Source organism: Streptomyces fildesensis (genome assembly GCF_016107395.1).
Classification (GTDB): Bacteria; Actinomycetota; Actinomycetes; order Streptomycetales; family Streptomycetaceae; genus Actinacidiphila; species Actinacidiphila fildesensis.
The window spans coordinates 1-55,627 of record NZ_JAAIKO010000013.1; the positions used below are offsets into that span (position 1 = coordinate 1).

The window sequence follows — 55,627 nt, forward strand, 5'->3', positions numbered from 1 at the left end:
ACTGGTACTAATAGGCCGAGGGCTTGTCTAACTATTTTTGCTTCGCGTCCACTGTGTAGTTCTGAAGTAACGAACCGTGATAATACCCGGTTGGTTAACTTCATAGTGTTTCGGTGGTCATAGCGTTAGGGAAACGCCCGGTTACATTCCGAACCCGGAAGCTAAGCCTTTCAGCGCCGATGGTACTGCAGGGGGGACCCTGTGGGAGAGTAGGACGCCGCCGAACAATCATTGGCCTCAGGCCCGGGATCTCTGATCCCGGGCCTGAGGTTTTTTGCGTTGCGATGCTGCCCGGACGGCTGACACGATCGCCCTATGGGATACGAGATACGTGCCACCCAGCCGCACGAGTGGCAGCAGCGGAGGCAGCTGAGGCTGGCCGCGCTTCTGGATCCGGCGAGCAGCGTGGCCTTCGTCAACACCTACGAGACGGAAGCGGCCTTCCCCGAGGAGACGTGGCAGCGCAGAGGGACCACCCCCGGGTTCGTGGCCGTCAACGAGGCCGGCGAATGGGTGGGTTCCGCAACCGTGCTGGTGGAGGTCGGAGCGGCGTTCCCGGTCCCGCAGACCCATATCGTCGGCGTCTACATGGCGCCGGAGGGCCGCGGCAACGGGCTGTCCGAGCGGATGCTGCGGGCCGCGATCGACTGGTCCTGGGAACTGCCCGAGAAGATCGGCCGGGTCCGGCTGTGGGTGCACGAGGACAACGCGCGGGCGCAGGCGTTCTACGCGCGGCTGGGGTTCACGAGGACCGGCGAGACGATGGCGTTCCCGCTCGACGAGTCGCAGACCGAGTACGAGATGGAGCTCCCCCGCCCTTCCTGAGCACGAGCCCACGCAACCGCGGGGCTACGCGATGCGCTCCAGGTCGGCCGCGCTGACCTCGCCCAACAGACGCTCGCCCCGGGTCCAGCGCCGTACTTCGTCGACGGCGTAGGCGCCGAGGCGGCGGACCTCGCTGCCCTGGCAGCCGGCGATGTGCGGCGTGACCAGGACGTTGGGGAGGCCGAACAGCGGGTGGCCGTGAGGGAGTGGCTCCGGTTCCGAGACGTCGAGGTAGGCCTCCAGGCGGCCGGTGGAGCATGCGCGGACCAGGGCGTCGGTGTCGATGAGCCGGCCGCGGGCGGTGTTGATGAGTGCGGCGCCGTCGCGGAGCAGGGCCAGCCGCCGGGCGTCGAGCAGATGGTGCGTCTCGGGCAGATCCGGGGCATGGACGGTGACGACGTCGGAGGACCGGCACAGGTCGTCCAACTCCACGAGCTGGACGCCGAGTTCGGCGGCCGTCTGCGCCGATACATACGGGTCGGCGAGGAGCACGCGGTAGCCGGCGCTCGCGGTCGTGAGGCGGTCGATGACGCCTCGGCCGATACGGGAAGCCCCGATGACGCCGATGGTCGCCCCGTCGCCCCCCTGACGTTCGCCGAAGCCCGGCAGGTCGCCGCGGGCGTACTGGGTTGCGGTGCCCAGGGTGCGGCGGGCGGCCAGCACGATGGTGGCCAGAGCGAACTCGATGACCGGGCCCGCGTTGGCGTCGGCCGCGGAGGAGACGGAGATTCCGCGCTGCCAGACGGCCGGGTGCACATGGTCCTTGACGGTGCCGGCGGCGTGGATGACGGCGCCCAGCCGGGGGGTCGCGGCGAGGGTGTCCGGGCCGATGAGGGGGCAGCCCCAGCCGGTGATGAGCAGGTCCGCGGCGCGGAGTGCCGTGCGGGCCGCGAGGGTGTCGAAGCCGCTGGTGATGACGTCGGGATGGAGTCGTACGCAGCTCTCGAGCCGGGCCCGCAGATCGGCGGGGAGTACCGCGTCGACCACGTCCGCGCGCATGGCCAGGACTGCGGTCGGTCGGTCCGGCATGACAACCCCCACGATGTAAACGGTTACTTGATGTTGATCGGAGGCTAGAACGGCCAGCCCCTCAGGTCAAGAACAACACTGGTTGAAGGTCTTGACCCTGCGTAGTAACCGGTTTAGTTTCCTCCCACCTTGACCGTCAGGGAGGACGCGATGGCGATAGCCAATCGGGGCGCCACCGACCGCAGTCATGCGGTCGTAGCGCCCTTCGAGGAGCAGGAACGGGAGGGGTGGGCGGCCGAGCCGGGTGGGCCGCCCCGCCGGGACTCGCGGTGGAAGCGGTTTCGCAAGGACCGGGTCCTGCTGCTGCTGATGCTGCCGGGACTGGCGTACTTCCTGCTGTTCCACTACGGCGCGATGGCCGGCAACGTCATCGCGTTCAAGGACTACGTGCCGTTCGACGGGCTGTGGGCCAGCCAGTGGATCGGGCCGGAGAACTTCCAGCGGATGGTCGAGGACACCGACTTCTGGGCGGCCGTTGTCAACACCCTGTGGATAGCGCTGCTGCAGCTGGCGTTCTACTTCCCCGTCCCGCTCGCGCTCGCCATGCTCCTGCACAGCCTGACGAGGGACAGCGTCCGGCGTTTCGTCCAGAGCGTCGCGTATCTCCCGCACTTCCTGTCCTGGGTGATCGTCGTCGCGCTCTTCCAGCAACTGCTGGGCGACACCGGCCTGCTGAACAGCGCGCTCGGCGACGCCGGGCTGCACAGCGTCGACATCATCGGGAACCCCGATGCCTTCAAACCGCTGGTCGTGGCGCAGGTGATCTGGAAGGACGCCGGCTGGGGGACGATCATCTTCCTCGCCGCGCTCGCCCAGGTCGACGAGCAGCAGTACGAGGCGGCCGCGATCGACGGCGCCGGACCGTGGCGGCGCTTCTGGCACGTCACGCTGCCCGCCGTGCGGCCCATTGTCGTGCTGCTGCTGATCATGCGGCTCGGCGACGTGCTGTCCGTCGGCTTCGAGCAGATGCTGCTGCAGCGCCCGGCCGTGGGGCCGGAGGCGGCGGAGATCATCGACACCTTCGTCTACTACAAGGGCATCATCGGCGGCGACTTCGGGTTCGCCGCCGCCGCGGGGCTGTTCAAGGGCCTGGTCGGTGCCGCGCTGGTCTACACGGCGAACAAGATCGCCCATCGCCTCGGGGAGCAGGGGGTGTACCGATGAGCGCTGTCCGACCCAGCTGGATGGAGAAGCCGCGGCCGGTCACGCGGGCGGCGAAGGCCGTGGCGCTGACGGCGGTCGTGGCGCTGGTCCTCGTCCCGTTCCTGATCATCGTCTCGACCAGTCTGGCCTCCCACCAGGAGGTCGTGGACAACGGCGGCTGGGTGCTGTGGCCGCAGCACCCGACCCTGCGCGCCTACCACCAGATCTTCGACGGCGGGATCGTCGGCCATGCGCTGATGGTGAGCGCCGGGGTGACGATCGTCGGTACGGCTGTGAGCCTCGCGTGCACCATCGGACTGGCCTACGCGCTGAGCCGCCCCGGGGTCTTCGGCGGCCGCCCGGTGCTGCTGCTGATCCTCTTCACGTTTCTCTTCCCGCCCGGCATGATCCCCGGCTTCCTGCTGGTCAAGGGGCTGGGCATGCTGGACAGCTACTCCTCGCTGGTCGCTCCCGTGCTGATCAACGTCTTCAATCTGATCGTGCTGCGCGGCTTCTTCCAGTCGGTGCCCGAGGAACTGTACGAGGCGGCCCGGCTCGACGGGGCGGGGGACTGGACGGTGCTACGGAAGATCGTCCTTCCGCTCTCCAAAGCGGCACTGGCCGTCGTCGGGCTCTTCTACGCGGTCTCCTACTGGAACGCCTGGTTCTACGCCTCGATCTATCTCAACTCCGACCACTGGCCGCTGCAGCAGGTGCTGCGGACGTATGTGATCAACGGCGCGCAGATCGCCGACACCGGGGTGAGCGAGGCGGGCATGGTGTCGGCGCCGCAGACGATCCAGATGGCGGTGCTCGTCGTGGCCACGGTGCCGATCCTCGTCGTCTACCCCTTCCTGCAGAAGTACTTCACCAAGGGCGTGCTCACCGGCGCCATCAAGAGCTGAGCTCCCCGCCCACCTTCGCGAGTCCTCCGTTGCGAGTCTTCCTTCCGAAAGGACACCTCCGTTGAGTTCCTCGTCGTACTCGCGGCGTACCCTGCTGCGCTCGATCGCCGCCGGTGGCGCCGCCCTCGCGGTCCCGTCCGTCCTCACCGCCTGTTCGTCCTCCGCGGGCGGGCACGACGTCTCCAACGCCGGCAAGAAGCTGGCCGCCTGGCCGACGCATCTGCCCTTCCAGGGGCCGGTGCCTGACCTGCCGGGTTCGGCGAACGGTGTGCAGGCCGGCTTCACCTCCTACCCGAAGAACCTGGTGCGGGCGGTGGCCGCCAAGCCGGGTGACGGCAGCACGATCAAGGTGCTGACGATCACGTACGGGACGCCGCCCAAGGCGGCCGCGCAGAATAAGTTCTGGACGGCCGTCAACGAGGCGCTGGGCGTGAAGATCGAGTACACGGTCGTCCCGGACTCGGACTACCCCAACAAGATGGCGACGCTGATGGCCGGCGACGACCTGCCGGACATCATCAACATCGGCGGCGGGTACGTGCTGCCGCGCGAGGCCGAGTTCGTGCAGTCCAAGTGCGCCGACCTGTCGGAGTTGCTGTCGGGCGACGCCGTCAAGCAGTACCCGAACCTGGCGAACATCCCCAGGTACGCCTGGCAGGACATGGGCCGTATCGGCGGCCGGATCTTCGGGGTGCCGGTGGAGCGCTCCAAGCCCGGCAACCAGCTGTGGATCAACCGGAACCTGTTCGCCGGGGCCGGGATGAAGGACGGCTGGACCGCGGACGACTTCCTGGCCGTGTCGAAGGCCGCGACCAAGGGCAGGACGTACGCGCTGGGTGCCTCGCAGCAGGGCGTGTTCGGGCTCAACCTGCACGCGATGGCGTTCGGTGCGCCCTACGAGTGGAAGGTGGAGGGCGGCACGTTCACCGACGCGTACGCCACCTCCGAATTCCGGGCGGCCATCGAGTACATGGCGAAGCTGCGGTCGGCCGGGGTGTTCGAGCCGAACGCCTCGGCGACCTCGCAGGTGGATCTCAAGACGCAGTTCTACAACGGCACCGTCGGCTCGATGACGGACGGTTTCGGCGCGCTGATCAGCAACGTCCAGGGCATCAAGGGGAAGTTCGACCTGGACGTCGCGCTGCCGTACGACGCGAGCGGCTCGGGCGGTGCGAAGCCGGCGATCCAGCAGGCGCGCAACATCTTCGGCTACACCGTGCTGAAGAAGGCGTCGAACGACCGGATCAAGCTCATGCTGCGGGTGCTGGACTATCTCGCCTCGCCGTTCGGCAGCAAGGAGTACGAGCTGCTGCACTTCGGCATCGAGGGCACCCACTTCAGCCGCGGTGCCGACGGGTCGCCCAAGCTGAACGACCTGGGGCTGCTGGAGGGCAACACCAACCTGCCGTTCAAGTACCTGTGCGACGCGCCGCAGGTGCTCTTCATCCCCGGCCGGCCGGAGGCGGTCCGGATCAACCACGCGTGGCAGGTCAAGGCCATGCCGATGATGGTCCGCAATCCGCGCTTCGGACTGCAGTCGGCGACGCTGAGCCGGGTCGGCGCCACTATCGACCAGTATCTGAAGGACAGCGTGATGAGCATCGTGGCCGGACGGAAGCCGATCGGCGAATGGGACGCGGCGGTCAAGAAGATGCGCAACGACGGCCGCGCGAAGATGGCCGACGAGCTGGCCAAGGACTACGCCGCCAACACCTGAGCGGGCGCCTGAGCGGGCGGGGATCCGCTCTGCGGATCAGTGGGTGTGGAGGGCGCTGCCGCCGGGCGTGGCACGACTACGCTGGGTGGCAGCGTGGGGTGGGGCGCACGGAATCGGACGGCAGGCATGCGGGCATGACGGAAGCAGCATCACGGGCCGGCGGTCAGCGTCGGGTGACCATCCGGGACGTCGCCGAGCGGGCGGGCGTATCGGTCGCGACGGTCTCGCGGGTCCTGGCCGGGAACTATCCGACGTCCGCCGCGGCGCGCGCGAAGGTGCTGCGGGCGGTGAAGGACCTGGACTACGTCATCGACGCGCGGGCGCGGGCGCTGGCCGGGACCGGTCCGAAGACCGTCGCGGTGATCGTGCAGGCCGTCGACAGCCCGTTCTACGCCGAGGTCGCCCAGGGCGTCGAGCAGGAGGCCGCGGCCCGCGGCCGGCTGTGCCTGGTGTGCAGCCACGGCGGGGACATCGCGCGGGAGCTGGCGCTCGTGCAGATGATGCGCGAGCAGCGCGCCGAGGTGGTGGTGCTGGTCGGCGGCGCCGTCGAGGACGAACCGTACCGGGCCCGGCTGAACGAGTACGCGCACGCGCTGTCGGCGGCCGGGTCCCGGCTGGTGCTGTGCGGCCGCCCGGCGCCCACCCCGGACATGCCGGTGCTCGTCGTCGAGTACGACAACGAGGCGGGCGCCTATGCGATCACCAGCCATCTGCTGTCGGCCGGGCACCGGCGGATCCTGTTCCTCGGCGGGATCCCGGGCCACAGCACCTTCGAGCCGCGCCTCTCCGGGTACCGCCGGGCGCTCGCCGACCACGGTCTGGACCCGGAGCCGGCGCAGGTCTCCGGATCGGGCATGGGGCGGGACAACGCCTATGCGGCGGTCCGGTCCATGATCGCGGTGTCGGGCGGCAGACCGGAGTTCACGGCGGTCTTCGCGGGCGACGACCTGGTCGCGGCGGGTGCGATGTCCGCGCTGCGCGACGCCGGACTGCGGACTCCCGAGGACGTGTCGGTCGTCGGCTACAACAACGAGCATTTCGCGCAGGACCTCAACCCGCCCCTGACGACCGTGCACATCCCCTCGTACGAGCTGGGGCGCGAGGCGGTCAGGATCGCGCTGTCCGAGGACGTGTCGGGCGGGCCGGCGCAGCGCCGCCATCTGCTGGGCACGCACATCGTGGTGCGCGATTCGGTGGGACGGGCGCCGCGGGGCTGATGGTCCTGCCGGCCCATCAGGAACGGTGACGGCAGGAACGGTGACGGTTCGGGTTAGCCGAGCCGGACGGCGTCCGGGATCTCGTCGGCGATCGCGCCGACCGGATCGCCCAACGACAGGCGCACGTCCGCCTGTTGCCAGAGCGCCGTCCGCCAGCGGTCCCTGGCCTGTTCCGGCGAACGGAACACCGCGAGCACCGGAAGCCCGTCGGCCTGTCCGGTGGCCAGCAGCGCGGGCAGCTCCGGGATCGGAGCAAGCGCCGCGATGTCGTCGAGGACCAGCGTGATTGGTGGGTCGAGCCGACCGGCAGATGACCTCGCAGCCATGGACCGGCCGTGCTCGACCACGCTCGATACGAGTGCGGTCAGCAGTGGCATCGCACCCGGGCGGGCTCGTGGATCCTCGATCGCTTCACCCACCACGTAGAGCGTTCCCCTCTCGGAGACGAACGACTCCCAATCGGGTGCACCGGCTCGACCGGGATTGCAGGCGTCCCTGATATGGATGGAGTTGAGGCACTCCAGCCCCCGGTGTATCAGCGCTTGCGCGGCATCCCGGCGCTCGGGGTGGGCGTGGAGTATCGACTCCAACTCGCCGCTCCAGCCGGGAGCGGCCGTTCGCGCCGTACGCAGGATCCGTACCGCCTCGCCGCCCGCGGCGCCGCCCGCCGCCCAGCGGTGCACCTGACGGAACGGCAGTCCGTCGACGGCCGCCGCGTGCAGCCAGCAGCGCAGCAGCGTCTCCGCCGCCGCGAACGTGAGGGAGTCCAGGCTGCTGGTGGGCCGCAGCGGTGCGAGGAGTGCGGCGGCGCGGGTCGCCGCCTTCGGCGCGTCCTCGCAGCCGGTGTGCGGGGCCCAACGGAGGCGGCCCGGAAGGTCGATCAGATGCGCCGGATCGTAGACGGTGACCGGGCCCAGCTTGCTGCGGTTGCCGACGGTCCTGCGGTACGTCTCGGCGTCGGCGGTCGTGACGATCACCGCGCCGGCGGCGTTCAGGATCGCGGGCTCCACGGCCCGCTTGGCCTTGTCGCCGCGCGGGGCCGCGAACAGGGCGTACGTACGGGTCAGTTCACCGCTGGCGAGCGGGTCGGCCGCGGGCGGGGCGAGCGGCGGTATCCCGTGTCCCGTGGGGACGGCGGCGTTCTGCTGGCCGGGAGCGCCCTGGCCGCCCGGTACCGGGGCGAACTCCGGCTGGACGGGGGTGCCGTGGCCCTGCGGCGGCGCGGGGGCGGTGACCGGGGGCTGCGCCTCGTAGGCCGTGGGTACGGCGGGCGTCGGCTCCGGCCGCCGCTCGGGTTCGGGCTCCGGCTGACGTTCCCGCTCGCGGTCGGACTCGCGGTCGGGCTCACGTCGCCGGGGGCGGGGTACGGCGCCGATGTCCTCGGACTGTTCTCCTCCGGCGGTGTCCTGGGCGGCTTTCGCCGCCGCGCGGGCCTCGCGGCGGTTGGCGCGCACCACGCGGTACCGGGTGAGGACACCGATCAGGAAGACCGTCAGGACGAAGAGAACCATCAACTGGCCGATGAAGATGCCCCAGAAGAGCCCGGAGCCGGGGAGCTCGGGCGGCGGGGACTCCGGCCAGGCGCCGGGGATGTCGTGCGGGTCGCCGATGAGGTGGCGCATGGCCAGCGGGGTGCGGGTGAAGTGCACCGCGGTGGGCCACTGGCCGTGGGCGAACAGCCCCGCGATGCCGGTGGCCGTCCAGACCATGATGGTCATGCCCAGCAGAAAGCCGAGGATCCCGAGGATCAGCCCGTCGGGGACACCGCCCTCGGCCCGCCGCTCGGCGGTCCCGCGTCGCTCCGCCGCCACGTCAGGCCACCGCGTCGTCGGCCAACTGCTTCGCGAGCGAGACCTCCGCGGCCGCGGCCGCGTCGGCCACCGCCTCCGCCTCGACCTGGGCCGTGTGGTCGACGGACGACTGGGTCATCGCGCTGTCCGTGAAGACCAGCGGGCGTTCGGACTCGGTGATCAGGTGCTTGACGACCTGGACGTTGCCGTTGACGTCCCAGACCGCGATACCCGGGGTGAGCGTCGGGATGATCTCCACCGCCCACCGGGGCAGGCCGAGGACCAAACCCGTCGCGCGAGCCTCGTCGGCCTTCTGGGCATAGATCGTCCGCGTCGAAGCCATCTTCAGGATGGCGGCGGCCTCCTTGGCCGCTGCGCCGTCCACGACGTCCGACAGGTGGTGGACGACGGCGACGAAGGACAGGCCGAGGCGGCGGCCGAACTTCAACAGCCGCTGGAAGAGCTGGGCCACGAAAGGGCTGTTGATGATGTGCCAGGCCTCTTCGACCAGGAAGACGCGCTTGACCCGGTCGGGCCGGATCCAGGTGTGCTCCAGCCACACGCCGACGATGGCCATCAGGATGGGCATGGCGATCGAGTTGCGGTCGATGTGGGAGAGGTCGAAGACGATCAGTGGCGCGTCCAGGTCGATGCCGTTGGTCGTCGGGCCGTCGAACATGCCGCGCAGGTCACCGTCGACCAGCCGGTCCAGCACGAGGGCCACGTCCAGGCCCCATGCCCGGACGTCGTCGACATCGACGTTCATCGCCTCGGCGGAGTCCGGCATGGGATGTCGGAGCCGCTCGACGATGTCGGTGAGGATCGGCTGCCGCTCGGTGGTGGTCTCCGTGACATACGCGTGGGCGACCTTGAGGGCGAAGCCGGACCGCTCGTCCAGGGCGCGCCCCATCGCGACCTCGATGATCGTGCGGAGCAGCGCGAGCTGCCCGGTCGCGGCGATCGCCGGGTCCAGCGGGTTGAGCTTGATGCCGCCGTTGAGGGCGGCCATCGGGTCCAGGCGGATAGGAGTTATTCCGAGCGCCTTCGCGATCAGGTTCCATTCGCCGACGCCGTCCTCGCCCTGGGCGTCGAGCACGACGACCTGGCGGTCGCGGAAGCGCAGCTGGCGCAGCACGTACGTCTTCTCCAGCGCGGACTTGCCGTTGCCGGACTCACCGAGCACCAGCCAGTGCGGGGCGGGCAGCTGCTGGCCGTAGAGCTGGAACGGGTCGTAGATGTAGCCCTTGCCGGAGTACACCTCGCGGCCGATGATCACGCCGGAGTCGCCGAGGCCGGGGGCCGCGGTGGGCAGGTACACGGCCTGCGCCTGTCCGGTGGAGGTGCGGACGGGCAGCCGCGTCGACTCCACCTTCCCGAACAGGAAGCCGGTGAACGCGTCGGTGAGCGCGGCGAGGGGGTCCAGCATGGGCATGATGGGCCTCCTGTTAGCGGCGGATTCCGGTCGCGAACGGCAGCGTGTTCACGAACGCACGGTGGTGCTCGCGGTCGCACCACTCCAGTTTCAGATACGACTTACCCGCTGAGGCGCGGATCGTGCGCTTGTCACGCGCAAGGGCTTCGGGCGAGCGGGAGGAAACGGTGATGTAGCCGACGAGGTTCACTCCGGCGGCCCCGCTGGCGAGGTCCTCGCCGCGCTGGTCGACGCGGCCGTGGTGGGCGACGTCGCGCGGGTCGATCACCCGGTTCATCTTGGCGGCGCGGCTGGCGTCCGCGTCGTCGTTCGTCTTCTCGGTCAGCATCCGCTCGATGGCGACATCGGTCGGCTCCAGGTCCATGCAGACCGCGACCGTGCGGATCACGTCCGGGGTGTGGACGAGCAGCGGGGCGAGGAAGTTGACGCCGACGGGCGTCATCGGCCATTCCTTCACCCAGGCCGTGGAGTGGTGCCAGGGCGCGCGGGTGGACGATTCGCGGGTCTTGGCCTGCAGATACGTCGGCTCCGTCGCATCCAGCTCGGCCGGCCAGGCGTTGCGCCGGGTCATCGCCTGGATGTGGTCGATGGGGTGGTCCGGGTCGTACATCGAGTGGACGAGGGACGACAGCCGGGCCTGGCCGAGCGGCTGGCGGACCCGGATGTCCGCCTCGGCGAGCCGGGCGCAGATGTCGGTGAGCTCACGGGCCATGACGGCGGCGAGCCCCGCGTCCTTGTCGACCTCGGAGCGGCGGGTGACGGTCGCGCGGGCCAGCGCGTGGCCCTCGGCGGCCAGCTCGCGGGTGAAGTGCATACAGGCGACGAGATAGGCCCGGTGCTGCTCGGAGGAGGTCGACACCATCGACTGCAGCTGCTCGTAGGAGTCCTTGAGCCAGGACTCGGCCTGTGGGTCACCGCGCAGCGAGACGTCCTTCGCGTGCGCGTCCGGGTCGGCGGGCAGCGTACGGGCCAGCATCTGGAGGCGGGTGACGTAGCCGTCGCCGTTCGCCACGTGCTTGAGCAGCGTGCCGAACCGTTCCACCAGGGCTTCCTGGTCCTCGCTGTCGCGCAGCCCGACGCCGGGGCCCTCGATCTCGATCGCGGCGGTCACGGTCCTGCGGTCGATGTGCAGCAGTACGGCGATCTCGTCGGGGCCGAACGGCGCCGACAGCCAGTTGATCCGGCCGATGCCGGGCGGCGGCCCGACCTCGACCTCACGCCCGTCGAGCCCGATACCGGCCTCGGAGACCGCGGACCGGTAGGCGGGGGAGCGGCGCAGCGTACGGCGGTAGGTGCGGTTGATCTCGAACCAGCGGTAGAACGTCCGCCGCCGGTACGGCATGTAGACGGCGGCGAACGCCAGCAGCGGCCACCCGACGAGGGTGAGGATGCGCAACGGGAGTATCGGGACCAGCAGGCCGCACATCATGCCCAGGAACGCGCCGACGACGATCAGCGCGATCTCCCCGGTCTCCCGGTTCTTGCCGACGATCGCGTTCGGGCGGGCCTTGCCGATCAGATATGTGCGGCGCGGCTGGGTGAAGGGCTGGGACGTCACCGGCGATCACCTCCGTGCTTGTTTCCGTTGCCGTTGCTGTTGTTCCCGCGGTCCGGTGTGGTGCGGGGCGCGGGCGCCGCCGGGACACCGTTCGAACCTCCGCCACCGCCTCCGCCGCCGCTCGGGCCGGGGTTGCCGTTGCGGCTGCCGTGGGCGGCCACGCCGCCGGACACCGGGTTGGACGGCTGGCCGCCCCCACTGGTTGCCTGCTCCTGCGGACCACCGCGCGCGCTGTGCGTCTTGATGCCCTGCTTCACCAGCGCGGCGGGCGAGGAGATCACGGCCGCGGCCTGGGCGCCGCCGGCTTCCTTGCGGTTGTTCTTCAGGCTCACGACGTCATCGCCGAAGCCCGGCACGAAGCGGTAGATCATGAAGCTCGCGAAGATCGCCAGCAGGATGATCGCCAGTCCCGAGACGACGGCGGAGAACGAGTTCGGCCCGTCGGACGCGCTCAGCGCCCCCGCCAGGCCCAGCACGATCACGATCACCGGTTTGACGAGGATGACCGCGATCATGATGCCCGCCCAGCGGCGGACATGGCCCCACATGTTCTTGTCGACCAGCCCGGAGTACACCGCGGTGCCGAGCAGCGCGCCGACGTAGAGCAGCGCGGCCCTGATCACCAGCTCCAGCCACAGCACGCCGGCGGCCAGCACCGACACCATGGACACGACGATCAGCATGATCGGGCCGCCGCCGATGTCCTGGCCCTTGGCGAGGGCGGCGGAGAAGTTGCCGAAGAACGTGTTGGTGTTCGACGACGTGCCGGCCGCGATCACATCCGTCACGGCGTCCGTCGCCGACACCACCGTGTAGAGCACCAGCGGCGTGAACGCCGAGGCCAGCACCGTCAGCCACAGGAACCCCACGGCCTCCGTCAACGCTTCCGTCAGCGGCACACCGCGCACGGCCCGCTTGGCGACGGCCAGCAGCCAGAGGACGAGCGTGAGGATCGTGGAGGCGGCGAACACGACGGCGTACTGGCGCAGGAAGGTGGTGTTGGTGAAGTCCACCTGTGTGGTGGACGTGATCGCCTTGGAGAGCTTGGTGATCACCCAGGAGGCGGCGTCGGCACAGCCCTTCGCGAGGGCGCTGAGGGGGTCGAGGGTGTCGGGGAGGGGGTTGGAGGGGCCGCCTCCGCCGCCTTTGCCCTTCTCGCAGTACTCCTTGGCGGGACCCGAGATGAGCGCGCAGGGGTCGCTGCTCGCCGTGGGGGCCGGCGTCGGAGTAGGGGTCGGGGCCGCGGCGGCGCGGGTCGCCAGGAGAACGGCGGCGGTCTGGATGCCCGCCACGACTCCTGTGAGCGAAAGGGCACGTAGACGTCGGCTACCGCGCATACGTGAACCCTCCGAAACCCTTGACCGCGTCCGCGATCTCGCCAGCACCGGACACCGGATTGTCGCCGCTCACTGGGGTCGGGCCCTTCTTCTGTCCGGTATCGAGGACCTTCCAGTCCGAACCGTTCCACTTCAGCGTGAAAGTGACGGTGAACCAGTTGTTCGTCACCGGTTTGGTCGAGGCGTTGCCCGCCAGGCCGAACATGCCGGCGCACCATACCGAGACGTTCGCCGTGTCACCGTCGAACTTGTCGATCTTCGTGCCGGCCGGGATGGTGCGGTCGACGAAGGTCAGACCGGCCGGGGCGGCACCGTCGGCGCTCAGCCCGATGCCGGCCAGGAAGGCCTTCGAATAGTTGGTGTCGAAGCCTGCCTGCATCGTGCCGACCGTGCTCCTGTCCGCGATCGCGTCGATGATCGCGTGGCGGCGGTCCGTGTTGAACATCCCGTCACCCCCCAGCGCCACCGCGTAGTTCGCCGCCGCGGACTGTGCCCCCTGCTCCGACTTCGCGAAGCCCGCCGCGATCCCCGCGTTGTTGCCCGTGACCGGTTTGTCGCCGGTCGGGGCGGTGGGGTTGGCGTTGGTGCCCTTGGTGCCGCCGGAGGACGCGCCGTCGGAGGCGGTGTTGCCACCGCCCCGGTTGGCGAGGACGATCACGGCGACGAGGAGGACGACGACGCCGAGGACCGTCACCAGGGCGCGGCTCGGCTTGGTGCGGCGTGGCGCGGCGCCGTGCCCGCCGTGCCCTTCGGGCATGCGGGTGCGCGTCGGTGGGCCGTCCTGGCCGGTATCGCTGCTGGGGTGAGTGGGCATCAGCACGCAGCCTCAGGTGGGGGAGGGGGCCTGGGACGGGCTCCCGGGGACATGGGACAGGCTGGCTCTGGGCTACACGACTACACGGCCATGCCGTAGACGATGGTGAACAGCGTGCCGAGGGATCCGATGATGAACACGCCGGTCAGGCCGGCGATGATCAGGCCCTTGCCCTGTTCGGCGCTGAAGGTGTCGCGGAGGGCTGTCGCGCCGATCCGCTGTTTGGCCGCGCCCCAGATCGCGATGGCGAGGCAGAGCAGGATCGCTACCGCCATGACCACTTCGATCATCACGCGTGCTTCGTTCCCGAGGGACCCGAAGGGCCCCCAGTTGGGGGCGATGCCACCGATAATGGTGTTGATGTCGCCCTTTGTGGCTGCCAAGAACATATGGAACTCACCACCCCGCTCGGTCAGTTGGAGCCCTCGCCGGGGCGCAAGGGTCCAGGGTCTATCTTGGCCGATGTGTCAACCGGTTCTTGTCGACTCGGCGACTTTCTCGACGGATCCCCCGTGTGATCCGGACCGCAGCGTCCAGAATGTTGCACGGACCGGTGTTCGATGGGACGTAGACGACTACTCTGTGTATCACGAGCGTCACCGTAGGGCAACGATTGGAACGAAGGCGCGGACGAATGCTGCGGAAAGTCTGGCGCACCGTCACCATCGGTGCCCCGCAGCCCGTGCATCACTCCTGAGAGGGCATGGCTGATGGCGAAGAAGGTCTGGCTCACCGTCACTCTCGGCTTCGGGCTGTGCCTTTCGTTCATGGCGCTGCTGGTGATCGGAACGTTCTCGGCCGCCGCCGGGCTGGCCGGCGGGAGCGGCGGGTCGGTCACGCTCGCCAAGGGTTCGGTGCCCGCGATGTACCAGTCGATCGTGCAGAAGTGGGGCAACCTCTGCCCGGAGATCAATCCGGCGCTGCTGGCCGCACAGCTGTACCAGGAGAGCGGCTGGAACCCGCGGGCGCAGAGCGCCGCCGCCGCGCAAGGTATCGCGCAGTTCATCCCGGGTACCTGGGCGTCCCACGGAGTGGACGGGAACGGGGACGGGAAGCGGGATGTGTGGGACCCGCAGGACGCGATCCCGTCGGCCGCCTCGTACGACTGCGAGCTGGCCAAGTACGTGAAGGACGTGCCGGGGGACCACAGCGACAACATGCTCGCGGCGTACAACGCGGGTGCGTACGCGGTGATCCACGCGGGCGGGATCCCGCCGTACCGCGAGACGCAGAACTACGTGAAGACGATCAGGACGCTGGAGAAGAGCTTCGCCGCGCCCGTGGGCCGCGTGGCGCCGTCCCAGCAGGCCGCGGCGGCGATCTACTACGCGCAGGGCAAGCTCGGCACGCCGTATCTGTGGGGCGGCAACGGGACGGCCGACCAGGGCGGGCGGTTCGACTGTTCCGGGCTGACGAAGGCGGCCTACGAATCGGTCGGCATCGAACTGCCGCGGGTGGCCAACGACCAGTGGAACGCGGGGCCGCACCCGAAGCGGGACGAACTGCTGCCCGGCGATCTGGTCTTCTTCGCCACCGACCTCAACGACCCCCGGTCGATCCACCACGTCGGACTGTACGTCGGGGGTGGGTACATGATTAACGCCCCGTACACCGGCGCGGTCATTCGCTTCGACAAGATCGACACGCCGGACTTCATCGGCGGGACCCGCGTGACGAAGGACGGAGCGCAGGCGCTGCCGACTACGGGCGCTGCGTGAGGCTTTGGCCTGGGGATGCGCTTTCCGATCTCTCTTGGATAACTTCCTGGTGATCATCCGGTAGAGACCGGAACGCTACGTACCGTGTCCGCCGTTGCACAGGGACAATGGCGCGAAGAAACGGCGTTCATGGCCTGGAGGCCAGCAGCGGGGCCGGAGTATGGACCAGGTAAGGGGCACCACCACATGGCAGAGCACGCAACCGACGGCTCGAACCCTGACGTGGGCCTGCTGCGCGACATCAACGGCCTTGCCAAGGACTCCCCGCACTGGGTCGACCGCTCCGTGGAGTTCATCGGCGAGTACGGGCTGATCGTGCTCATGCTGCTGCTGGCCGGCTGGTGCTGGTGGCGGGTCGCGCGGCGCAGCGAGCAGGCGCCCGCCGCGGTCGCCGGGGTGGTGTGGTCCGGCCTCGCCGCCGGCATCGCGCTGCTGCTGAACATCCCGGTGCGCGGTCTCGTGGAGCGGCCCCGGCCCTTCGTGGACCATGAGGGGCTCGACGTCCTGATCAAGGGGAAGTCCGACTTCTCGTTCGTGAGCGATCACGCGACGCTCACGATGGCCATGGCTGTCGGGCTGTTCATGGTCAGCCGCAAGGTGGGTGTCGTCGCCATACTGATCGCGCTCGCCGAGGGTTTCTGCCGGGTCTTCATGGGCGTGCACTACCCGACCGACGTGATCGGCGGCTTCGCCCTCGGTACCGCCACGGCGCTGCTGCTCGCACCGCTCGCGATGGCGCTGCTGACGCCCGTCACGGCGGCGATGGGCCGGTCCCGGATGCGCGGGCTCGTCCGGTCCCCGGCGCGGCGGGGTGGGGCGTACCCGATGCCCACCGCGTACGACAAGGACCTGGCGGCCTGAGCCCGCCGGCCGCCTGAGCCCGCCGGCACCGGGGCCCGCCGGCACCGGGGCCCGCAGCGGGCCTACACGGCCTGCGGGTAGTCGAAGAGCCGGTCCGGGTCGTACTTCTTCTTCACCTCCGTCAGACGGGCCGCGGCGCTGCCGTAGTAGGCCTGGCGCCAGTCCTTCAGGGCCGGGTCGGCGTAGTTCTGGTAGGCGGCGCCCGAGGCGTAGCGGCGCATCGCCCCGTACAGCGTGTCCAGCCAGCTCGTCCGGCTGAGGGCGTCCGAGGCGATGTATTGCGCCAGGAAACGGGAACGGCGGTGCACGAACGCTGTCGCGCCGGGGTCGACCCGGTTGACCGCGCCGCCCAGGGCGGTCAGCGCCACGCTGCCGGCGCCGCCGCCGGAGAGCGAGCCGAGCCGCTCGACCTGGCCGAGCAGGGCCTGGATGCCCGCGGGCGACAGCGAGTGGTCGTAGAAGTCCGAACGGGCGGTGTACGTCTCGCGCTGCAGCCGGCCCTTGGGCGGCAGATGGCACTCGGCGGTGGTCAGGCCCGAGCAGCCGGCGTACGAGAACATCGCCTCCATGTAGGAGCGCGGGTGCGTCGAGAAGGAGGGTGATCCGCCTCCCGCGGTCCCGGCGAGCCGGTCGACGGCGTTGGCCAGATCGCTCCGCGAGCCGGTCGACAGGGTGGCGAGCGAGACCGTCGGAGAGCCGCCCGCCGGCCCCTCCAGGTGGAGCGCCGACCAGATGTGGTCCGGCTGGTCGGGTCCCCACTCCTGCCAGGCCCGGACGACGGCCGCCGCCCGGCTCCACGGCCAGGTGGCGTACCCCGTCACGACGGACGGCGCGGGGTGGGTCGCGAAGCGGAGCTCGGTGACGACCCCGAAGTTGCCGCAGCCCGCGCCGCGCAGCGCCCAGAAGAGGTCGGAGTTCGTGGTCGCGTCGCAGTCCAACTGCTTGCCGTCGGCGGTGATGATGGTGGCGCCCGTGAGGCTGTCGCAGGTCAGACCGTACGAGCGGCTGAGTACGCCATGGCCGCCGCCGAGGGTGAGACCGGAAACGCCGACCGAGGGGCAGGAGCCTGCGGGGACGGTCCTGCCGTGCTCGCCGAGGCGGGAGTACACATCGATGAGTTTCGCGCCGGCGCCGACGGTGGCGGTTGTTCCGCCGGTGCTGATCGCGTTGAGCCGGGACACGTCCAGGACGAGGTGGTCCTGGCCGCCGCCGGACCAGCCGCCGTACGAATGGCCGCCGCTCCTTACCGACAGCCGGACCGACCGGGAACGGCGTGCGAAGTCCAGGCACTCGCGGATGTCGTCCGGGCCCGAGGCGTAGGCGATGGCGGCGGGGCGCAGCCCGTCGAAGCGGGTGTTGTAGAGCCGGCGGGACGCGTCGTACGCGCTGTCGTCCGGGCGGATCAGCGCGCCGCCCAGGCCCTTGGCCAGGGCCGGCCAGTCCGGCGGTGAACCGGGGGTGGTGGAGGTGCCGGTCCCGCTCGGGGTGGTGGGGGCCGGGGTGCCGGAAGGACCCGGCGGCTTCGCGTCGGCGCTGTCGCCCGTGCTGCAGCCGGCCAGCCACGTCGACGCGGCGACGCCGTATCCGGCGCGGAGCGCATCTCGTCGGTTCACGGCCGCAGCCTCCTGCCCGGGGCCCGCCGTCGGCGGGCGACTGCTCACCCTCCTACCCGCCGCATGCGGTACGCAAGGGGCAGCAGGTGCCGGAAACGCCGCGAGTGGTGCGGGGCCGGGGAGTTCAGGTCGGGAAGATCGGGAAGATCGGGCCGGGGGACGCCGGGGGCGTCAGCCGCCGGTGTGCGCCTCGGCGTCCCGGCGGGCGCGGTCGCGGGCGCGGCGGGCGGGGCCTTTCCAACCGCAGGAACAGCGGGCGCTGGCGAAGGAGCCCCGGTCGGTGACCGTCGTGTGGTGGGTTCCGGACGGGGCGGCGGCGGACTGGATGAGCACACAACCACGGTACGGGACGGGGGAGCGGTCGTGGAGGGGTTGCTTCCCTGCGCTCGCGGCCGGTGGCCGCTCCCCGCGCGCTCCCGTGCGACCGGGGCGTCACCCGCGGTTCGCGGCGGGCGCCGTTACGGGGGCGGGCGGCCCGTCGTTAGTCGGGCGAGGCCGGTGGCGGGATTCCCAGGGGGTAGCGGGCGATGGTGATGCAGCGCAGGCGGATGGTGACGGCCGCCGCCGCGGCGGGGTTCGTGTGCGGGGTGACGGTGCTGACCGGCTGTGCCGGGGACGGCGCGGCGGCCGACGGACCGGGCGCGGACTCCGGCGAATCCGTGCGCCGGTCGGCCGACGCCCTGATCCGGGCCGGGAGTTCGAAGGTCAGCACGTCGATGGAGATGGCGAGCGGCGGGACCCGGGTGGTGATCACCGGGTCCGGCGGGTTCGACTACGGCAAGGGCCAGGGTGAGCTGCGGGTCACCCTCCCCAAGGACGCCGCCGGGGCCGAGGAGCACCGCCCGGTCACCGAGCTGATGACGCCGGGTTCGCTGTACATGAAGGACCGCGGCGCCGGCGTGCCCGTCGACAAGTGGGTGCGGGTGGACACCACGCAGCTGTCCGACGGCAACCTCGTGACCGGCGGTGCGACCGATCCGCTGGCGGCGGCCGAACTCCTGCGCGGGGCGCAGCAGGTGGAGCTGGTCGGCGACGAGATGTTCCACGGGGTGAAGGTGCGGCACTTCCGGGGAGTGACGGACATCGCCCGCGCGGCCCGCGGTGCCTCGCCGGCCACCCGGCAGCCGCTCGCGGCGGCGGCCAAGGGATTCTCCGTGACGCAGGTGCCGTTCGATGTGTACCTCGACGCGCAGGGGCGGCCGCGGAAGGTCAGCCAGCGCTTCACCTTCAGCGGGACGGCGGGTGCGGCGGGTACAGCGGGTGCGGCCAAGCCGTCCGCGCCGAGCGATGTGACGGTGACGTCGATCACGCTGTTCGACGCGTTCGGTACGCCGGTGACCGTCGTTCTGCCGAAACCGGCCGATATTTACAACGGGAAGATCGTTACTGCACCTCCGAAATGACGGTGGGCGAAATGGTCCTTCCGTGCCATGCGCGGACCGTGTGCGGGTGCCTACTCTGACCAGTGGCCGATGAAACCGGCCACTGCTCGAGGACGAGGAGGTGGTGCACGTGGCTTTGTCTCGCGAAACGCACATGTCTACGCATAACGGGTCGAGTCAGGACTTCGTGGCCCTCGCGGAGATCGAGCTGTGCGGCGAGCTGATGATCGCGGCTTCCGCCGCCGGTGAGGAGCGGTTGAGCTTCGCCCGGATCGACGAGGTGCTCGAAGTGGACCGGACGACGGAGCTTCAGTCGGTGCGGATCCCCGCACAGGCGGCCCGGCGCCCGAACTGAACCACCGAACGACCGCATCACCGAACGACCGCATCACCGAAGAACCGCAGCACTGAACAAGCTCAGTACCGCATGACCGCAGCACCGGACCACCGTGGAGATATTCGTCTCGGTCGCCGGCCGGGTCCGTGGGAACGCTACGGGCCCGGCTGCCGGCCGGGGCTCAGGTGCGCAGCAGCCGGGCTATGGCCGCGGTCGCTTCGGCGACCTTGTCGTCGATCTGCGGCCCGCCCTCGGCGGCGGCCGCGGCGACACAGTGCCGCAGGTGCTCCTCCAGCAGCTGGAGGGCGAACGACTGCAGGCCCTTGGTACTGGCCGAAACCTGTGTGAGGACATCGATGCAGTAGACGTCCTCCTCCACCATGCGCTGGAGCCCGCGGATCTGACCCTCGATCCGGCGGAGCCGCTTGAGGTGGGCGTCCTTGTGGTCGCTGTAGCCGTGCGGGCCGGGCGGGCTGTGCGGTGCCGAAGCGCTCGGCGCGGCCTCCGCGGTCTCGTCGGCCTGGTCGGTCTCGGTGGTCGTCATCCCGTTCTCCCTGCCCGAAAATACCCCTGGTGGGTATATCTTACCGATCGGTGCCTTATGGGGGCACCTCCCAGCGTTAGCTGGGGGAGTGGCCCCGGTGAGGGGCAGTCTGTCCGATGGGCGACACTGGGTGACGCCGGTTAGCCGTGGCCGGATGATGCGCCTAGCATCAACGAGACCTGACGAGACCGAATCCGATGCACCCCGAGGACCTCACGTGCGCTTTCGTCTGACCCCCAGGGAGACGAGCTTCTATGACATGTTCGCCGCATCCGCGGACAACATCGTCACAGGTTCGAAGCTCCTCATGGAACTGCTCGGGGCCGATTCGGCCACGCGTATCGAGATCGCCGAACGGATGCGGGCGGCGGAGCACGCGGGGGACGACGCGACCCACGCGATCTTCCACCAGCTGAACTCCTCCTTCATCACCCCGTTCGACCGTGAGGACATCTACAACCTCGCGTCGTGTCTCGACGACATCATGGATTACATGGAAGAGGCCGTCGACCTCGTCGTTCTCTACCAGGTGGACGAGCTGCCGAAGGGTGTCGAGCAGCAGATCGAGGTGCTGGCGCGGGCAGCGGTGCTGACCGCCGAGGCGATGCCGAACCTGCGGACGATGTCCAACCTCACCGAGTACTGGATCGAGATCAACCGCCTGGAGAACCAGGCGGACCAGGTCCACCGCAAGCTGCTCGCACACCTGTTCAACGGCAAGTACGACGCCATGGACGTGCTGAAGCTCAAGCAGATCGTGGACGTACTGGAAGAGGCCGCGGACGCGTTCGAGCATGTCGCGAACACCGTGGAGACCATCGCGGTCAAGGAGTCCTGACCTTCTGTGGACACCTTTGCACTGATCGTGACCATTGGCGTCGCGCTCGGATTCACGTACACGAACGGGTTCCACGACTCGGCGAACGCCATCGCCACGTCGGTGTCGACGCGCGCGCTGACGCCGAAGGCGGCGCTCGCCATGGCCGCCGTCATGAACCTGGCCGGTGCCTTCCTCGGCAGCGGCGTGGCCAAGACGGTCAGCAAGGGGCTCATCGAGACGCCGCAGGGGCGGTCCGGGATGGCCGTCCTGTTCGCGGCCCTGGTGGGCGCGATCGTATGGAACCTGGTCACCTGGTACTTCGGACTACCGTCGAGTTCCAGCCACGCGCTGTTCGGCGGGATGGTCGGCGCGGCCCTCGCGGGCGGCATCACCGTCATCTGGTCGGGTGTGGTCGAGAAGGTCGTCATCCCGATGTTCCTGTCGCCGGTGGTCGGCCTGGTGGTCGGCTATCTGGTGATGCTCGCCATCCTGTGGATGTTCCGTAAGTCCAACCCGCACAAGGCCAAGCGCGGTTTCCGGATCGCGCAGACGGTCTCGGCGGCGGCGATGGCGCTCGGCCACGGTCTGCAGGACGCGCAGAAGACGATGGGCGTCGTGGTGATGGCCCTGACCATCGCTGATGTGCAGAACGGCGACTCGATCCCGACCTGGGTGAAGTTCGCGTGCGCGGCGATGCTCTCGCTCGGCACCTACGCCGGCGGCTGGCGGATCATGCGGACGCTGGGGCGCCGCATCATCGAACTGGACCCGCCGCAGGGCTTCGCGGCCGAGACGACCGCCGCCTCGATCCTCTACACGACGTCGTACGTCTTCCAGGCCCCGGTCTCGACGACGCATGTGATCACCTCGGCGATCATGGGTGTCGGCGCGACGAAGCGGGTCAAGGCCGTGCGCTGGGGTGTCGCCAAGAACATCGTGGCCGGCTGGTTCATCACGATGCCGGCCGCGGCCGTCGTCGCCGCGGTCAGCTACTGGATCGTCGCACTGATCTTCTGAGCACTGGACTTCTGAGCACTGGTCTTCTGAGTACGGGTCTTCTGACCTGCACAACCCGGAACGGCAAAAGGAATGGGCCCGCCCCCCTCACGGGGGCGGGCCCTTCGCCTTGCGGTGGCACCGCCATGCAGCACCGCAGGACGGCTCAGGTACCGGCCTAGCCGAAGCGGCCGGAGATGTAGTCCTCCGTGGCCTGGACCGACGGGTTGGAGAAGATCCGCTCGGTGTCGTCCAGCTCGATGAGCTTGCCGGGCTGGCCGATGGCCGACAGGTTGAAGAAGGCCGTGCGGTCGGAGACGCGCGCCGCCTGCTGCATGTTGTGCGTCACGATCACGATCGTGAAGCGGGCCTTCAGCTCGCCGATCAGGTCCTCGATCGCGAGGGTGGAGATCGGGTCGAGCGCCGAGCAGGGCTCGTCCATCAGCAGGACCTGCGGTTCGACCGCGATGGCGCGGGCGATGCAGAGTCGCTGCTGCTGGCCGCCGGAGAGGCCGGAGCCGGGCTTGTTGAGCCGGTCCTTGACCTCGTTCCAGAGGTTGGCGCCCTTGAGGGACTTCTCGACGACGTTCTCCAGCTCGCTCTTGCGGCGCATGCCGTTGAGCTTGAGGCCGGCCGCCACGTTGTCGAAGATCGACATGGTGGGGAACGGGTTCGGGCGCTGGAAGACCATGCCGACGGTCCGGCGGACCGCGACCGGGTCGACGCCCGACGCGTAGAGGTTCTCGTCGTCCAGCATGACCTTGCCCTCGACGCGGCCACCGGGGGTGACCTCGTGCATCCGGTTCAAGGTCCGCAGGAAGGTGGACTTGCCGCAGCCGGACGGGCCGATGAAGGCCGTCACGGAACGGGGCTCGACGGTCATCGAGATGTCGTCGATCGCTTTGTGGTTGCTGTAGTAAGCGGAGAGGCCGCTTACGTCGATGCGCTTCGCCATGGTGGGGTCTCCATCAGAGGTCGCTGGGTTGGTCGCGTCAGCGACCGGTCTTGGGGGCCTTCCAGCGGGCGATGCCGCGAGCCACCACGTTCAGGATCATGACGAAGGCGATCAGCACCAGGGCCGCGGCCCAGGCTCGGTCGTACGACGCGTCGTTGCCGTTCTGGAACTGCTCGAACACGTAGTACGACAGGGAGGACTGACCACCCTCGAAGGGGTTGTTGTTGATGATCTGGCTGCCGAAGACCAGCAGCATGATCGGCGCGGTCTCGCCGGTGATGCGGGCGACGGCCAGCATGACGCCGGTCGTGATGCCGCCGATGGCCGTGGGCAGGACCACCTTGAGGATGGTGCGCCACTTCGGGACGCCCAGCGCGAGGGACGCCTCGCGCAGCTCGTTCGGAACGAGCTTGAGCATCTCCTCGGTCGAGCGGACCACGACCGGCAGCATCAGGATCGTCAGGGCCATCGAGCCGGCGAAGCCGGACGGGCCGTTGCCGAGCATCAGGACCCACACGGTCAGGATGAACAGACCGGCGACGATCGACGGGATGCCGGTCATGACGTCCACGAAGAACGTGACGGCCTTGGCGAGCTTGCCCTTGCCGTACTCGACCAGGTAGACCGCCGTCAGCAGACCGATCGGGGTGGCGATCAGCGTCGCGATGCCGACCTGCTCGATGGTACCGATGATCGCGTGGTAGATGCCGCCGCCGGGCTGGATCGTGATGACCCCGCCCATCGAGTGGCTCAGGAAGTCGCCGTTCAGGACCTTGAGGCCCTTGGAGATCGTCGTCGCGATCAGCGAGTACAGCGGCACGATGGCCACGATGAAGCAGGCCCAGACGATGCTGGTGACGACGCGGTCCTTGGCCTGCCGGCGGCCCTCGACGGCCGTGGTCACCGCGTAGGTGCCGGCCACGAAGAGCAGCAGCGCGATCATGCCCCACTGGATCCGGCTCTCCAGCCCGGCCGCGAGGCCGATGCCGATACCGAGCAGGATCGCGGCGGCGGCGATGGCGGCCGGTGCCCAGCGGGGCATCCGGCGCTGCGACAGCCGGCGGGTCGCCGGGACCGCGGCGGGCGCCTTGTCGGCGATGGTGTGGCTCATGCGTTGGCCCCCGAGTACTCCTTGCGGCGGGCGATGATCAGGCGGGCCGCGCCGTTCACCAGCAGCGTGATGACGAACAGGACGAGGCCGGAGGCGATCAGCGCGTCACGTCCGAACGGTGACGCCTCGCCGAACTTGGCGGCGATGTTCTGCGCGAAGGTCCCGCCGACCGGGTCGAGGAGCTTCGCGGACAGCACCGGGGAGGCCGACAGGACCGTGGCCACGGCCATCGTCTCGCCCAGTGCGCGGCCGAGGCCGAGCATCGAGGCGCTGATGATTCCGGAGCGGGCGAACGGCAGCACCGACATCCGGATGACTTCCCAGCGGGTCGCGCCGAGCGCGAGCGCCGCTTCCTCGTGCATCTTCGGCACCTGCCGGAAGACTTCACGGCTGACGTTGGTGATGATCGGCAGGATCATGATCGCCAGCAGGATGCCGACGGTGAAGAGCGAACGGGCCGCGCCCTCGGGGTCGGTCTTGTCGAAGACTCCGGTCCAGCCGAGGTACTCGTCGAGCCAGAGGTTCAGGCCCTTCAGGTGCGGCACGAGGTAGATCGCGCCCCACAGGCCGTAGATGATGCTCGGGATCGCGGCGAGCAGGTCGACGACGTAGGCGAGCGGGGTGGCCAGCCGGCGCGGCGCGTAGTGCGAGATGAACAGCGCGATGCCGACCGCGATCGGGACCGCGAGGGCCATCGCGATCACGGAGCTGACGATCGTGCCGTAGATCAGGACGCCGATGCCGAAGACCGGCGGGGTCGCGTTGGCGTCCCATTCGAAGCTGGTGAAGAAGTTCGCGTGGTCCTGGGAGATGGCGTGCGTCGCGCGGATCGTGAGGAAGACCGCGATCGAGGCCATGACGACCAGGAGGAAGATGCCGGACCCGCGGGCGAGACCGCTGAACACGCGGTCCCCGATGCGGGTGACAGAACCCCGGGAGGGGGGAGGCAGTGCGCTGTCCGTCGGTGTTATGTCCATGAGGTTCTCCGGTCTGGGTGGGGGATGGCTCCCCCGGCGGCGGTGCACCGGATGTGCGGCCGGCCCCGTGCGGTACGGGGCCGGCCGCGCGTACTAGGAGAGGGTCGCGATCTGGGCGCGGACCTTGGTGGCGATCTCCGTCGGCAGCGGGGCGTAGCCGATGGAGGAGAGGCCCTTCTGGCCGTCCTCGCTCGCGATGTAGGTGAGGAAGGACTTCGCGAGCTCGAGCGTGTCGGCCTTGTTGCCCTTGTCGCAGGCGATCTCGTAGGTGACGAGGGCCAGCGGGTAGGCGCCCTCGGCCTTCGTGTCGTAGGCGAGCTTCAGCGACAGGTCGGTGCCGGTGCCGGTGACCTTGGCCTCGGCGATGGCCTTGGAGGCGTTCTCCGAGCTGGCCGCGACGGGGGCAGCGGCGCCGGTGGCGAGCTTGACCGTCTGCAGGTTGTTCGCGGTGGCGAACGACAGCTCGAAGTAGCCGATGGTGCCCTCGGCCTGCTTCACGTTCGAGGCGATGTCGGCGGAGCCGGGGGCGGACTGGCCGCCCTTGCCCTTCCAGGCCTTCGCGTGCTCGTAGGGCCACTCGGCCTTGGCCGTCGCGTTGAAGTACTTGGTCAGGTTGTCCGTGGTGCCCGAGTCCGTCGAGCGGTGGAACGCCTGGATGTTGCTGCTGGGGAGCTTGGCGGTCGGGTTGAGCTTCTTGATCGCCTCGTCGTCCCACTTGGTGATCGTCGAGTTGAAGATCTTCGCGAGGGTCGGCGCGTCCAGGACCAGGTTGTCGACGCCCGGCAGGTGGTAGCCGATCGCGATCGGGCCGCCGACCATCGGGAGGTCGATGCCCTGGCCGCCCTTGCAGATGGTCTTCGAGGCGGTGATCTCCTCGGGCTTCAGCGGGGAGTCGGAACCCGCGATGCTGACGGCACCCTGGTTGAACTGGGTGACACCCTCGCCCGAGGACGAGCTCTTGTAGTTGATGTTCGTGCCGGGGCAGGCCGCCATGTAGTTCTTGACCCACACGTCCATCGCGTTCTTCTGCGCGCTGGAGCCGGAGGCGAGCAGCTGACCGCCCTTGGCGCACGCGATGGAGCTCTTCGCGGCACCCGAGGTCTTGGTGTCGCCAGGCGAAGCGTTGTTGTCGGAACCACAGGCGGTCAGGACCAACGCGCTGGAAACCGCGACCGCGCCGACGGTCAGGGCGCGCAGTCCGCTGTTACGGGAAAGCTTCACCTTCTGTGTTCCTTCCAGGAGCCCGCCGGTGGACGGCGAAGCAGAGGTATGGAGGTCTGCATCCACCCGGCACAGCGTGATGCTCACCGGTAAGGCCGAAATTATGCAGAGGAAGTGAATCGACCAACGGGAGAGGGTGAACGCAAGGTGAACCTCGTCTATCAGTGCGGGGCGGCCTGTCGCCGACGGCGCTCCGAGGGGCGCGTGGGAGTCCTGGGACGCGTGGTGCCGGTCCGGGAAAGCCCTGGTCAGGGTGGGTCGGGCTGCCGGGTCGGCCAGGGCGTGTTGCGAAAGTCCCGCCTGGCCCACGACGCCTGGCACGCGCCCTAGCGCCGCCGGGCGGCGCCGGGCCGTACGGTCCGCAGCATGGCGTCGACGAGCGGGCGGTCGCGCTCGTGCGTGAGGCGGTTGCGCGCCGCCGCCGGGGGGAGCCAGACCAGCCGGTCGACCTCGTCGTTGACGGCGAAGGTGCCGCTGACGGCCTCGGCGGCCCAGTAGCGGACCTCCTTGGGGCGTCCGTCGGCGAGATAGCGGGCGGTCGGCAACGGCGCGCCGAGCACGCACTCCATGCCGGTCTCCTCGCGGATCTCCCGCAGCGCGGCGGCCACCGGGTCCTCACCGCGTTTGAGCTTGCCCTTCGGGTGCGACCAGTCGTCGTACTTGGGGCGGTGGATCAGCGCGATCTCCACGCCGTCGTCATGGGGCGAACGGCGCCAGAGGACCGCGCCCGCGGCCAGGACGGGGGGTTGTTCCCCCGGGGAACGCAGCATCGTGGCTCACCTCGAACCGGGGACGGCGGGGGTAACGGGGACAGCTGGGACGGTGGTGGCGGACGGTACGGAGGTGCGCTGCCAGAGCCGGGCGAAGGCGAAGCGGGCCGCCTCGACCTCCTGCCGCTGGTCGGCGTGGAGCACGCCCAGCGCGTACGCGGTCGCCGGGGCGATCCGCGGGGTGCGGGCGGCGGTCGCCACGGCATTGGCGGACTCGGCGGCCTCCCGGTGCCCCTCCAGCAGCCGGGCCGCGTCCTTGAGCCGGTCGTGCAGGCTCTCACCGGCACGGGTACCGGCGCCGGCGTCCTGATCGTCCGGGCCCTGACCGCCGTCGGAGCCGTCGGAGCCGCGGGCGCCGGGTTCGTCCGGCGGGCAGACCTCGGCGGCGTAGCGGCTGAGCCGCAGCAGGGTGCGGGCCTGGTGCCACGGTGCGTCCTGCAGGTCGCTGGACAGCTCCGGGCCGAGCGCGGCGCGCACGGCGTCGGCGTTGTACGGGTGCCCGGCCCGCGCCAGCGGCAGCGCGGCCGCCGCCTCGGCGAGCCGCTGGTGCGCCAGCCCCGCGAGCGGGGGCAGCCGCACGGTGGCGGGTGCGTCCGCCGCCGCGGACAGCGGCACCTCGGAGGCCAGTACGGCGACGGCGTCGGCCACCGCGTGGAACCGCGACGAGCCCAGCGCCTGCAGTGCGGCGGAGTGCGCCCGGGTGCGCGCCAGCGTCAGCTGCCGTTCCAGCAGCGCGCCCGCGCGGGCCGCCCCGATGGCCAGCGGCCCCTGCGAGCCGAGGGCGGGCTCCTCGGGCAGGGCGGGGTCGTCGGGGTTGCCGGGGTTGCCGGGGTCGCCGGTGTCGAGGGCCGGCCGGTCGGGCTCCGAGGCCAGCCGGTGCAGGGCGGACAGCAGCCGCGCGAGCCGGGCGGCGTACTGGTGCTCGTGGGCCAGGGACGTCGAGACCCAGCCGAGCTCGGTGCGCAGCGGATCGGCCCAGCCGGGGTCGGTGAGCGTGCCGTACGTGTGCAGGGTCGCGGCGATCCGGCGGGCGGACCGGCGCAGCAGCAGGCTGGCGGCGGCACCTTCGTCGTCGGCCTGGGCACTCTGGCTGAGCGCGCGCAGGAACGTGGACGCCTGCTCATGGAGGTAGCCGGAGACCACCTCCCCGGCGCTCAGCGCGCCGAGGGCGGCCCCGCCGGCCGGTTTCCCGTCGAGGACGATTGCCGGCTGGCCGGCCTGGGCGTACGCGGTGTCACGGTGTCGCTGGGCCACGCCGGCGCCTCCGGGCGTCGATGAGCATCTCCTGGACATTGCGCAGCGGCTGCCCGTCGGGGCCGGTGCTGTGCCGGGTCCAGTTCCCGTCCGCCGCGAGGTGCCAGGACGCGGTGTCGTCCGCGGTCCCGGTCTCCAGCAGGCGGTTGAGGGTGGCGCGGTGGGCCGGGTCGGCGACCCTGACCAGCGCCTCGATGCGGCGGTCGAGGTTACGGTGCATCATGTCGGCGCTGCCGAACCAGACTTCGGGTTCGCCACCGTTGCCGAAGATGAACACCCTGGAGTGTTCGAGGAACCGGCCCAGGGTGCTGCGGACCCGGATGTTCTCCGAGAGCCCGGCGACACCCGGCCGGACCGCGCAGATACCGCGTACCCATATGTCGACGGGCACACCGGCCTGCGAGGCGCGGTAGAGGGCGTCGATGATTCCTTCGTCGACGATGGAGTTGAGCTTCATCCGGATGTACGCCGGGCGGCCGGCCCGGTGGTGGGTGATCTCCTCCATGATCCGGGAGACCAGACCGTCGCGGAGGTTGCGGGGCGCGACGAGCAGCCGGTTGTAGACCTCGCGGCGCGAGTAGCCCGACAGCCGGTTGAACAGGTGCGAGAGGTCCGCGCCGACCTGCGGGTCGGCGGTGAGCAGCCCCAGGTCCTCGTAGAGCCGTGCGGTCTTGGGGTGGTAGTTGCCGGTGCCGATGTGGCTGTAGCGGCGCAGCGTGTCGCCCTCCTGGCGGACCACGAGCGACAGCTTGCAGTGCGTCTTCAGCCCCACCAGGCCGTAGACGACGTGGCAGCCCGCCTCCTCCAGCTTGCGGGCCCACTTGATGTTGGCCTGTTCGTCGAAGCGGGCCTTGATCTCGACGAGGACGAGGACCTGCTTGCCCGCCTCGGCAGCGTCGATGAGCGCGTCCACGATCGGGGAGTCGCCGGAGGTGCGGTACAGCGTCTGCTTGATCGCCAGTACGTCCGGGTCGGCCGCCGCCTGGTCCAGGAAGGTCTGGACGGAGGTCGAGAAGGAGTCGTACGGGTGGTGCAGCAGCACATCGCGTTCGCGCAGCGCCGCGAAGATGTCGGGCGCCGACGCCGATTCGACCTCGGCCAGGTCGCGGTGGGTGCCGGCGATGTACTTGGGGTACTTCAGCTCCGGCCGGTCCAGGCCCGCTATCGCGAACAGCCCGGTCAGGTCGAGCGGGCCGGGCAGCGGATAGACCTCGGTGTGCTTCATCTTCAGCTCGTGCACGAGCAGGTCGAGCACCCGCGGAGCAATCGATTCTTCCACTTCGAGGCGCACCGGCGGCCCGAAGCGGCGCCGCATCAGCTCCCGCTCCAGCGCCTGGAGCAGGTTCTCGGTGTCGTCCTCCTCCACCTCCAGGTCCTCGTTGCGGGTGACCCGGAACATGTGGTGGTCCAGGACCTCCATACCGGGGAAGAGCTCCTCCAGGTGCGCGGCGATGACGTCCTCCAGCGGGACGTAGCGCTGCGGGCTCGCCTCGAGGAAGCGGGAGAGGATCGGCGGCACCTTCACCCGGGCGAAGTGCTCGTGCCCGGAGACCGGGTTCCGTACGACGACGGCCAGGTTCAGGGACAGGCCGGAGATGTACGGGAACGGGTGCGCCGGGTCGACGGCCAGCGGGGTCAGCACGGGGAAGATCTGCTGCCGGAAGAGGGTGAACAGGCGGGCCTGCTCCTTCTCCGTCAGCTCCGCCCAGCGGATGACGTGTATGCCCTCGTCGGCCAGCTGCGGTGCGATGTCGTTCTGGAAGCAGGCGGCGTGCCGGGCCATGAGCTCGCGGGACCGGGTGAGGATCAGGTCCAGTACGTCGCGGGGCTGCAGGCCGGAGGCCGAACGGGTGGCGACACCGGTCGCCATGCGGCGCTTGAGGCCGGCGACCCGGACCATGAAGAACTCGTCGAGATTGCTCGCGAAGATCGCGAGGAAGTTAGCCCGTTCGAGGAGCGGCGTGGCCGGATCCTCGGCGAGTTCCAGCACGCGTTCGTTGAACGCGAGCCAGCTGCGCTCGCGGTCCAGGAAGCGGCCCTGGGGGAGATCACCGTCGGCTTCGCCCTCGGAGGCGGGGCCGACAGCGGCCTCCACGTCGGGGACGAACTGGGGTCGGAAAGCGGTGCTGACCGTGCCTGTCCCCTTGGGCTGACCGGGGACACCGGCTTGATTCATCGAGGCCATGGAGTACGAGCCCTCCTCCGGTTCCGGCACGTCGAACACGTCGTACGGCTTGCCGGGAGCCCTCGGGGAGCGCCCTGGGGCCGTCCGTTCATTGTCCCGTGCCGAACGGGAAAGCGGCAGGTCGGGCGGTGGGGGGTGCTGCGGGTTGGGGGGAGGGGCAGCGGGCTGCATTCCGTGATGCTCGCAAGCCAGTCTGAATCAGCGGTAACGAGAACATGACGGGCCGGACAGCGGGGGGCGACTCCGTGGTGCACAAAGTCTCAGTACCGGCTCGGAACGATTCCGGTCCGGTGTCGGGCGGGCCGCGTCCCCCGCGGTGAGGTACATCGGGGACGGCGTACGGTCCTTCGCGATCAGCTCTCCGTGCGGTACATCAGGTCGGTCTCGTGGGTCGTGAAGCCCAGCCGCTCGTAGACGGTGACGGCCGGGATGTTGTCCGCGTCCACGTAGAGCATCGCGGTGGGCAGCTTCTCCTGGTCCGCGAGGTGCCGCAGGCCGATCGCGGTGAGCGCCTTGCCCAGGCCGCTGCCCTGCTCGTCCGGGTGGACACCGACGACGTAGACCTCGCCGAGCCGGTCCGCGCGGTGCACCTTCGTCCAGTGGAAGCCGACGACGTCGTCCCCGCGGACGGCGAGGAAGAAGCCCGCCGGGTCGAACCACCGCTCGGCCTCGCGGTCGTCCAGGTCACGCTGGGTGAGCGAGCCCTGCTCGGGGTGGTGGGCGAACGCGGCCGCGTTCACCGCCAGCCAGGCGGCGTCGTCCTGCCCGGGGACGAAGGTCCGTACGGTGATGCCCGCCGGGATCACCGGCTCCGGCAGCGCGGGGCCGCCGTCGAGCGGGCGGCGCAGCTGCCGCAGCTCCCGGAACAGGCTCAGCCCGAGCTGTACGGCCAGGTGCCGGGCGGCCGGGTGGCCGCCGTGCGCCCACACCCGCAGCCGCTTGCCGCTGGCGTCGAGCAGCGCCCGGCCGAGCGCGTGGCCGTGGCCGTGCGCGCGGCGGGCGGCGCTGATGAGGAACTCGGCGGCGGGCGGCTCGACCGGGTCGGTGTCCTCGAGCTGCCCGTAGCCGGCCAGCTCGTCGCCCACGTACAGCAGCAGGTGCCGCACCCCGGGGCGCGCCCCGCCGCGCAGATTGAGCCGGCCCTGCTCGGAGACCGCCCACTGCCCGTCGGCCGCCGCCGCCTCGCCGAGGAGCGCGAGGACGTCCCGCGCGGTGTCGGGCGCGAGCGCGTCCACGGTCTCGATCCGGCGGGTGGGCGTGCTGGGCTGCGCGGCGTCGGTCATGAACCCGAGCGTAGAGCCTGTCCGGCGGATAGTGGGGCCCAGGCATCGCCTGGTGGACGGGCGCCCCCGCCGAAGGCGGGGAAGGCTTGCGAGGCTCCCCCGTTACCGCTGGGAGGTGTCCCCGGCACCTGCGAACGCGGTGGTATGCGCCGTGGACAGGTCCGCTCCGCCGGCCACCGGATCACGGGAGGGAACGAGGACGGCCGCGAGGCAGGCCGCGGCTCCGGCGACGGCGAAGCCGGGCCAGTAGCCGGCGCCGGTGATCAGGGCGCCGATGACGGGCGGGACCAGGGCGGCCGTCAGGTTCTGGCCGGTGTTGTGGATGCCCAGCGCGCGTCCGGACCAGGCGGGCCCGGCGCCCTCGGCGGTGGCGGTGAAGGACAGCCCGTTGGTGCTGGCCGTGATGCCGATGGCCAGGACCAGGGCGACGTCGGTGAGGGGGGACGGGAAGGCCGCGGTCAGCGCGGTGGCCCCGATGACCGCGGCGGTGATCAGGGCGAGCTGCCGCATCGGCCGCATCCGGCTGCCCACCCGGTCCGACCAGCGGCCCACGACGATCCGCGAGACCGCGCCCAGCCCCTGGCCCAGCGCCACCAGCTGCCCGGCCGCGACCGGCGACCAGCCGCGTGCGTCGACCAGCAGCACCAGCGCGAAGGCACCCGCCGTGAACTGCGGGACGACCAGCAGTGCGCCGGAGCCGTGGATGCGCCACAGCACCTTCGAACCGCGGTACGGATTGGCGGTACGGACGGCCGTCCCCGCGCTCCTCGCGGCGCGGGCCGGGTCGGCGGCGAACGCGGCGATCAGGACCGCGATCACCCCGCAGAGCGCGGCGAGGAACGCGATCGCGCCCCGCACCCCGTACGCGGCGGCGATCGGCGGCATCGTCAGCGCCGCCATGGCCATCCCGAGCGGGGTGGAGGTCTGCCGGATGCCCATGGCCAGCCCGCGCTCCCCGGCGCCGAACCAGCCCATCACCAGCCGGCCGCTCGCCGAGTAGACGGAGGCCGAGGCCGCGCCCGCCAAGGCGAGGACCAGGCCGAACGCGGTCATCGAGCCGATCGTCGTGGCCACCCCGAGCAGCACGGCCGCCAGCCCCAGCCCCGAGGAGATGACGATGCGCTCGCCCCAGCGGTCGGCGGCGGCGCCCCAGGCGATCAGGGCCAGCACCAGCCCCGCCGTCGGGCAGGCGGCCAGCAGGCCGACCTGCGTGAGGGTGAGGTGCTCCGCGGAGCGCAGCTCGTCGGCGAGGGACGGGATCGCGTAGACGAACGCGCAGGCCGAGGTCTGCGCGGCGGTTCCCAGGGCGAGCATCAGCCAGCGCTTCGCCTGCGGGGGCGTCAGCGGGGACGTCGGCGGGAGCGTCCGGGCCGGTGGCTGAGGGGAGTTGGGCGTCTGCATCGCTGGGTGCGCCTCCTCGGTCGGTGGTGGACACAACTATGCCGCCGTACTGCATGGTGAGACAGGGTGTTTCGCATTCTGGGACGGTGCGTCGGCGGGACGGTCGGCCGGCCGCTGGAGCTCCGCGGAGTTCCGCGAGTCGAAATCAGCTTTTAACCCTCGAACGCCTGTCGCGCTACGCGCGTTGACCCTAGGCTCCCCGAATCGGCCACACCTGGACGGCTCTTTACCTTGAGGACTCAGAGGGAACCCATGTCTCTGGCACGTAGATTGACCGCCGCGGCCGCGGGGCTCGCGGCCATCGGCGCGCTCGCCGCCGCCGCGCCCGCGCACAGCGGCCACGGTGGCTACGGTGGCGGTCACGGCGGCAACGGCCACGGTGGCGGCGGCCACGACAGCCGCACCGTCGACCTCCAGCTGCTCGCGCTGAACGACTTCCACGGCAACCTGGAGCCGCCCGCCGGTTCGTCCGGCCGGGTCACCGAACTCCAGGCCGACGGCACCACGAAGACCGTCGACGCGGGTGGCGTCGAGTACCTGGCGTCGAGCCTGCGCACCGCCCGCAAGGGCCACGACCGCTCGATCACCGTCGCCGCCGGTGACATCGTCGGGGCCAGCCCGCTGATCTCGGGGCTCTTCCACGACGAGCCGACCGTCGAGGCGATGAACAAGCTCGGCCTGGACGTCACCAGCGTCGGCAACCACGAGTTCGACGAGGGCAGGACCGAGCTGCTGCGCCTGCAGAGCGGCGGCTGCCACCCGACCGACGGCTGCTACGAGAAGGGCCGGAAGTTCAAGGGAGCGGACTACCCGATCCTCTCGGCGAACGTCGTCAACGAGAAGACCGGCAAGCCGCTGCTCGCGCCCTACTCGATCCAGAACGTGAACGGCGTGCGCGTCGGGTTCATCGGCGTCACGCTCAAGGGCACCCCGAACATCGTCTCCGCCGACGGCGTCAAGGGCCTCAAGTTCCTCGACGAGGCCGAGACGATCAACAAGTACACGAAGGAACTGAAGCGCAAGGGCGTCAACGCCGTCGTCGCGCTCATCCACGAGGGCGGCTTCCCCGCGTCGCCCGCGTACAACTACAACTGCGATGCGGGCGGCGCCGGTTCCGGGATGTCCGGGCCCATCGTCGACATCGCCAAGACGACCTCGGCCGACGTGGACGCCCTCGTCACCGGCCACACCCACAACGCCTACGTCTGCACCATCCCCGACCCGGCCGGCAACCCGCGGCTGGTGACGAGCGCGTCCTCGTTCGGCCGGCTCTTCACCGAGCTGGACATGAAGTACGACCGCAGGACCCAGGACATCGTCCGCACGTCGGTCAAGGGCTCCAACCACGTCGTGGACCGCGTCCAGCCGAAGGCCGCGGACCTCACCAAGCTCGTCGACCACTGGCGCGCGCTGGCCGCCCCGGTCGCGAACCGCACGGTCGGCTACATCAGCGCGGACGTCAAGGCGAACGACGCCGACGGCAACGAGTCGCCGCTCGGCGACGTCATCGCCGACGCGCAGTTCGCCTACGGCAAGACCCTCGACCCCAAGACATCGATCGCGCTCATGAACCCCGGTGGCATCCGCACCGACCTCGTCTACGCGCCCTCGGGTACCGAGGGCCCCGGCGTCGTCACGTACGGGGAGGGCTTCGCCGTCCAGCCGTTCAGCAACACGGTGAACCTCGCGGATCTCACCGGCGCTCAGGTCATCACCGCTCTGCAGCAGCAGGTCAGCGGGGCGAACCAGGCTTCGCCGAAGATCCTGCAGGTTTCGTCGGGGCTGACGTACACGCTCGACCTGACGAAGACGGGCGCGGACCGCGTCGTCGCGGACACCGTGAAGCTCGGTGGGGTTCCGATCGATCCGGCCGGTGTCTACCGCGTCGCCATGAACTCGTTCCTGGCGGGTGGCGGGGACGGGTTCGCTGCTCTTGGCGCTGGGAAGAACCCGCTCGTCGGGGGGGACGACCTCGCCGCGCTCAATGCTTACCTGACGGCGAACTCGTCGGCTGCGGCGCCGCTTGTGCCTCCGGCGGCTGACCGGATCACGGTCGTCAAGTAGCACCGCCCAACGTGGAGTTGGGAGACGCGGGCTTAGCCGCGACAGGGGCCCGGGTCGCGGAAGGACATCCTTCCGCGACCCGGGCCTTCTGCTGCTCGGGGTCGCAGGGTTCGCGCATGGGTCAGTAAGGTCATATGACTGCAGAGTGACGTGCGCGCAACGGGACTTCGATGCACGGGGGGCATGGCATGACGAATCGTCCGACGGATTGGCACGTCCTGGATCTGGACGCCGCGCAGAACTCCCCCTTCACACTCTTCTGGTCCAGAGAGGACTGACAAGCACGTGAGCCGGTACATCGATGTGATCGAGCCGATGAGGCAAGCCTCGGATCAATCGATCGTGGCCTTCTGCGCCTCCTGCGCGGAGCAGGCGGCGTCGCTCTACAGGGGTTTGGGGAACGCCGAATTCCAGGAGAGGTTCGAGGAACTGCTCGAACTGTGCTGGGAGGCTGCCGGTGGCCGGGCGGACGAGGACGACTGCGTGGAAGCGCTGGAGGAGCTGGAGGTCGCACCGGAGCTGGATGAGGACGACTCCGACCGGCAGGAGTTCTATGCCGGACACTCCCTGGCCCTCATCGCCGGAACTCTCGCCGCCTCCATGAGACCTGACCCGGGCAAGGGCGAACTCTCAGGGCAGACGGTGGAGACGGTGCTCTCCGAATTCGACTGGGTGCTCGCCGGTAGCGTGCCGCGCGTCGTCAGAGCCGGTGACCCGCTGCCGGAACCGGGCTCGCTGCACACCGCCGCCCTGGACGCTCAGCGCACGGTCCTCGAAGCGATCCGCGACAACGGGTCGGGAGGCACGGGCGATCTCGATCTGACCCGGCTGCGTGAGGTCAGCCGTGAGCTGGCCGCTGAGATCACCCGTGCGCTCCCCGATGTTGCCGCGCATCGGGGCTGGGATGTGGCGGAGGCCTGACGACGCCAGTGGTCGTCCCGGTTCATGTCAGGCCGGGCGGGGCCATGGGGGCGCCCGGGAGGCGGACGGTGGCCACGGTGCCGCCGCCGCCGGCCGGGCGGAGGCTCACCTCGCCGCCGGACTGCTGGACGGTGCGGGCCACGATGGACAGTCCCAGGCCGCTGCCGGGCAGGCTGCGGGCGGACGGGGAGCGCCAGAAGCGCTCGAAGACGTGCGGGAGTTCGTCCTCGGGGATACCGGGGCCGTGGTCGCGGACCGTCAGCACGCCGTGGTCCAGCCGTACTTCGACCGAGCCGGCCGGCGGGCTGAACTTCACCGCGTTGTCCAGCAGGTTCACCACCGCGCGTTCCAGAGCGACCGGCTCCGCGCGGACGTACCAGGGCGCCAGCTCGGCCCGGATCGCCAGATCGGGCCCTCGCAGCCTGGCCCGTTCCAGCGCGGCTTCCGCGATCTCGTGCAGGGCCACCACCTGGAGCGTGGGCTCCCCGTCAGGGCGGGAGAGCTCCTGAAGGTCGCCGATCAGCGCCGCCAGCTCCGTCATCTGCGCCTTCACACTCGCCAGCAGCGCCTTACGGTCCGCCGGGGGGATGGGCCGCCCGGCGGCCTCGCTGCGCTCCAGCAGTTCGATGTTGGTGCGGAGGGAGGTGAGCGGGGTGCGGAGCTCGTGCCCCGCGTCCGCGATCAACTGCTGCTGCCGGTCGCGGGACGATGCCAGTGCGGCCGTCATCGCGTTGAACGATTCTGAGAGCCGTGCGATCTCGTCCTCCCCTTCGACGGGGATCCGGACGCTGAGGTCTTCGGTCCGTGCGATGTGCTCGACGGTCTCGGTGAGGCGGTCGACCGGCTTCAGCCCGGCCCGGGCGATCAGCAATCCGGCGGCGCCGGCCCCGAGGACGCCGATGCCGGCGACCGCGAGCAGGACCCAGGCGAGGGTGTTCAGGGGGTCGGTGATCTCGGACAGCGGGCGGGCCACGGACAGGGCGAGCGGCTGTCGGCCGAGGGCCAGGTTGGTGCCCATGGTGTAGACGCGCAGCTCGGTACCGTCCGCGGTCGTCACATTGTGGGTGACGGCATGCGGAGTGCCATCGGGCTTGAGGGGATCAGCGGCGATGGCCTGGTCGACCTTCGTCACGGGGAAGGCTGCGGTGCCCTCGACCCAGCACGATTTGCCGTTGGGCTGGACCACTTGGGCGGATGTGTTGTTCGTGTTGATGAACGGATATCGCCCCGGGCCGACGTCCTGCACCGGCGGGGTGGCCAAGCATCCGTTCTGGTTGATCGATCGCGAGATCTGAGGAACCGCGTCGGCCTGGCGCAGCGACCGGTCCAGCTGCTCCGTGAGCTGCTGCTTCGTGATCAGCCAGCAGGAGAGTGCCACCGCGGCCACCGCCACCGCCACCGCGGCCGCCGTGAGGATCGCCAACCGCGAACGGAGTGGCAACCGCTTCATGACTTGCCGTCCGGCGCCCGCAGCGCGTAGCCGACGCCGCGGACGGTGTGGACGAGTCGGGGGAGGCCGTCGATCTCGGTCTTGCGGCGGAGGTACATGACGTAGACGTCGAGGGAGTTGGAGGAGGGCTCGAAGTCGAAGCCCCAGACGGACTTGAGGATCTGCTCGCGGGTCAGGACCTGGCGGGGGTGGGCGAGGAACATCTCCAGCAGGGTGTATTCGGTGCGGGTGAGTTCGACGGGGCGGCCGGCGCGGGTGACCTCGCGGGTGGAGGTGTCCATGCGGAGGTCGGCGAAGGTGAGGGCGTTGTCCTCGTCGGCTGCGGCCGCCGCGGCCGCGTAGGAGCTGCGGCGCAGCAGGGCGCGGAGGCGGGCGAGGAGTTCGTCGAGTTCGAAGGGCTTGACGAGGTAGTCGTCGGCGCCCGCGTCGAGGCCGGTGACGCGGTCGCCGACGGTGTCGCGGGCGGTGAGCATCAGGATGGGCACGGTCACACCCGTGGCGCGGAGCCGGCGGGCGGTGGTGAGGCCGTCCATGCGGGGCATCAGGACGTCCAGGATGATCGCGTCCGGCCGGTAGCCGTCGACCTGGTCGAGGGCCGCCATGCCGTCGGCGGCGATGGCGGTGTCGTAGCCCTCGAAGGCGAGGCTGCGCTGCAGCGCCTCGCGTACGGCGGGCTCGTCGTCGACGATCAGGATGCGGGCGGGGGCCTCGCCGTTCTCGCCGGGGCTCATGGGGGTCGCGACCTCGTGGTGGTGAAGGGGGGTGGGGACGGTTATCAGCCTCGCACGGCGGCGGGGCGGTGGCGTGCGGAGCCGCGTCGGACGGGTGCCGGGGTGGCGACTTCGGCGGCGCGGGGCGGCTGCGGGGCGGCTGCGGCGGCCGGTGTGACCGGCATTCCGTGCAGCAGGTCGAGGTCGGCGGGGCCGGTGCGGACGGCGGCGTCGGGTGCGGGGCCGCCCGCTCCCCAGGAGACGGCGGCGGCGAGGGCGTGCCGGGCACGGTTGACGTTGACGGTGATGGCGTTGGTGGTCATGGGACTGCCTCCCCTGAGGTGGAGCTCGGGTGCGGACCGCAGGTCAGTTGGTGCCGCCGCTGCGCAGTGAGTCGAGGTCGGCCTTCACGGTGTTGATCGGGATGGAGAAGCCGAGGCCGACACTGCCGGCGCTGCTGCCCGAGGAGCCGGACGAAGCGGCCGAGTACATCGCGGAGTTGATGCCGATGATCTCGCCGTTCATGTTGATCAGCGCGCCGCCGGAGTTGCCGGGGTTGAGGGACGCGTCGGTCTGGATGGCCTTGTAGGTGGTCGTGGAGTTGCCGGTGTCGCCGTTGTACTGGTTGCCGCCGAAGCTGAACGGCCACTGGTCGGAGCCGCCGCTGCCGCCCTGGCCCTGGCCCCGGCCCTGGCTCTCGTCGGTGGAGACGGTCACGTCGCGGTTGAGCGCGGAGACGATGCCGCTGGTGACGGTGCCGGTCAGGCCCTCGGGCGAACCGATGGCCACGACCTGGTCGCCGACGGCGATGCCGTCGGAGTTGCCGAGCTTGGCGGCGGTGAGGCCGCTGGCGTTGTCGACCTTGATGAGGGCGAGGTCCTTCTTGGCGTCGGCGCCGACGACCTTGGCGGTGGCCGTCCTGCCGTCGCTGTAGGTGACCTTGATGCTGGTGGCGCCGGCGATGACGTGGTTGTTGGTGATGATCTCGCCGTTGCTGGTGATGATCACGCCGGCGCCGGTGGACCGGCCGGCGTTCGAGGTCGCGCCGATCTCGACGATGCTCGGGCTGACCGCGGCGGCGACGCCGGCCACGCCGGTCTTGCTGGAGCTGGCGTTGACGGCGGCTGCCGCGGTGCTGACGGTGGGGTGCGAGGTGGTGTTGCCGATCAGCGCCACCGTTCCGCCGCCGACGACGCCCGAAGCGATCGCCACGGCGGCGAACAGGGCGATCGGCTTGCGGACCTTGCGCCGGGAGGTGGGGACGGGGGAGGGACCGGGCGAGGGCTGTGCACCGGGGGGCGGCGGCGGGTACATGCCGTCGGAACCGCTGCCCGCCGGGGGCGCCTGGTGTGTGGTGTGCGGTCCGCTGGGCCACACGGTGACCCCGGAGGGGGTCGTCACGGGCTGCTCCGGCTCGTACGCCGGCGGGGGCGGATAGGCCGCGTTCGGGTCGTAGTCGCTGTTGCTGCGCTGCGTGTGATCGGTCATGTCACTGACTTTGCGGCGGCAACATGAGAGCTTCCTGAGCGTCCGCTGAGAAGCCCGACAGAAGTAGGTATGCCCGATATAAAGGTCAGCGGCCCCAAGGGGGGCGGGCCTTTAGCGGGGCCTTACTGGCAGCCGCAGGAGGCCCGTACGACGAGCCGGGACGGGAACTGCCGCAGCCGGTCGCGACGGGTGCCGTTGACGCGCAGCGAGTCGTCCAGGACGAGGTCCACCGCGGCGCGGGCCATCGCCTCACGGTCCGAGGCGACCGTGGTGAGCGGCGGGTCGGTGAGGGCCGCTTCCTTCACGTCGTCGAAGCCGGCGACGGCCAGCCCGCCCGGTACGTCGATCCGCAGCTCGCGGGCAGCGCGCAGCACGCCGATCGCCTGGTCGTCGGTGGCGCAGAAGATGGCGGGCGGCCGGTCCGGGCCCGCGAGCAGGCCGAGGGCGACCTGGTAGGCGTCGTAGCGGTTGTAGGGGGCCTGGAAGAGCCGGCCCTCGATGGAACGGCCGGACTCCCGCATCGCGCGCCGCCAGCCTTCGACGTGGTCGGTGACGGGGTCACCCAGGACCGGGGTCTTCTCGGTGCCGCCCAGGCACGCCACGTACTCGTGGCCGTGCTCCAGCAGGTGGCGGGTGGCGAGCTGCGCTCCGCCGATGTCGTCCGTGACGACCGCGTACTCGTCGATCGCCTCCGGCCGCTCGTGCAACAGGACGATCCGGGCGTCCCACGCCTCTATCTCGGCGGCGGCGTTCGCGCTCGGGCCCTGGCTGATCAGGATCAGCCCGGAGACCCGCATGCCGAGGAACGCGCGGAGGTAGTGGATCTCGCGGTCGTCCAGATAGTCGGAGTTGCCGACGAGGACCATTTTTCCGCGGTCGGACGCCGCCTGCTCGACCGCGTGCGCCATCTCGCCGAAGAACGGCTGACGGGCATCGGGGACGATCAGGCCTATGAGGTCCGTGCGGCGGCTGGCCATCGCCTGGGCCACACGGTCCGGGCGATAACCGAGCTGCGCGATGGCCGCCTGCACCCGCTCGCGGGTGGCCGGGGCGACCGGCCGGGGTCCGTTGTTGATGACATAGCTGACGACGGCGGTGGACGTACCCGCCAGCCTGGCCACATCGTCACGCGTCACCTTTGCCACGGGCCGCAGTCTACGCGGGTCCACCCCGTCCGTTACGCGGATCTGTCGGCGCTCGCACGCGCTCGGGCCTGGGCCTGGGCCTCGGCTTGCGCCTGGGCCTGGGCCTGGGCCTTCGCGGCTTCCTCGGCGGCCCGCTCGACCTTTTCCGGGGTGACGAAGCGGTAGCCGACGTTCCGGACGGTACCGATCAGGGACTCGTGCTCAGGGCCGAGCTTCGCGCGCAGTCGCCGTACGTGGACATCCACCGTCCGGGTGCCGCCGAAGTAGTCGTATCCCCAGACCTCCTGCAGCAGCTGCGCGCGGGTGAAGACCCGGCCCGGGTGCTGCGCGAGGTATTTGATCAGCTCGAATTCCTTGAAGGTCAGATCCAGCACCCGGCCCTTGAGCTTCGCGCTGTACGTCGCCTCGTCGACCGACAGGTCGCCGTTGCGGATCTCCATCGGGCTGTCGTCGACGCCGATCTGCTGGCGGCCCATCGCGAGCCGCAGCCGCGCCTCGACCTCGGCGGGACCCGCGGTGTCGAGCAGGACGTCGTCGATGCCCCAGTCGGCGGTGACGGCGGCGAGGCCGCCCTCGGTGACGACCAGGACCAGCGGACAGCCGGGGCCGGTGGAGCGGAGCAGCTGGCACAGCGAGCGGACCTGGGGCAGGTCACGGCGGCCGTCGATCAGAATGACGTCGGCGCCGGGGGTGTCCACCAGGGCCGGTCCTTCGGCCGGTGCCACGCGGACGCTGTGGAGCAGCAGTCCGAGCGCGGGAAGTACTTCGGTGGACGGCTGGAGCGCGTTCGTCAGGAGCAGGAGAGAGCTCACTTGTCGCTCCCATCGGTCGTCCGGTACTGCTGCTGCACACTTTGCTTGCCCATTTGCGAACCCTCCTCGGTCCCTGCGAGGACGTACCTGGTGAAGCGGTGTTTCAGAAAGCGGTGTCTCAACATGTGGTCGGAAAACCTGGTTCAGAAAGCACGAAAGGACCCGGGGGCGACGCTGCCCGGATCCTCTTCCCCAGGAGAATAGCCCACATGGAGAGCCTCGGTGAGTCCCTGAACGGGCCTTTGTGTGTTTCATCGATCACTTCGGGTGGTCGGCGTGCGGTTCTGTTGACGGAGGACGGCGTACGAATCGAGGCCGAACACCGGCCGTCGGACGGCGGAACTTCCGGCGCGGGGAACCCGGCGTACGAGGGCTGCGCGATCGTGGTGGCGCACGGTTTCACGGGGGCGCTGGAGCGGCCCGCGATCCGCCGGGCGGCGGAGGTGTTCGCCGAGTTCGCGGGCGTGATCACCTTCTCCTTCCGGGGCCACGGTGGCTCCGGCGGCCGGTCCACCGTCGGCGATCTGGAGGTGCTCGACCTCGACGCGGCCGTGGGGTGGGCGCGACGCCTGGGGTACCGGCGGGTGGTCACGGTCGGCTTCTCGATGGGCGGCTCCGTCGTGCTCCGGCACGCGGCGCGGTCGCCGGAGGCGCTCGCGGGGCGCACGGAGGCACCGGCCGCCGGACGGCTGGGCGGCGTCCCGGACGCGGTCGTCTCGGTGAGCGCACCGGCCCGCTGGTACTACCGGGGGACGGCGCCGATGCGGCGGCTGCACTGGGTGGTCACCCGGCCCGCGGGCCGGCTCGTCTCACGCCTCGGACTGGGGACCCGGATCCACCCGCGCGAGTGGGACCCGGTCCCGCTCTCGCCGATCGAGTCCGCGGCGCTGATCGCCCCGACGCCGCTGCTGATCGTGCACGGCGACCAGGACGCGTACTTCCCGCTCGACCACCCCAGGTCGCTGGCGGGCGCCGCAGGGGACGCGGCCGAGCTGTGGATCGAGCCCGGGTTCGGCCACGCGGAGAACGCGGCCGACGACGCTCTGCTGCGCCGGGTCGGGGCCTGGCTCGGCACGGTCTGACCGGCTCGCGCCGGGGCTCACATCCCGGCCCCCGGACGGGTGTCATCATGGACGGCGGCTGTACCTCGCAGGAGCCGCAGGGAACCCGTGAGACCGCAAAGACAACGACAAGGAGCCGCTATGGCGGCAAGCGACATTCCGGTGACGCCCGCCCCAGGCGCCGGCACGATCCGCTACTGGGCCGCGGCCAAGGCAGCGGCCGGCACGGCCGAGGAGCCGTACCGCGCCGCCACGCTGGCCGAGGCGCTCACCGCCGCGCGCGAACGGCACGCGCGGCAGCCGGAGTTCGCGCGCGTGCTCCTGAGGTGCTCGTTCCTGGTCGACGGCAACCCCGTCGGCACGCGGGACCACGCGGGCGTGGCCCTGGCCGACGGCGGCACCGTCGAGGTCCTTCCGCCGTTCGCGGGTGGGTGACATGACCTCCTCCGACTGGGACGAGAACCCGCAGCAGAACCCGCATCAGAACCATCAGCAGAACCCGAACGCGTACGAGCCGTACGACCCGTACGCGGCCGGGCAGCCGCAGGCGCACCCCGGGCCGATGCCGCCCGCCGAGCCGATGTGGCAGAACCAGGCCCCCGGCGATCAGTACGGCCGGCAGGGCCAGCCGCAGAGCCAGCAGCAGGGCCGGCCGCAGGGCCAGCAGTACGGCGACGGTTACGCGACGCCCGGCTACGACGCTCCCGCGCAGCAGCCGTACGGCGACCAGCAGCACGACCAGAACAGCGCCCCGCAGGCTCAGTACGACCAGTACGGGCAGTACCCGCCCTACGACCCAGCGGCGGAGGGCGACCACACCGCCGTACTGCCGGCCATCGACGACTTCCCGTCCCAGCCCGCGCAGACCGTCCCGGAACCGGCGTCCGCGGAGCCGCGGGCCGGTGGCAGGCGTGCCGCCCGTGGCCGGGCCGCGGCGCCCGCCGCCGGGCAGCGCACCGGTTCGCCGATCATCGCGCCCGGGATGCAGCCGGCCGCGCTGACCGCCGTTCTCGCCCTGCTGATCGCGGGCGGGGCCGTCGTCGGCCGTCCGGGGCTCGCGCTCGTGGTGGCGGTCCTGCAGGCCGTCACCGCCGCCGGCTGGTTCCGGCTGAACGGCATGTGGCCGGCCCGGCAGGGCATCGTGCTGGCCTTCCTGGCGGGCGTCACGGCGGACGTCGCGCTGCTCGCGACGGACGGCGACAACGTGCCGGCCGTGGTCGTCGGCACGCTGGGGACCTGGCTGCTGCTGGTCCTCGTGCTGCAGATGCGCCACCGGGGGACGACGGACGAGCGGCTGTCCTCGCTGACGGCCACTTCGGCGTCGACGCTGATGACCGTCCTGGCCACCGGCTTCCTCGCGGTCGCCTGGACACCCGGCGGCAGCGATCCGGTGGTGGTCGGCGCGGTGGCGGTCGCCGTCGCGACGCTCGCCCGCGCTCTGCCGCTGCCCGGCGCCGCCTCCGTCGTGGTGGCCGTGCTCGCCGCCGCGGGCAGCGGCATCGTCACCGGCCGGCTGACCGACCTCGGCACCCAGGGCGCGCTGCTGGGCCTGGCCGCCGGTGCCTGCGCCGTCATCGGGCTGCGGGTCGCCAGCTACGACTTCCCGTCGCGCTTCGTCCACTTCACCGCGGGCGTCGCACTCCCCCTGACGGCCGCGGCTCCGGTCGTGTACGTACTGGGCCGGGTCCTCACCGGCTGACGGAAGGCCGAACGCCCCGGTGCCGGAACCCCGTTGCCCCGAGTGGGCCGCTGTCACAACCTCACGACAAACGACAGCGGTCCACCCGGGTGCCGGGGGAAGGCGGGTTAGGGTCGGTCGATCACGCCTGAACCCGGGGAGCGCCATGCGAGCCGCACGAATACTGCTGATCGTCCTCGTCGTTCTCGGCGGGCTGTTCGTCGCGGCCGACCGCATCGCCGTCTCGGTGGCCCAGGACAAGGCGGCCGAGCGCGCCCAGCTGACCCAGGGCCTGAGCTCGAAGCCCGACATCTCGATCAAGGGTTTCCCGTTCCTCACGCAGGTCGCCTCGGACAAGCTCGATGACGTCAAGATCACCGCGCACGACATCCAGGCGGGCACCGGCGCCGAGCGGCTGCGGATCGACAGCTTCACCGCCGACCTACGCGGCGTGAACCTCTCCGGCGACTACCAGCGGGCGGTCGCCGACACGGCGGACGGCTCGGCGTTCATCACCTACGCGGACCTGTCGGCCGCCGCGCCTCCCGGAGTGACGGTGGCGTACGGGGGCGAGAGCAAGGACGGCAAGGGCCGGGTCAAGGTGACCGGCAGTGTGACGATGCCGCTGATCGGGACGGTCAAGCGCAGTGTCACCAGCGTGATCAGCGTCGAGCACGGCGACACGGTGCGACTGCACGCCGACGCGATACCGGGCGCCGACTCCATCCCCGGCCTCGACAAGCTGATCCGCGAGAAGATCGACTTCACCCGGAGCCTGGTGGGACTGCCCACGGGCATCAAGGTCCAGTCGGTCGTGACGACCCCGAGCGGCATATCGGTGGCCGTGTCCGGAACGAACGTCGTTCTCGCGGGCTGAGACGGCGGCGTCCGCACCTCAGTCGGAATCGGCGGCAGAACGGCTCCCGGGCCCGCCGCGTAAGGGCCGACCCTTCCCACGTCCCAATATCCGGACAATCTTGTCTCGGTATATGACACGCTGGTGACACTTTCGGGGAGGTTTCCCTACGATCGGGGTCATGAAGCGACAGGCGGATCTTACGAAGCGGCGGGCAGTCGACCTGTGCCGCGTCGCCGCCAGTCTCTGTCGCATGCCCTAGGGGCGGCAGCCTTCTACGTACCGGACCAGGCCCGACGGCCGTTCGTGTGCGCCTGCCTCCCCGGCGTTTCTCTCACATTCTGCGCAATGTCGCGCCCCCGTTCTGGCGCATCCGTACTGCCCCGGAGGAGAACAAAATGAGCCGCAGTGACGTCCTCGTGGACGCCGATTGGGTCCAGAGCCACATCGACGACCCCAAGGTGGTGATCGTCGAGGTAGACGAGGACACCTCGGCCTACGAGAAGAACCACATCCGTAACGCCGTGCGCATCGACTGGAAGTCCGACCTGCAGGACCCGGTCCGCCGCGACTTCGTCGACCAGGCCGGCTTCGAGGCCCTGCTGTCGGCCAAGGGCATCGGCAACGACGACACCGTGGTCCTCTACGGCGGCAACAACAACTGGTTCGCCTCGTACGCGTACTGGTACTTCAAGCTCTACGGCCACGACAGCGTCAAGCTGCTCGACGGCGGCCGCAAGAAGTGGGAGCTCGACTCCCGCGACCTGGTCGTCGAGGTCCCCGAGCGGGCCGCGACCACCTACAAGGCCAAGGAGCAGGACACCTCGATCCGCGCGTACCGTGACGACGCCGTCGCCGCGATCAACACGCTGAACCTGGTCGACGTCCGCTCGCCCGACGAGTTCTCGGGCAAGCTGCTCGCCCCGGCCCACCTCCCGCAGGAGCAGTCGCAGCGCCCGGGCCACATCCCGAGCGCCCGCAACATCCCGTGGTCGAAGAACGCCAACGACGACGGCACGTTCAAGTCCGACGAAGAGCTGACCAAGCTCTACCAGGACGAGAACGTCGACCTGGCGAAGGACACCATCGCGTACTGCCGCATCGGTGAGCGCTCCGCGCTCACCTGGTTCGTGCTGCACGAGCTGCTCGACCAGCCGAACGTCAAGAACTACGACGGCTCGTGGACCGAGTACGGCTCCCTCGTCGGCGTCCCGATCGAGCTCGGCGCCAACGCCTGAGTCCGGTTCCAGACCCGTTCAAGACCACCCCTCAAAGGATCAGACATGTGTGGAGCAAAGGCCGGCGGCCCGGACTTGGCAGGAGTTGACGTGGCGAGCGAGACGATCATTCAGGGTTCGGTAACCCGTGACGGCGAGCCGATCAGCGGCTACGTCCGGCTGCTCGACGGCGGGGGCGAGTTCACCGCGGAGGTCCCGACCTCGGCGACCGGACAGTTCCGCTTCTTCGCCGCACCCGGCACCTGGACCCTGCGCGCCCTCGTCCCGGGCGCCACGGTGGACCGTACGGTCGTGGCCCAGCAGGGCGCGGCGGCCGATGTGGCCATCGCGGTCTGAGGCACTGGGTCACTGCGTCTCCGAAGCATTGAGTCACCGCCGTCGAGCCGTTCCTCGACGGCGGTGACTCAAGCACTGAACGGCCGAAGGGCCGCACCCCTGGGTTGGAGCTTTATGGGGTGCGGCCCTTCGTGCTGCCTGTTTGCGCTGCTCGGAAGTACCGTGGAGCTATGTACGCGCGCCGGCGTCGCCACTGGTATTTCGCCATGATGGGCAGCTGCATCCTGCTGTTCGTCCTGGCGTGGGCCGTGGTGCGCCTGTGGTCGGTGCCGGCCGCCGTCGCGATGTGCGTGGTCGCGATGGTGATCCCGCCCTTCGCCGCCATCGTGGGAAACCGGCGCGAGCCCGGCGACTTCTGGGACGACCCCGCCGACAGCTGGCTGGAGGACGAACCGGCGGACGACTCCTGGATCAGGGACGAGGAGGCGGCGCGGGCGAGGGCGGCCGGAAAGCGGCCGGACGACGGGGACTTCGACGACAGGGCCCGGTAGACGATCCGGCCTAGTAGACGAGGGCCTGGACGCCGTCGGCCATGACTTCCTGCACGAAGACCTGCGCACCCGCGATCCGTACGCCCTCGATGACGTCCTTCTCCCCGATGTCCCGGCGGGCCGCGCACTGCGTGCACAGCGTGATGCCGCCGCCGGCGAGGATCCCGTCGATCAGGTCCGGCAGTGGTGCGGCGTGCGGGAGTTCGAACTCCGCGGCGCGGCCCGGGAGCGCGAACCACGCGGACTCACCGGTGAGCCACAGCGAGACCTCCACACCGCTGGCCACCGCGACCGCCGCCACCGTGAACGCCTGCGAGCAGCGCTCGGGCGCGTCCGCGCCCGCTGTCACCTTGATCACGAGCTTCTTCGCCATGGGCTCAGGCTAGCGGCTCTCCCACCAGCACCGTTGGCCCCACCTGTGTCCCATGTCACGGCAAAAGGATGGGGGCGCCGACGTGTCGGCTGGACATAATGCGATTCCACTCACACTGCGACACGCGTGCGAGTGCGAGTGCGAGTGCTGAGTTTGTGCCCGGGGGGGCTTCCTGTGGAACCTGTACGCCGTCGAGGCGCTGTCATCGCGGTGTCCGCCGGGATCGGAATGCTCGCGCTGGCCGGCGTGACCGCCGGAGTCGTGGTGGCGCTGGGCTCCTCGTCCGGCCATGCCGACGAGGCCGCTCCGTCGTCCCCGGCGCCCACCGTTTCGGTGACGGGCTCCCCGAGCGTCGATCCGTCCGCGTCGGCCACGCCCTTCCCCTCCGGCACGTCCACCGTCAAGGGCCAGGTCAGCCAGGGCACGCACACCGGTGACCTGCGCTTCTTCCTGCTGGCGCCGCCGAAGGACGCCGAGGTCTACGGCGACGAGGCGGGCAGCCCGCTCTCCGCGGCCGACCTCGCGAGCGGTACGAAGGACGAAGCGGCCATGAAGAGCGCGCTGGACCGCTACGGCTTCAGGTCCGGCGCCTACCGCACGTACCTGACCGCGGGCGGCGGCGCCGAGGTGACCGTCAAGCTCAGCCGCTTCGCGGACGCCGCTTCGGCCGCCGCGTACTACGAAGCCCACTACTACGAGGGCGACAAGCTGCCCCTGGCCGGCGGCTATCCGGCCCGCGCCTACCACCTGAAGTCCGGCTCCGAGGAGAGCACGGACTCCCTGCTGGCCATCTCGTACCAGGGCGATGTGCACATCACCATCACCGTGACCGGCGGCAAGGCCGCCGACCCGAAGCTGCTCCAGAACCTGCTGGACGCGGAGTACCAGCGCCTCAAGACCGGCCGCTGAGCTCGTCCTTCTTCCTTTCTTCCCTTTTCTCGCACCCCCCATGTGGAGATCACCATGCCCGAGGACACCCCTGCGCCCGAGCCCGCCCCGGAGCCACCACCGGAACCACAGGCGAGCCGGAGCGCAAGCCGCGTCGCCGTGGCCGCACCGCGCTGCTGATCGCCGTCGCGGCCGTCCTCGGCGTCCTCGCGGGCGCCGGCACCCCCGGGGGTGCCGGCTGACCGACCAGTAGATCGCGACGCAGCCGGACCCGTGGGCCGCCCCCGTGCTGCCCGTCGAACCGAAGAAGCCGCGCCGTGTGCTCCGTGCGGTGCTGCGCTGGACGTCGGCGGTGCTGGTCTTCGGAGCGCTCGGTGGCGGCGTCGCGTACGGAGTCACCCAGCCCGAGCGCACCAGGATCCCGGGTCTGAGGACGCCGGACGACGGACGCTGGGTCTATCAGCCGCTCGCCCTGCCCAAGCTGCCCGCGGGCAAGCCGGCCGCCCTGGACGACACGCTCAACCCCGGCGGCCGCCACTACGCGGACCCGCGGTCGCTCCTGCTGCCCGCCCCGGAGGGTGCCAGGCTCGACCCGGCGTTCCCCGGCGCCAAGGGCTGGCTGCCCACCGACCGCTACCGCAACGAACTGAGCTACACCCGGCTGGACGGCGCGCCGACGGTCGACGAGGAACGGGACCTGGGCACCAACGGCGCCGAGACCGGCGCCGTGGTGTACCAGTACGTGGAGTCCGGACCCAGCGAGGAGGCCCAGCTGCGCTACGCGTACATCTCCGCGGGCGACACCATCGGCCTCGTCGTCCTGTCCCACAAGGGCACGGTCCCCGTGGTGCCGTTCCGGCAGACGATCACGCTCCAGGCCCAGCTCCTCGGCTGAAGCGGCTGAAGCGGCTGAAGCCGCTCCCGTACCGGCCCACGGAGCGGCCATCCGGGCCCGTCCCGGCCCGCCACGGCCACGGGGACGCACCTCACAGCGCCGTCCCCGTGGCCGCCGACTAGACTCGTCCCCGGTCCATTACCGCTTGCCTGCCCGAGGAGCACACTCGTGCGTATTGAGTACATCTTCGACGCCTTGCTCGTCCTGGTCTGCCTCGGCGTCGCCGCGTTCTCCGTCTTCGCGGTGGCGAAGCTGTACCAGGGCCAGCGCTGACCTCGGCCGCACGGACAACGGAACAGGGCACCACACCATGATCGAGATCCCGTCCGACCTTCACCCGGACCTCGTCCCGCTCGTCTTCCTCCTCGGCAGGTGGGAGGGCGCGGGCGTGTACGACTTCCCCGGGGCCGAGAAGTGCAACTTCGGGCAGGAGGTGACGTTCAGCCACGACGGCCGCTCCTTCCTGGAGTACACCTCCCACACCTGGGTGCTGGACGCCGAGGGCAAGAAGCTGCGCCCGCTGGAGAGCGAGAGCGGCTTCTGGCGGATCGACAAGGACCGCAAGGTCGATGTCACCGTCACCCGTGACGAGGGCGTCATCGAGATCTGGACCGGCGAGCTGGCCGACCAGAAGCCGCAGATCGACATCGTCACGGACGCTGTCGCGCGGCTGCCCGAGGCCCCGGAGTACTCCGGCGGCAAGCGGCTCTACGGCTACGTCAACAGCGACCTGATGTGGGTCGGCGAGAAGGCCACCCCGGCCGTGACGCTGCGCCCGTACATGTCCGCGCACCTGAAGAAGGTCGTCGACCCGCGGGAGTGGGCGAAGGACCTCAAGGACCTCCCCGACGACGGGATCGCCTTCTTCAAGTAGGACCCCCGCCGAAGCCCCGCTTCGGCCCTCGCGGCAGCCGGGATCCACAGCCCTACACTGGGGGCTGTGGTGACCACCGACTGGAAGAGCGATCTGCGGCAGCGCGGCTACCGGCTGACCCCGCAGCGGCAGCTTGTCCTGGAGGCCGTGGACGCTCTGGAGCACGCGACTCCGGACGAGCTGCTCACCGAGGTGCGTAAGACCGCCTCCGGGATCAACATCTCCACCGTCTACCGGACGCTGGAGCTGCTGGAGGAGCTGGGCCTGGTCAGTCACGCCCACCTCGGACACGGCGCCCCGACGTACCACCTCGCGGACCGGCACCACCACATGCACCTGGTGTGCCGGGACTGCGGCTCCGTCACCGAGGCCGAGGTGACGCTCGCCGCGCCGCTCACCGAGGGACTGCGCGAGGCGTTCGGCTTCGAGACGGACATGAAGCACTTCGCGATCTTCGGCCGCTGCGCCGCCTGCACCGCGAAGGCTTCCGCCGCCGAGTCGTAGGCTTATCGCCATGACCGTCATGTCGAAGAGTCCTTTGCTGTCGCTTCCCGGTGCCGTCCCCGCAGAGGGGCCGGACGAGGGTGTCGCCGGGCACTACGGCGATCTGTTCCGTGAACAGCGGGCGCTCGCCGACGGGACGGGCTTCGTGGACCTGTCGCACCGCGGTGTCCTCACCGTCAGTGGCGAGGACCGTCTCGCCTGGCTGCACCTGCTGATCACCCAGCACGTCGAGCAGCTTCCCGCCCACCACGCCACCGAGGCGCTGGTCCTCACCGCGCACGGGCACATCGAGCACGCGCTCTACCTCGTGGACGACGGCACGACGACCTGGATCCACGTGGAGCCCGGCACGCAGGGCGCCCTGCTCGCCTACCTGGAGAGCATGAAGTTCTTCTACAAGGTCGAGGCGGCCGACGCGTCGGAGCAGTACGCGGTCGTCTATCTGCCCGCGGGCGCCATCACGGCCGTCCCGGAGGGCTGGGCCGTCCGGGAGACCTCGTACGGCCGGGACGTCTTCGTGCCGCGCGCCGAGCTGGAGTCCTTCGCGGCCGGCGCGGGCCGGCCGATCGGGTCGCTGTCGCTGGAGGCGCTGCGGATCGAGGCGCACCGGCCGCGGCTGGGCCTGGAGACCGACCACCGCACCATTCCGCACGAGCTGGGCTGGCTGGAGACCGCCGTCCACCTGCAGAAGGGCTGCTACCGGGGCCAGGAGACGGTCGCCCGGGTGCACAACCTGGGCAAGCCCCCGCGCCGTCTGGTCTTCCTGCACCTGGACGGCAGCGAGGTGAAGCTCCCGCCGCACGGCTCCCCGGTCCGGATCGCCTCCGAGGGCGAGGAGAGCCGGCAGATCGGCTTCGTCACGTCCTCCGCCCGGCACTGGGAGCTGGGCCCGATCGCGCTGGCCCTGGTGAAGCGCAACACGGCGGCGGACGCGACGCTGCTGGCCGACACGACGGTCGCGTCGCAGGAGATCGTCGTAGCGCCGTAGTCCCCTGCGATGACCGCCGCGATGACGCCGCGGTGACCGCCGCGGCGATCAGATGTCGATGACCAGGGTGAACGGGCCGTCGTTCGTCAGCGAGACCTTCATGTCCGCGCCGAACCGGCCCGTTTCCACGTCCGCGCCCAGCGCGCGCAGCTGCTTCACCACCTCGTCGACGAGCGGCTCGGCGATCTCGCCGGGCGCGGCGGCGTTCCAGGTGGGGCGGCGCCCCTTACGGGCGTCACCGTAAAGCGTGAACTGGCTGATGACGAGCAGCGGGCCGCCGATGTCCGAGCAGGACTTCTCGTCCGGCAGGATGCGCAGGCTCCACAACTTGCGGGCCAGCTGCGCCGCCTTCTCCGGGGTGTCGTCGTGCGTCACCCCCACCAGAACGCACAATCCCGGCCCGGTGATCGACCCGACCGTCTCTCCGCCGACCACGACACTCGCTTCACTGACCCGTTGGGCAACCGCTCGCATACGGGCATTGTCCCGTGCATGTGCCAACACCACTCGCACGGGTGAGGGGGCGCACGCGACCGCAGGTCGTACGCCCGGTTGGACGCCAAGCACGCCCGCCGTCGGGGCCGTTCGGGTGCAGAGTCGCTGCGGGGTGTCCGCAGGCAGTGGGACCATCGGAACCTGGGCGGCTCCGGCCGCGACGAGGGGACGACAGGCATGACCACACCCGGCGCTGGAGAGACATCCGGTACCACCGCACCGATCGCACCGACCGCGCCCATCGAGAAGGGCCATCACATGCTGAAGGCCGACGCACTGGGGCCGCGGCCCCCGGGTCCGCGCAGCCCGCTCGCCGCGGACGTCCCGGAGCCCGAGATGGGGGCGCTGGGCCTCGGCGCCCTGCGCACCCTGCGACGCGACGCGCAGCAGGAGGAGGCGGATCTGTCGTATGTGCGCCGACTGCTGCACGGCCGGATCGACATCCTGCGGGCGGAGCTGGGGCGCCGCACGGCGCCGGACGCTCCGCTGCTGGACCGGCTGCCGGAGATCCTGACCGACGCGCCGTCCCTGCACCGCTCCTCCGCCCGGCACGTGACGCTGGGCACGCCGCTCACCGAGCGGGTCCGGCGGCTGGCCGAGGAGATGCTCTCCGAGGTCGAACTGTCGGACCTCGACGCCCGGACGGACCAGGACCTGCACGAGGGAATGGGGCGCCTCGTCCGCCATGAGCAGCAGGTCTCCCGGCGCCGGCAGACCCTCCAGCGGACGGTCGACGGCTGCAGCGCGGAGATCACCCGCCGATACCGTGACGGGGAAGCAAGCGTGGACGACCTGCTCGCCGAGGGCTGACGGCGATGACGACCGGTCAACCGCAGCGGCAGGCCAGGACCCGGGTCAGGACCCGGGCCGGGGCGCGAACCGGGGCGCGGGCTTGAGCGCGGTGGAGCGTCCCCATCCGGTGCTGGCGGAAGTCGTCCGGTCGGGCTTCGTGGAGGGGCTGCACCGCGGCTCGCTGGTCGTGCTGGACGCGGACGGCCGCGTCGGGCCGACGCTCGGCGACGTGACGTCGCCGGTCTTCCCCCGGTCGTGCAACAAGCCGATGCAGGCGGCGGCGATGCTGCGGGCCGGGGTCGGTCTGGACGGCGAACTGCTGGCGCTCGCCGCGGCCAGCCACTCGGGCGAGCCGTTCCATGTGGAGGGCGTACGGAAGATCCTGGCGGGCGCGGGCCTGACGGAGTCGGCGCTGCGCAATCCCCCGGACCTGCCGCTGGACGTCGAGGCGGCGGAACAGTGGCTGCGGGACGGCGGCGGCCGCGAGCGGATCCTCATGAACTGTTCCGGCAAGCACGCCGCGATGCTCGCCGCCTGTGTGGTCAACGGCTGGCCCCTGGAGACGTATCCGGACCCCGGCCACCCCTTGCAACGCCTGGTGCTGGACGTGTTGGGCGACCTGAGCGGCGAACCGGTCGAGCGGGTGGGCGTCGACGGCTGTGGGGCGCCGGTCGCGGCGCTGAGCCTCACCGGGCTGGCGCGGGCGTTCGCCCGCTGCGTCGGCGCACCGGAGGGCACCCCCGAGCGGAAGGTCGCCGACGCGATGCGGGCCCACCCCGAGTACGTCGCGGGCACCCGGCGGGCGGACACCTGGCTGATGCGGGAAGTCCCGGGCGTACTCGCCAAGGTGGGCGCGGAGTCGGTCCAGGCGGTGGCGCTGCCGGACGGCCGGGCGCTGGCGTTCAAGGTCGACGACGGGAGCAGACGGGCGCTCGGGCCGGTGCTGGCAAGGGCGTTGGAGCTGCTGGGAGTGGATTCGCCGGTGCTCGCCCGGATCGCCGACTCGCCGCTGCTGGGCGGCGGGGAACGGGTCGGCGAGGTGCGCGCGGTCTTCTGAGGCCCGGCGGGCCAACGACGGGACGGCCGCGTCGCGCCCGGCGCACCGGTGGTCACGTCAATCGCCCCTCCTCCGCGGAAAATCCGGATGCGCGTCACCCCGCCTCCGCATACGTTCGAGAGATGAGCCCCGACCTCCGCACCCTCGCCGCATCGGATCTGCCGGAATGGCTGCGCGCGCTGAACAACGCGTTCCTGATGCCGCCGACCGTCACCCCGGAGGAGGTCACCGCCCGCAGGCCGGGGATCGACCTGGAACGCACCCAGGGCGTGTTCGACGAGGGCCGCTGCGTGGCCACCTTCCGCAGCATGCCGCGTGAGCTCACCGCGCCGGGCGGCGAGTTGCTCGCCGCCAGTGCCGTCACCAACGTCTCGGTCACCGCGACGCACCGCAGACGCGGCCTGCTGACCCGCATGATGTCCCGCGACCTGACGGACGCCAAGGAGCGCGGCGAGGCGGTGGCGATCCTGATCGCCGCCGAGTACCCGATCTACGGCCGCTACGGCTTCGGCCCGGCGACGTGGATCAACGAGTGGGACGTCGACGTCCCCCGGTCCGGTCTCGACCGCCGCTGGGCGGGGCCCGCCGAGGGCAGGGTCGACCTGATGACGCCCGCCGAGATCCGCAAGATCGGCCCCGAACTCCATGAGCGGGTCCGGCGGCTGACGCCCGGGGCGATCGACCGCACCGACCGGTGGTGGGACATGGACACCGGCCTGCTGACGTTCCCGTCCATGCCCTGGAAGGAACCCTTCTACGCGGTGTACCGGGACGCCTCCGGCCAGGTCGACGGCCTGGCCACGTACTCGATCACGGACCACCGGTGGTCGAACAAGTTCCCCAGGGTGACGCTGGAGACGGGCAAGCTGATCGCGGCCTCCCCGGCCGCCGAGCTCGCGCTGTGGCGTTATCTGTTCTCCGTCGACTGGGTCACCGAGCTGAAGTCCGGCTATCGCGCCCCCGACGACATCATGCCCCTGCTGCTCGGCGACCCGCGCTCCGCCAAGGTCGAGACGAACGCCGACTTCATGTGGCTCCGGGTCCTCGACACCCCGCGCGCCCTGGAGGCCCGCACCTACACCGGCGCCGGTTCCCTCGTCCTGGACCTGCACGACGCCGCGGACCTGGCCGGCGGCCGCTTCCGCCTGGAGACGGACGCCGACGGCAGGGCCACCTGCACCCCGACCCGTGACGACGCCGATCTCTCCTTCGACATCGCCGAGCTGGGAACGCTGTACCTGGGCGACGAGTCCGTCCTGCGGCTGACCGCCCTGGGCCGCGTCACCGAGGAACGCCCCGGTGCGGCAACCCGCGCG

The 55,627-nt window shown here is 70.5% G+C and carries 56 protein-coding genes and 1 rRNA gene (1 of these 57 cut by a window edge); 30 read left to right on the forward strand and 27 right to left on the reverse strand.

Annotated features, from left to right (window positions below; translation table 11 throughout):
* Positions 1-109 precede the first annotated feature (109 nt).
* Both rrf and C6N31_RS19415 read left to right on the forward strand, forming a co-directional pair.
* A 5S ribosomal RNA gene (rrf, locus tag C6N31_RS19410) occupies positions 110-226 on the forward strand.
* 89 nt (positions 227-315) lie between these two features.
* Positions 316-825, forward strand: coding sequence for a GNAT family N-acetyltransferase (locus C6N31_RS19415; RefSeq protein WP_138358447.1), 510 nt, complete (start codon positions 316-318; stop codon positions 823-825).
* Between the two features lie 24 nt (positions 826-849).
* Here the strand turns inward: C6N31_RS19415 and C6N31_RS19420 are convergent, their stop codons facing one another.
* On the reverse strand, positions 850-1,854 hold the full coding sequence (locus C6N31_RS19420) for a hydroxyacid dehydrogenase (protein ID WP_232485408.1): 1,005 nt from the start codon (positions 1,852-1,854) through the stop codon (positions 850-852).
* A 309-nt stretch (positions 1,855-2,163) separates the two neighbouring features.
* Between C6N31_RS19420 and C6N31_RS19425 the strand changes: the two genes are divergently transcribed.
* The 4 genes from C6N31_RS19425 to C6N31_RS19440 all read left to right on the forward strand — a co-directional run bounded on the left by C6N31_RS19425 (position 2,164) and on the right by C6N31_RS19440 (position 6,836).
* The gene (locus C6N31_RS19425; protein ID WP_138358495.1) at positions 2,164-3,018 is read left to right on the forward strand and encodes an ABC transporter permease; all 855 of its coding nucleotides are present in this window, start codon (positions 2,164-2,166) and stop codon (positions 3,016-3,018) included.
* A complete protein-coding gene (locus C6N31_RS19430; protein WP_138358449.1) occupies positions 3,015-3,902 on the forward strand; it encodes a carbohydrate ABC transporter permease in 888 nt (295 codons plus the stop codon). The genes C6N31_RS19425 and C6N31_RS19430 overlap by 4 nt, the downstream gene beginning before the upstream one ends.
* A 61-nt stretch (positions 3,903-3,963) precedes the next feature.
* Positions 3,964-5,619, forward strand: a complete 1,656-nt coding sequence (locus C6N31_RS19435; RefSeq protein ID WP_138358451.1) for an extracellular solute-binding protein — start codon at positions 3,964-3,966, stop codon at positions 5,617-5,619.
* A gap of 134 nt (positions 5,620-5,753) precedes the next feature.
* Positions 5,754-6,836, forward strand: coding sequence for a LacI family DNA-binding transcriptional regulator (locus C6N31_RS19440; protein WP_138358453.1), 1,083 nt, complete (start codon positions 5,754-5,756; stop codon positions 6,834-6,836).
* Positions 6,837-6,889: 53 nt separating this feature from the next.
* Here the strand turns inward: C6N31_RS19440 and C6N31_RS19445 are convergent, their stop codons facing one another.
* The 6 genes from C6N31_RS19445 to C6N31_RS19470 form a co-directional block, all read right to left on the reverse strand.
* Positions 6,890-8,647 carry a type IV secretory system conjugative DNA transfer family protein gene (locus C6N31_RS19445; protein WP_138358455.1) on the reverse strand — a complete coding sequence of 586 codons (1,758 nt, stop codon included), beginning with the start codon at positions 8,645-8,647 and terminating at the stop codon, positions 6,890-6,892.
* Between the two features lies 1 nt (position 8,648).
* Entirely contained in the window at positions 8,649-10,052 is a 1,404-nt protein-coding gene (locus tag C6N31_RS19450; RefSeq protein ID WP_164295100.1) for an ATP-binding protein, read from the reverse strand.
* Positions 10,053-10,071: 19 nt separating this feature from the next.
* Positions 10,072-11,616, reverse strand: coding sequence for an SCO6880 family protein (locus C6N31_RS19455; RefSeq protein WP_138358457.1), 1,545 nt, complete (start codon positions 11,614-11,616; stop codon positions 10,072-10,074).
* Positions 11,613-12,953: a hypothetical protein gene (locus tag C6N31_RS19460; RefSeq protein ID WP_138358459.1), complete on the reverse strand. Its 1,341-nt coding sequence runs from the start codon at positions 12,951-12,953 to the stop codon at positions 11,613-11,615. The genes C6N31_RS19455 and C6N31_RS19460 overlap by 4 nt, the downstream gene beginning before the upstream one ends.
* Entirely contained in the window at positions 12,943-13,767 is an 825-nt protein-coding gene (locus C6N31_RS19465; protein ID WP_138358461.1) for a hypothetical protein, read from the reverse strand. The genes C6N31_RS19460 and C6N31_RS19465 overlap by 11 nt, the downstream gene beginning before the upstream one ends.
* A gap of 80 nt (positions 13,768-13,847) precedes the next feature.
* Complete coding sequence (locus tag C6N31_RS19470) at positions 13,848-14,156, reverse strand: DUF8827 family protein (protein ID WP_138358463.1); 309 nt, start codon at positions 14,154-14,156, stop codon at positions 13,848-13,850.
* A gap of 321 nt (positions 14,157-14,477) precedes the next feature.
* On the opposite strand from C6N31_RS19470, the gene C6N31_RS19475 reads away from it, so the two are divergent.
* Together C6N31_RS19475 and C6N31_RS19480 are read left to right on the forward strand one after the other, a co-directional pair.
* Entirely contained in the window at positions 14,478-15,485 is a 1,008-nt protein-coding gene (locus C6N31_RS19475) for a C40 family peptidase (protein ID WP_138358465.1), read from the forward strand.
* A 186-nt stretch (positions 15,486-15,671) separates the two neighbouring features.
* Entirely contained in the window at positions 15,672-16,346 is a 675-nt protein-coding gene (locus C6N31_RS19480; RefSeq protein WP_138358467.1) for a phosphatase PAP2 family protein, read from the forward strand.
* Positions 16,347-16,408: 62 nt separating this feature from the next.
* On the opposite strand, the gene C6N31_RS19485 is transcribed toward C6N31_RS19480, so the two are convergent.
* Both C6N31_RS19485 and C6N31_RS19490 read right to left on the reverse strand, forming a co-directional pair.
* The gene (locus C6N31_RS19485) at positions 16,409-17,959 is read right to left on the reverse strand and encodes an FAD-binding oxidoreductase (RefSeq protein ID WP_138358469.1); all 1,551 of its coding nucleotides are present in this window, start codon (positions 17,957-17,959) and stop codon (positions 16,409-16,411) included.
* A 171-nt stretch (positions 17,960-18,130) separates the two neighbouring features.
* Positions 18,131-18,292, reverse strand: a complete 162-nt coding sequence (locus tag C6N31_RS19490) for a hypothetical protein (protein ID WP_198357918.1) — start codon at positions 18,290-18,292, stop codon at positions 18,131-18,133.
* Positions 18,293-18,486: 194 nt separating this feature from the next.
* Here C6N31_RS19490 and C6N31_RS19495 point away from each other — a divergent pair, with 194 nt between their 5' ends.
* Entirely contained in the window at positions 18,487-19,362 is an 876-nt protein-coding gene (locus C6N31_RS19495) for an SCO4651 family lipoprotein (protein WP_138358471.1), read from the forward strand.
* A gap of 133 nt (positions 19,363-19,495) precedes the next feature.
* Positions 19,496-19,696 (forward strand): hypothetical protein, encoded by a 201-nt coding sequence (locus tag C6N31_RS19500; RefSeq protein WP_138358473.1) that lies wholly within the window; start codon positions 19,496-19,498, stop codon positions 19,694-19,696.
* Between the two features lie 163 nt (positions 19,697-19,859).
* Here the strand turns inward: C6N31_RS19500 and C6N31_RS19505 are convergent, their stop codons facing one another.
* The gene (locus C6N31_RS19505; protein ID WP_138358475.1) at positions 19,860-20,222 is read right to left on the reverse strand and encodes a metal-sensitive transcriptional regulator; all 363 of its coding nucleotides are present in this window, start codon (positions 20,220-20,222) and stop codon (positions 19,860-19,862) included.
* A 217-nt stretch (positions 20,223-20,439) separates the two neighbouring features.
* On the opposite strand from C6N31_RS19505, the gene C6N31_RS19510 reads away from it, so the two are divergent.
* A complete protein-coding gene (locus C6N31_RS19510; RefSeq protein ID WP_138358477.1) occupies positions 20,440-21,060 on the forward strand; it encodes a DUF47 domain-containing protein in 621 nt (206 codons plus the stop codon).
* A 6-nt stretch (positions 21,061-21,066) separates the two neighbouring features.
* Entirely contained in the window at positions 21,067-22,059 is a 993-nt protein-coding gene (locus C6N31_RS19515; protein WP_138358479.1) for an inorganic phosphate transporter, read from the forward strand.
* A 157-nt stretch (positions 22,060-22,216) separates the two neighbouring features.
* On the opposite strand, the gene pstB is transcribed toward C6N31_RS19515, so the two are convergent.
* From pstB to C6N31_RS19560, 9 genes are all read right to left on the reverse strand, one after another.
* Positions 22,217-22,993 (reverse strand): phosphate ABC transporter ATP-binding protein PstB, encoded by a 777-nt coding sequence (gene pstB, locus C6N31_RS19520; protein WP_138358481.1) that lies wholly within the window; start codon positions 22,991-22,993, stop codon positions 22,217-22,219.
* 37 nt (positions 22,994-23,030) lie between these two features.
* Positions 23,031-24,104, reverse strand: a complete 1,074-nt coding sequence (gene pstA, locus C6N31_RS19525; RefSeq protein ID WP_138358483.1) for a phosphate ABC transporter permease PstA — start codon at positions 24,102-24,104, stop codon at positions 23,031-23,033.
* Positions 24,101-25,081, reverse strand: a complete 981-nt coding sequence (gene pstC, locus C6N31_RS19530) for a phosphate ABC transporter permease subunit PstC (protein ID WP_138358485.1) — start codon at positions 25,079-25,081, stop codon at positions 24,101-24,103. Before pstC ends, pstA begins: the two co-directional genes overlap by 4 nt.
* Positions 25,082-25,174: 93 nt before the next feature.
* The gene (gene pstS / locus C6N31_RS19535) at positions 25,175-26,302 is read right to left on the reverse strand and encodes a phosphate ABC transporter substrate-binding protein PstS (protein WP_138358487.1); all 1,128 of its coding nucleotides are present in this window, start codon (positions 26,300-26,302) and stop codon (positions 25,175-25,177) included.
* Between the two features lie 326 nt (positions 26,303-26,628).
* Entirely contained in the window at positions 26,629-27,072 is a 444-nt protein-coding gene (locus tag C6N31_RS19540; RefSeq protein WP_138358489.1) for an NUDIX hydrolase, read from the reverse strand.
* A gap of 6 nt (positions 27,073-27,078) precedes the next feature.
* Positions 27,079-28,326, reverse strand: coding sequence for a CHAD domain-containing protein (locus C6N31_RS19545; RefSeq protein ID WP_381587305.1), 1,248 nt, complete (start codon positions 28,324-28,326; stop codon positions 27,079-27,081).
* Entirely contained in the window at positions 28,307-30,511 is a 2,205-nt protein-coding gene (locus C6N31_RS19550; RefSeq protein WP_381587313.1) for an RNA degradosome polyphosphate kinase, read from the reverse strand. The genes C6N31_RS19545 and C6N31_RS19550 overlap by 20 nt, the downstream gene beginning before the upstream one ends.
* A 353-nt stretch (positions 30,512-30,864) precedes the next feature.
* Positions 30,865-31,794, reverse strand: coding sequence for a mycothiol synthase (gene mshD, locus C6N31_RS19555; protein ID WP_138354039.1), 930 nt, complete (start codon positions 31,792-31,794; stop codon positions 30,865-30,867).
* A gap of 102 nt (positions 31,795-31,896) precedes the next feature.
* Complete coding sequence (locus tag C6N31_RS19560) at positions 31,897-33,195, reverse strand: MFS transporter (protein ID WP_138354040.1); 1,299 nt, start codon at positions 33,193-33,195, stop codon at positions 31,897-31,899.
* A gap of 252 nt (positions 33,196-33,447) precedes the next feature.
* On the opposite strand from C6N31_RS19560, the gene C6N31_RS19565 reads away from it, so the two are divergent.
* Together C6N31_RS19565 and C6N31_RS19570 are read left to right on the forward strand one after the other, a co-directional pair.
* On the forward strand, positions 33,448-35,259 hold the full coding sequence (locus C6N31_RS19565; protein WP_198357920.1) for a bifunctional metallophosphatase/5'-nucleotidase: 1,812 nt from the start codon (positions 33,448-33,450) through the stop codon (positions 35,257-35,259).
* Between the two features lie 285 nt (positions 35,260-35,544).
* The gene (locus C6N31_RS19570; RefSeq protein WP_198357921.1) at positions 35,545-36,180 is read left to right on the forward strand and encodes a hypothetical protein; all 636 of its coding nucleotides are present in this window, start codon (positions 35,545-35,547) and stop codon (positions 36,178-36,180) included.
* A 22-nt stretch (positions 36,181-36,202) separates the two neighbouring features.
* On the opposite strand, the gene C6N31_RS19575 is transcribed toward C6N31_RS19570, so the two are convergent.
* From C6N31_RS19575 to C6N31_RS19600, 6 genes are all read right to left on the reverse strand, one after another.
* A complete protein-coding gene (locus C6N31_RS19575; protein WP_138354043.1) occupies positions 36,203-37,630 on the reverse strand; it encodes a sensor histidine kinase in 1,428 nt (475 codons plus the stop codon).
* Positions 37,627-38,361, reverse strand: coding sequence for a response regulator transcription factor (locus tag C6N31_RS19580; RefSeq protein WP_138354044.1), 735 nt, complete (start codon positions 38,359-38,361; stop codon positions 37,627-37,629). The genes C6N31_RS19575 and C6N31_RS19580 overlap by 4 nt, the downstream gene beginning before the upstream one ends.
* Positions 38,362-38,405: 44 nt before the next feature.
* Positions 38,406-38,663, reverse strand: coding sequence for a hypothetical protein (locus C6N31_RS19585; RefSeq protein ID WP_138354045.1), 258 nt, complete (start codon positions 38,661-38,663; stop codon positions 38,406-38,408).
* A 43-nt stretch (positions 38,664-38,706) separates the two neighbouring features.
* Entirely contained in the window at positions 38,707-39,828 is a 1,122-nt protein-coding gene (locus tag C6N31_RS19590) for a S1C family serine protease (RefSeq protein WP_138354046.1), read from the reverse strand.
* Between the two features lie 122 nt (positions 39,829-39,950).
* Positions 39,951-40,973, reverse strand: a complete 1,023-nt coding sequence (locus C6N31_RS19595; RefSeq protein WP_138354047.1) for a LacI family DNA-binding transcriptional regulator — start codon at positions 40,971-40,973, stop codon at positions 39,951-39,953.
* Positions 40,974-41,005: 32 nt separating this feature from the next.
* The gene (locus C6N31_RS19600) at positions 41,006-41,785 is read right to left on the reverse strand and encodes a response regulator transcription factor (protein WP_138354048.1); all 780 of its coding nucleotides are present in this window, start codon (positions 41,783-41,785) and stop codon (positions 41,006-41,008) included.
* 209 nt (positions 41,786-41,994) lie between these two features.
* On the opposite strand from C6N31_RS19600, the gene C6N31_RS19605 reads away from it, so the two are divergent.
* From C6N31_RS19605 to C6N31_RS19635, 8 genes are all read left to right on the forward strand, one after another.
* Positions 41,995-42,867, forward strand: a complete 873-nt coding sequence (locus C6N31_RS19605; protein ID WP_138354049.1) for an alpha/beta hydrolase — start codon at positions 41,995-41,997, stop codon at positions 42,865-42,867.
* Between the two features lie 120 nt (positions 42,868-42,987).
* Positions 42,988-43,281 carry a MoaD/ThiS family protein gene (locus C6N31_RS19610; protein ID WP_138354050.1) on the forward strand — a complete coding sequence of 98 codons (294 nt, stop codon included), beginning with the start codon at positions 42,988-42,990 and terminating at the stop codon, positions 43,279-43,281.
* 1 nt (position 43,282) lies between these two features.
* A complete protein-coding gene (locus C6N31_RS19615) occupies positions 43,283-44,545 on the forward strand; it encodes a hypothetical protein (protein ID WP_198357922.1) in 1,263 nt (420 codons plus the stop codon).
* A 145-nt stretch (positions 44,546-44,690) separates the two neighbouring features.
* Entirely contained in the window at positions 44,691-45,401 is a 711-nt protein-coding gene (locus C6N31_RS19620) for an LmeA family phospholipid-binding protein (protein WP_198357923.1), read from the forward strand.
* Between the two features lie 160 nt (positions 45,402-45,561).
* Entirely contained in the window at positions 45,562-45,642 is an 81-nt protein-coding gene (locus C6N31_RS46110; RefSeq protein ID WP_358789501.1) for an Ms5788A family Cys-rich leader peptide, read from the forward strand.
* Positions 45,643-45,778: 136 nt separating this feature from the next.
* A complete protein-coding gene (locus C6N31_RS19625) occupies positions 45,779-46,618 on the forward strand; it encodes a sulfurtransferase (protein WP_138354053.1) in 840 nt (279 codons plus the stop codon).
* Positions 46,619-46,663: 45 nt separating this feature from the next.
* Positions 46,664-46,954, forward strand: a complete 291-nt coding sequence (locus tag C6N31_RS19630) for a DUF1416 domain-containing protein (RefSeq protein ID WP_138354054.1) — start codon at positions 46,664-46,666, stop codon at positions 46,952-46,954.
* A gap of 170 nt (positions 46,955-47,124) precedes the next feature.
* Complete coding sequence (locus C6N31_RS19635; RefSeq protein ID WP_138354055.1) at positions 47,125-47,445, forward strand: DUF3099 domain-containing protein; 321 nt, start codon at positions 47,125-47,127, stop codon at positions 47,443-47,445.
* Positions 47,446-47,455: 10 nt separating this feature from the next.
* On the opposite strand, the gene C6N31_RS19640 is transcribed toward C6N31_RS19635, so the two are convergent.
* Positions 47,456-47,818 carry a DsrE family protein gene (locus C6N31_RS19640; protein WP_138354056.1) on the reverse strand — a complete coding sequence of 121 codons (363 nt, stop codon included), beginning with the start codon at positions 47,816-47,818 and terminating at the stop codon, positions 47,456-47,458.
* A gap of 210 nt (positions 47,819-48,028) precedes the next feature.
* Between C6N31_RS19640 and C6N31_RS19645 the strand changes: the two genes are divergently transcribed.
* The 5 genes from C6N31_RS19645 (at position 48,029) to ygfZ (ending at position 51,967) form a co-directional block, all read left to right on the forward strand.
* A complete protein-coding gene (locus C6N31_RS19645) occupies positions 48,029-48,727 on the forward strand; it encodes a hypothetical protein (protein WP_138354057.1) in 699 nt (232 codons plus the stop codon).
* 298 nt (positions 48,728-49,025) lie between these two features.
* Positions 49,026-49,601, forward strand: coding sequence for a hypothetical protein (locus tag C6N31_RS19650; protein WP_244809334.1), 576 nt, complete (start codon positions 49,026-49,028; stop codon positions 49,599-49,601).
* A gap of 310 nt (positions 49,602-49,911) precedes the next feature.
* The gene (locus C6N31_RS19655; protein WP_138354058.1) at positions 49,912-50,475 is read left to right on the forward strand and encodes a heme-binding beta-barrel domain-containing protein; all 564 of its coding nucleotides are present in this window, start codon (positions 49,912-49,914) and stop codon (positions 50,473-50,475) included.
* Positions 50,476-50,541: 66 nt separating this feature from the next.
* Positions 50,542-50,979: a Fur family transcriptional regulator gene (locus tag C6N31_RS19660; RefSeq protein ID WP_138354059.1), complete on the forward strand. Its 438-nt coding sequence runs from the start codon at positions 50,542-50,544 to the stop codon at positions 50,977-50,979.
* Between the two features lie 19 nt (positions 50,980-50,998).
* Positions 50,999-51,967 carry a CAF17-like 4Fe-4S cluster assembly/insertion protein YgfZ gene (gene ygfZ / locus C6N31_RS19665; RefSeq protein WP_138354145.1) on the forward strand — a complete coding sequence of 323 codons (969 nt, stop codon included), beginning with the start codon at positions 50,999-51,001 and terminating at the stop codon, positions 51,965-51,967.
* A 48-nt stretch (positions 51,968-52,015) separates the two neighbouring features.
* Here the strand turns inward: ygfZ and dtd are convergent, their stop codons facing one another.
* Positions 52,016-52,441, reverse strand: a complete 426-nt coding sequence (dtd, locus tag C6N31_RS19670; protein ID WP_138354060.1) for a D-aminoacyl-tRNA deacylase — start codon at positions 52,439-52,441, stop codon at positions 52,016-52,018.
* Between the two features lie 198 nt (positions 52,442-52,639).
* Here dtd and C6N31_RS19675 point away from each other — a divergent pair, with 198 nt between their 5' ends.
* The 3 genes from C6N31_RS19675 to C6N31_RS19685 form a co-directional block, all read left to right on the forward strand.
* Entirely contained in the window at positions 52,640-53,272 is a 633-nt protein-coding gene (locus C6N31_RS19675) for an RsiG family protein (RefSeq protein ID WP_381587296.1), read from the forward strand.
* 82 nt (positions 53,273-53,354) lie between these two features.
* Entirely contained in the window at positions 53,355-54,311 is a 957-nt protein-coding gene (locus C6N31_RS19680; protein ID WP_187145376.1) for an asparaginase, read from the forward strand.
* 122 nt (positions 54,312-54,433) lie between these two features.
* On the forward strand, positions 54,434-55,627 hold the 5' portion of the coding sequence (locus tag C6N31_RS19685; RefSeq protein ID WP_138354062.1) for a GNAT family N-acetyltransferase. Its footprint extends 51 nt past the window's final position; only the first 1,194 of its 1,245 coding nucleotides appear in the window; the start codon lies at positions 54,434-54,436; its stop codon lies beyond the right edge, outside the window.

What these genes read in the sequence shown, in the direction of transcription:
- C6N31_RS19415 (WP_138358447.1), top strand. Translation starts at nt 316, where the DNA reads ATGGGATACGAGATACGTGCCACCCAGCCGCACGAGTGGCAGCAGCGG.
- C6N31_RS19420 (WP_232485408.1), bottom strand. Translation starts at nt 1,854, where the DNA reads ATGCCGGACCGACCGACCGCAGTCCTGGCCATGCGCGCGGACGTGGTC.
- C6N31_RS19425 (WP_138358495.1), top strand. Translation starts at nt 2,164, where the DNA reads ATGCTGCCGGGACTGGCGTACTTCCTGCTGTTCCACTACGGCGCGATG.
- C6N31_RS19430 (WP_138358449.1), top strand. Translation starts at nt 3,015, where the DNA reads ATGAGCGCTGTCCGACCCAGCTGGATGGAGAAGCCGCGGCCGGTCACG.
- C6N31_RS19440 (WP_138358453.1), top strand. Translation starts at nt 5,754, where the DNA reads ATGACGGAAGCAGCATCACGGGCCGGCGGTCAGCGTCGGGTGACCATC.
- C6N31_RS19450 (WP_164295100.1), bottom strand. Translation starts at nt 10,052, where the DNA reads ATGCTGGACCCCCTCGCCGCGCTCACCGACGCGTTCACCGGCTTCCTG.
- C6N31_RS19460 (WP_138358459.1), bottom strand. Translation starts at nt 12,953, where the DNA reads ATGCGCGGTAGCCGACGTCTACGTGCCCTTTCGCTCACAGGAGTCGTG.
- C6N31_RS19465 (WP_138358461.1), bottom strand. Translation starts at nt 13,767, where the DNA reads ATGCCCACTCACCCCAGCAGCGATACCGGCCAGGACGGCCCACCGACG.
- C6N31_RS19470 (WP_138358463.1), bottom strand. Translation starts at nt 14,156, where the DNA reads ATGTTCTTGGCAGCCACAAAGGGCGACATCAACACCATTATCGGTGGC.
- C6N31_RS19475 (WP_138358465.1), top strand. Translation starts at nt 14,478, where the DNA reads ATGGCGAAGAAGGTCTGGCTCACCGTCACTCTCGGCTTCGGGCTGTGC.
- C6N31_RS19480 (WP_138358467.1), top strand. Translation starts at nt 15,672, where the DNA reads ATGGCAGAGCACGCAACCGACGGCTCGAACCCTGACGTGGGCCTGCTG.
- C6N31_RS19495 (WP_138358471.1), top strand. Translation starts at nt 18,487, where the DNA reads ATGGTGATGCAGCGCAGGCGGATGGTGACGGCCGCCGCCGCGGCGGGG.
- C6N31_RS19500 (WP_138358473.1), top strand. Translation starts at nt 19,496, where the DNA reads ATGTCTACGCATAACGGGTCGAGTCAGGACTTCGTGGCCCTCGCGGAG.
- C6N31_RS19505 (WP_138358475.1), bottom strand. Translation starts at nt 20,222, where the DNA reads ATGACGACCACCGAGACCGACCAGGCCGACGAGACCGCGGAGGCCGCG.
- pstB (WP_138358481.1), bottom strand. Translation starts at nt 22,993, where the DNA reads ATGGCGAAGCGCATCGACGTAAGCGGCCTCTCCGCTTACTACAGCAAC.
- pstA (WP_138358483.1), bottom strand. Translation starts at nt 24,104, where the DNA reads ATGAGCCACACCATCGCCGACAAGGCGCCCGCCGCGGTCCCGGCGACC.
- pstC (WP_138358485.1), bottom strand. Translation starts at nt 25,081, where the DNA reads ATGGACATAACACCGACGGACAGCGCACTGCCTCCCCCCTCCCGGGGT.
- C6N31_RS19540 (WP_138358489.1), bottom strand. Translation starts at nt 27,072, where the DNA reads ATGCTGCGTTCCCCGGGGGAACAACCCCCCGTCCTGGCCGCGGGCGCG.
- C6N31_RS19550 (WP_381587313.1), bottom strand. Translation starts at nt 30,511, where the DNA reads ATGGCCTCGATGAATCAAGCCGGTGTCCCCGGTCAGCCCAAGGGGACA.
- mshD (WP_138354039.1), bottom strand. Translation starts at nt 31,794, where the DNA reads ATGACCGACGCCGCGCAGCCCAGCACGCCCACCCGCCGGATCGAGACC.
- C6N31_RS19560 (WP_138354040.1), bottom strand. Translation starts at nt 33,195, where the DNA reads ATGCAGACGCCCAACTCCCCTCAGCCACCGGCCCGGACGCTCCCGCCG.
- C6N31_RS19565 (WP_198357920.1), top strand. Translation starts at nt 33,448, where the DNA reads ATGTCTCTGGCACGTAGATTGACCGCCGCGGCCGCGGGGCTCGCGGCC.
- C6N31_RS19575 (WP_138354043.1), bottom strand. Translation starts at nt 37,630, where the DNA reads ATGAAGCGGTTGCCACTCCGTTCGCGGTTGGCGATCCTCACGGCGGCC.
- C6N31_RS19580 (WP_138354044.1), bottom strand. Translation starts at nt 38,361, where the DNA reads ATGAGCCCCGGCGAGAACGGCGAGGCCCCCGCCCGCATCCTGATCGTC.
- C6N31_RS19585 (WP_138354045.1), bottom strand. Translation starts at nt 38,663, where the DNA reads ATGACCACCAACGCCATCACCGTCAACGTCAACCGTGCCCGGCACGCC.
- C6N31_RS19590 (WP_138354046.1), bottom strand. Translation starts at nt 39,828, where the DNA reads ATGACCGATCACACGCAGCGCAGCAACAGCGACTACGACCCGAACGCG.
- C6N31_RS19605 (WP_138354049.1), top strand. Translation starts at nt 41,995, where the DNA reads ATGGAGAGCCTCGGTGAGTCCCTGAACGGGCCTTTGTGTGTTTCATCG.
- C6N31_RS19610 (WP_138354050.1), top strand. Translation starts at nt 42,988, where the DNA reads ATGGCGGCAAGCGACATTCCGGTGACGCCCGCCCCAGGCGCCGGCACG.
- C6N31_RS19615 (WP_198357922.1), top strand. Translation starts at nt 43,283, where the DNA reads ATGACCTCCTCCGACTGGGACGAGAACCCGCAGCAGAACCCGCATCAG.
- C6N31_RS19620 (WP_198357923.1), top strand. Translation starts at nt 44,691, where the DNA reads ATGCGAGCCGCACGAATACTGCTGATCGTCCTCGTCGTTCTCGGCGGG.
- C6N31_RS46110 (WP_358789501.1), top strand. Translation starts at nt 45,562, where the DNA reads ATGAAGCGACAGGCGGATCTTACGAAGCGGCGGGCAGTCGACCTGTGC.
- C6N31_RS19625 (WP_138354053.1), top strand. Translation starts at nt 45,779, where the DNA reads ATGAGCCGCAGTGACGTCCTCGTGGACGCCGATTGGGTCCAGAGCCAC.
- C6N31_RS19630 (WP_138354054.1), top strand. Translation starts at nt 46,664, where the DNA reads ATGTGTGGAGCAAAGGCCGGCGGCCCGGACTTGGCAGGAGTTGACGTG.
- C6N31_RS19635 (WP_138354055.1), top strand. Translation starts at nt 47,125, where the DNA reads ATGTACGCGCGCCGGCGTCGCCACTGGTATTTCGCCATGATGGGCAGC.
- C6N31_RS19640 (WP_138354056.1), bottom strand. Translation starts at nt 47,818, where the DNA reads ATGGCGAAGAAGCTCGTGATCAAGGTGACAGCGGGCGCGGACGCGCCC.
- C6N31_RS19655 (WP_138354058.1), top strand. Translation starts at nt 49,912, where the DNA reads ATGATCGAGATCCCGTCCGACCTTCACCCGGACCTCGTCCCGCTCGTC.
- ygfZ (WP_138354145.1), top strand. Translation starts at nt 50,999, where the DNA reads ATGTCGAAGAGTCCTTTGCTGTCGCTTCCCGGTGCCGTCCCCGCAGAG.
- dtd (WP_138354060.1), bottom strand. Translation starts at nt 52,441, where the DNA reads ATGCGAGCGGTTGCCCAACGGGTCAGTGAAGCGAGTGTCGTGGTCGGC.
- C6N31_RS19675 (WP_381587296.1), top strand. Translation starts at nt 52,640, where the DNA reads ATGACCACACCCGGCGCTGGAGAGACATCCGGTACCACCGCACCGATC.